This window comes from Gluconacetobacter azotocaptans (genome assembly GCF_014174355.1).
Classification (GTDB): domain Bacteria; phylum Pseudomonadota; class Alphaproteobacteria; order Acetobacterales; family Acetobacteraceae; genus Gluconacetobacter; species Gluconacetobacter azotocaptans.
The window spans coordinates 115,344-172,066 of sequence record NZ_JABEQF010000004.1 but is presented as its reverse complement, the minus strand read 5'-3'; the positions used below and the strand labels follow the sequence as shown (position 1 = coordinate 172,066).

The following is a 56,723-nucleotide window of genomic DNA, read 5'->3' as shown; positions in this document are numbered from 1 at the left end:
ACTGCTTGGCCAGCGGCGAACGCTCGACGAAGCCGAGGTTCCAGCGATGGACCTGGTGCAGATTGGCGTAACCGCCGCCGGCGAAGGCGCGCAGCAGGTTCATCACCCCGGCCGACTGGAAATAGCCGGTTTCCATGCGCGCGGGATCGGGGATCCGGGCCGCGGCGGTGAAATCGGGACCGTTGACGATGTCGCCCCGGTAGGACGGCAGGGTGACGCCGCCAACGGTCTCCATGTCCGACGAGCGGGGCTTGGCGTACTGGCCGGCCATGCGGCCGATCTTCACGACCGGGACCTTCGCCCCGAACGTCAGCACCACCGCCATCTGCAGCAGCACGCGGAAGGTGTCGCGGACGATGTCGGCCGTGAATTCGCCGAAGCTTTCAGCGCATGCCCCGCCCTGCAGCACGAACGCCTTGCCCTTGGCCGCCAGCGCCAGATTGGCCTTCAGCCGCCGGGCCTCGCCCGCGAAGACCAGGGGCGGATAGCGGCGCAACCGTTCCTCGACCGCGTGCAGCGCCGCCGCGTCGGGATATTCCGGCACTTGTCGGATGGGAAACGACCGCCAGCTCTCCGGCGTCCAGGCCTGCCGGGAAGAACTGTCGTGTGTGTGCATCGCACTCATGGTCGGATCCTAATTTCCTCTGGCTATCCGGCTGCGGCACCCTGTCCGCCGTCAGCCGCCATTTTCCCCTTGCCCGCGCCCCGTCGGCCGGACTTTCATACAGGGGGCAGTCTTTATGTCGAAAAACCCTACCCGACGCAAAGGGATCATGCGCGAATGGCTGCCGTGCCGCGCAAATGGCGCCAAAGCGCGTCTCGCACCTCGCATTTTTGCGGGATCGCCGACATATCTTCCATATGGTGCATGGACGACGCGCGTCACGGTGCCTTAACGCGGCACCGCGCGCATGACATGCTGGATACAGAGCGAACAGAAGGATTACGCATGATGGCCATGCTTCGCACAGGCCTGGTGACAGTGGTGGCCGGCCTCTGCCTAGTCGGTGCCTCCGCCATGGCGGCACCGGCGGACGAGTCGACCCCCCAGACGTCTTCATCCGGTCATGAGGAAGGCGTCGAGGCCCGCAGCGGCGAACACATGACGGTCCAGGGGCGCCGGAGCCTGCCGCCCGGCTACCAGGACGCGCCGTCGATGGAGATGAATCACGGGCCTGACCCGGACCACGAGGCCAACGTGCATCGCGACGCCGTCACCGGCAGCGACCTGTCGCGCTTCGGCAACGCGTATCAGAGCAGCGGCCCCTACGGCCAGGGCCAGCTTGGCGACGCCACCGGCAACGGCTGGGTCACGCCGCACTGAGGACCCCACGTTTCTGAGCCCCCCACGTCTCTGAGCCGATGCGACCGGGCGGTGCCGCCCAGTCGCGCGGATCTCAATCCGTCTGCCGTTCGGTGACGCGGGTGCGGGTGCGCATCGTCACGAATTCCTCGGCCGAAGTCGGGTGGATGCCTACGGTCCGGTCGAAATCGTGCTTGGACAGGCCGGCGGTTACGGCGATGGCCAGGCCCTGCATCATTTCCGGCGCGTCGTCGCCGATCATGTGCGCGCCCACCACCTTCTGGCTGTGCTGATCGACCACCAGCTTCATGATCGTCCGCCGCGCCCGGCCGCTGAGCGTATGACGCATCGGCGTGAACCGCGCGAGGTAGATATCCACCGCTCCGTCACGGGCCGCCTCTTCCTCCGTCAGGCCCACGGTGGCCAGGGGCGGAGAGAAGAACACGGCCTTCGGCGTCGTCGCCAGTGACCAGTCGCGGGGATGACCCGCGCCGAACAGGCGGTCGGCCAGGGTATGGCCTTCGGCAATGGCGACCGGCGTCAGATTATCGCGGTTGGTGACGTCGCCGATGGCATAGATGCCGGGCGCATCCGTCTCGCCGGTCGCATCGACGACGATCCGTCCGCCGCTGGTGGTGCGGACGGCGGTATGTTCCAGCCCCAGCCCGTCGATCTTGGGCCGGCGGCCGGTGGCGAAGAACACGCAGTCGGCCCCGATGCGCCCACCGTCGTCCAGATGGACAACATAGCCGCCCTCGGCCCGCGGGGCGATCGCCGTGGGAGAGCGTCCGGCATGCTGGCGGATACCCCGCGATTCGATGGCGTCGCGGATGCCCGCACGCATGTCCTGGTCGAAACCGCGCAGGGGCAGGTCCTGCCGGTAGACCAGATCGACCGACGACCCCAGCCCCTGGAAGATGCCCGAGAACTCGATGCCGATATAGCCGCCGCCCACGATGCAGACATGCCGGGGCCGGGTTTCGAGGTGGAACGCCTGGTCCGAGGAAATCGCATATCCGATTCCCTCGATGTCCGGCAGGTCGGGGGTCGAACCGGTGGCGATCACGATCCGCTCGGCCGTCACGCGGCGGCCCGGGGCCTCGGGGTCCAGCGGCCCCGGGCCGATCAGCAGCGTGTGCGCGTCCTCGAACCGCGCGGCGCCGGTAAACAGCGTCACCCCGGTCTTCTCCAGCATCGAGACGTAGATGCCGTTCAGCCGCGCGATCTCGCGGTCCTTGGCGGCAATCAGGGCCGCCCAGTCGTGATGGCCCCGCGCCGTGTCCCAGCCGAAGCCATGGCTGTCATCGGCCAGATCGCCGTACTCGCTGGCCTGGACCATCAGCTTCTTGGGCACGCAGCCCAGATTGACGCAGGTTCCGCCCCAATGCCGGCTTTCGGCCACAGCCACCCGTGCCCCGTGCCCGGCGGCGATCCGCGCACAGCGCACGCCGCCGGACCCCGCCCCGATCACGAACAGGTCGAAATCATACGCCATCAGGCCATCCCAATCCGCTGCAGTTCCATCCTCGCCCCGCCCGGCGATCAGCGTTCGGCGAACGCCTTTTCGACGACATAGGCGCCGGGGTTGGAATTGTTGCCCTCGTCGAAGCCGCGGGCAACCAGCATCGCCTCGGTATCCGCCAGCATCTCGGGCGAGCCGCAGATCATGACGCGATCATGTTCGGGGTCCAGTTCCGGGATGCACAGATCGGTAAAGATCTTGCCCGATTCGATCAGCTTGGTGATCCGGTCGGTGACGGCGAACGGCTCGCGCGTCACGGCGGGGTAGTACAGCAGCTTGCCCGACACGTCCTCGCCCAGGAATTCGTGCTGCGGCAGTTCGTGGCGGATATGGTTGGCATAGGCCAGTTCGCCGGAAATGCGCACCGTATGGCTCAGGATCACGCGGTCGAAACGCTCGTACACCGCCGGATCCTTGATCAGGCTCATGAACGGGGCAAGGCCGGTGCCGGTGGACAGGAAATACAGATTCCGGCCCGGGCGTAAATTGTCCAGCAGCAGCGTGCCGGTCGGCTTGCGTCCGATCAGCACCTTGTCGCCCGGCTTGACATGGCGCAGGCGCGATGTCAGCGGGCCGTCGGGAACCGCGATGGACAGGAATTCCATCTGGTCCTCGTAATTGGCGCTGGCGATGCTGTAGGCGCGCAGCAGGGGCTTGCCCTCGACCTCGATGCCGATCATCGCGAACTGGCCGTTCTCGAACCGCAGGCCGGCGTCGCGGGTGGTGGTGAACGTGAACAGCCGGTCCGTCCAGTGATGGACGGTCAGCACCGTTTCGGCGTTCAGGTGGCCGTAGGTCTTGGTCGGCGCGGCAAGATGATACACGCCGGCCTCGCCCGCGACGGGCTCCAGACCGGTGGGGACGGTCTCGGTGGCTGGCATGGTCAACGTATCGGACATGACGTCGCATTCTCCCGGCTGGTCAGGGATTTACAGAAGGCCACGACCCGTGGCGGACGCCCCGTTCGTGCAAGAGGGACAGATGTTTAAGCGCCCCAAGCCGCCGATGCCAGCACAAAACCGTCATCGGGGGTTGAGCGCCGGGCAGGTCAGGCCTTCGCGCGCGTGCCAGGGCGCGGGCTTCCACGGCCGCTTCACGCGACGATTGTTCCGGCGCGCCGGATGGCGCACATACCACATATGACATCCGATTCACCCGCCCGCACCGCCGTCGACGCCGCCATCGCCGCGACCGGCCTGACCGTCGAGACACGCGAACTGCCGAAGCTGGAGCGCACTGTCGCCCGCGCCCTGTCGCCGGGGCAGGACCGGGTGGACGAGGCGACGTTCCGCGCGGCCCTGTGCGCCGTCCGGCGCAAGCCGTGGGGATCGCGCCTGATGGACCTGACCCGCCGCAAGGGCCAGGTCTGGATCACCCGCGCCGATACCGAGGCCGCGGCCGCCACCGTCGATGACCCGCAACCCGACGACGACCGCCTGTTGCGCGCCCTGGCGCCGGTCGTCCACGCCCGCCTGCGCGCCACCGCCGCCTCGCCCGAGACGGTGCTGGAGACGATCCGCGCCGACCTGTTCGACGGCACCGGCCGCGTCCTGTCCCCCACCGAGACCGAGGACCTGTCCCGCGCCATCGCCGCGGCCTTCGACCTGGCGCCGGAGGGCGGATTTGTCGAAGCCGTCCGGCGGACGGCCGACGCCCGCCAGCAGGAACACGACAGCATCGAGCAGGAGGCCCGCGCCCGCCGGCGCGAGGAAGTGCGCCGCCTGCGCGAATGGGAAGCAAGCCTGGTTCCCTTCGCCGAGGTGCCGCGCCTGCTGCGGTGTTCGCAGAACGAGGCGCTGCGCTGGATCGCCGAGAACCGCCTGCCGGTCGCCCGGCGCGTGCCGCAGAAGAACGGTACCGAACGCTGGGAATTCGACCCGCGCGAACTGATCGCGCTGCGCACGCAACTGCCGCTGTGGCGGGGTGAATCCCCGGCCCCCGGCGCGCCCCTGGTGCCGGACGCGGGCACCCGCAAGGTGGGCAACGCCGTCATTGCCCGCGTGGCGGCGCTGGACCGCTATGCCGCGCATTTCAAGACCGCCCGCGCGCTGAAGCGGCGGATCACGCTGGTGACCGGCCCGACCAACAGCGGCAAGTCCCATACCGCGCTGGACGCCCTGGCACGCGCGGAAAGCGGCATGGCGCTGGCCCCGCTGCGCCTGCTGGCCCACGAATTCCGCGAGGCGCTGACCGCGCGCGGCGTCCCCACGTCGCTGGCCACCGGCGAGGAACGGATCGACATCCCCGGCAGCCGCCATCTGGCCGCGACCGTCGAGATGTGCCCCCTGCATAACCCCGTGGACGTCGCCGTCATCGATGAGGCCCAGATGCTGACCGACCCCGACCGGGGCGCGGCCTGGACGGCGGCCATCATGGGCGCGCCGGCGCGGCACCTGTTCGTGCTGGGCGCGCCGGACTGCATTCCCATGGTCCGCCGGATCGCCGAACTGTGCGGGGACCCGCTGGACGAGGTCCATCTGGAACGCAAGGGGCCGCTGGTGACCGCCCCCGACCCGGTGCGGTTGCAGGACCTGCGCCCGCACGACGCGCTGATCGCCTTTTCCCGGCGCGAGGTACTGGACCTACGCGCGGCCCTGCTGGCGCGCGGCCGCCACGTAGCCGTGGTCTATGGCGCGCTGAGCCCCGAGGTGCGCCGGGCCGAGGCCCAGCGGTTCAACAGCGGGGCCGCCGATATCCTGATCGCGACCGACGCCATCGGCATGGGCCTGAACCTGACCATCCGCCGGGTCATCTTCACCGCCCTGCGCAAGTTCGACGGTACGCAGACCCGCGACCTGAACGCGCAGGAGGTCAAGCAGATCGGCGGCCGCGCCGGGCGCTACGGCAAGCATGAACAGGGGATCGTCGGCGTGCTGGCGGGCGCGGGCAGTGCCGCCTTCGTGCGGAGCATGCTGGCCGCGCCGCCGGCCGAACTGACCGACCTGCGCCCGCAGGTGCAGCCCGATGCCGACATCATCCAGGCCGTCGCCGCCGAGATCGGGTCGGAAAGCCTGTTCGGCGTCCTGGCGCGCATCCGTCGCGCGGTGCTGCGCCGCGACGATCCGAACTACCGCCTGGCCAACATGGAACAGGCCTTCGCCATCGCCACGGCGCTGGAAGGCGTGACGGGCCTGAGCCTGGCGCAGCGCTGGGTCTATGCCATGTGTCCGGTGGACGACCGCGACAACGGCATCCAGCGCCTGGTCCACTGGGCGGCGGACCATGCCGCGGGCCGGCCGGTCGTCCCGCCGGGGCCGGGCCGCCTGCCCCCGGCCGACCGGGCCGAACGGGTGGAGCTGGAACGGGCCGAGAAACGCCACAAGCGGCTGGTGGCCTGGCGGTGGCTGTCCCTGCGCTTCCCCGACGCCTACCTGGCGCGCGAGGACGCCGAGGACGCGACCGCGCGGCTGAACGACTGGATCGAGGACGTCCTGCGCCAGCAGAGCAGCCGCGCCCGCGAAAACCCCCGCGCCGCCCGGGCGCGATCCTGACCCCCTACGCGGCGCGAATGACGTCCAGCCCGCCCATGTAGGGACGCAGGGCCTGCGGGACGGTGATGGTGCCGTCCGCGTTCTGGTAATTTTCCATCACCGCGATCAGGGTCCGGCCGACGGCCAGGCCCGACCCGTTCAGCGTATGGGCGAACACCGGCGCCCCGCCGTCGGCCGGACGGACGCGCGCGTTCATGCGCCGTGCCTGGAAATCGCGCGTGGTGGAACAGGACGAGATCTCGCGCCAGGCCTGCTGGCCCGGCAGCCAGGCTTCCAGGTCGAAGGTCTTCGCAGCCCCGAACCCGGTGTCGCCCGCGCACAGCAGCATCCGGCGGTACGGGATATCCAGCCGTTCCAGCACGGTTTCGGCGCAGCGGGTCATCCGCTCGTGCTCGGCATCGCTGTCCTCGGCGGTGGTGATCGACACCATCTCGACCTTCTGGAACTGGTGCTGGCGCAGCATGCCGCGCGTGTCGCGCCCGGCCGCCCCGGCCTCGCTGCGAAAGCACGAGGACAGCGCGACCAGCCGTCGCGGCAGGCTGGCGGCCGGCAGGATGTCGCCGGACACGCTGGCCGTCAGCGGGACCTCGGCCGTGGGGATCAGCCACCGCCCGTCCTCGGTCCGGAAGGACTGGTCGGCGAATTTCGGCAGCTTGTCGGTGCCGAACATCGCGGCCTCGTTCACCAGCACCGGCACCACCGTCTCGGTGTAGCCGTTTTCCTGCGTGTGCAGGTCCAGCATGAACTGGCCCAGCGCGCGTTCCATCCGCGCCAGCGCGCCGCGCAGCACGACGAACCGCGCGCCCGACAGCTTGGACGCGGTTTCGAAATCCATCAGGCCCAGCGCCTCGCCCAGCGCATAATGCTCGCGGGGTTCGAAGGAGAATTCCCGCCGCTGGCCCACCTGATGGACGACGACGTTGCCGGCCTCGTCCGCGCCGTCCGGCACCGATGCGTCCAGTCGGTTCGGCAGCACGACCAGGATGTCGCGGATTTCGGCATCCAGTTCGCGGGACTGGATTTCCAGCCCTTCCATCTCGTCGCGCAGGCGCGTGCCTTCGGCCTCGAGGTCGGTGGTGTCGTCACCGGCGCGGCGCAGGGTAGCGATCTCGCGGGACAGGGATTTGCGTCGGGCCTGCTTCTCCTGCAACGCGGTCACGGCGGCGCGCCGGTCCTCGTCCAGGCGGACCACCCTATCGGCCACCGCTTCCTCGCCCCGACGGGCCAGCGCCGCGTCGAAGGCGGCGGGATCGGCGCGCAGGGCCCGAAGATCATGCATCAGTTTTGCTCCGCTTCATCATCGTCCAGCCGCCGGGGTTCGACCAGGCGGGCACAGAAAATGGAAATTTCGTACAGGCCGATCAGCGGCACCGCCAGGCCGGTCTGGGTGATGACGTCCGGCGGCGTCAGGATCGCCGCCGCCACGAACGCGCCGACATAGGCATAGCGCCGCACCCGCTTCAGCGAGGCCGACGTCACGATCCCGACCTTCGCCAGCAGGGTCAGCACCACCGGAAGCTCGAATGCGATGCCGAACGCCATGATCAGCTTCATCACCAGCGCCAGATATTCCGACACCTTGGCCTGAAGCTGGATCTGCAGGCCGTCCTGCCCGTCGGCGGTCTGGAACGACAGGAAGAATTTCCACGCGAACGGGAAGACGAAATAATAGGCCAGCGCCGCCCCCAGGACGAACATCACCGGCGTCGCCACCAGGAACGGCAGGAAGGCGCGCTTTTCGCTGCGGTACAGGCCGGGTGCGACGAACATCCACACCTGCACGGCCACCATCGGGAAGGACAGGAATGCCGCGCCGAAGATGGCGACCTTGATGTAGGTGAAGAACGCCTCGTACAGCGCGGTGTAGATCAGATGCGGCTGTTCGCCCTGCTGGCGCATCACCTCGCCCAGCGGACGGGCCAGGAACAGATAGATCCGCGCCGAAAAATGATAGCACAGCAGGAAGCACAGGGCGAAGGTGACGGTCGACCACAACAGGCGGCGACGCAGTTCGACCAGATGTTCCAGCAGCGGCATCGGCTGGTCGTTGATCGGATCGTCGTTCAGAGCCGTGTCTCCGGGCTTGCGTTGGTCCATCGCGTTCGGGCCTCAGCCTTCGGCCGGATGCGTGGCCGAAACCCGCCGCGCGCCATGCATCACCCGTACCGGCGGCAGGAAGGCGGGCGGGCGCAGGCGCGCGCGTTCGCCCGCCAGGCGCCGCCCCACCGACGGCGGCAGCAGCGCAGGCGGCGGCCCATCGTCGGCCAGCGGGGGAAAGGCGGTTTCGGCGTACGAGGCCACAGGCGTGGCGTAGCCGTACTCGTGCAGGCCGCCCGGATCGAAGGCGGGGGCGCTGTTCAGCGGCGTACTGTCGGGAATCGGGGTCCGGCGCGGTTCTGTCGCAGTGTCCAGCGGCGATTCGTCGATGGCCCGCCGGATGGTCCCGTCGCCGTCGATCGCCTTCATGAGCTGGTTGCGGACATTGAACCGGCGCATGCGGTTCATCCCGTCGCGCACTTCGGTCAGATCGGCGTCGCGCACCATCTCGTCCACATGCGACTGGAATTCCGCCGCCAGCTTCCGGCCCTTCTTGATCAGGCCGGTGACGGTACGGATGGCCACCGGCATGTCCTTGGGGCCGATCAGCAACAGGCCGACGACACCGATCAGGGCCATTTCAGACCAGGCGAAATCAAACATGGTGGCCCAGGGCCTCCTGCCCTGCCGGACGACCCCCGCGACGGCGAACGTCAGGCGGCATCGGGTAACACGAAAACAGGATGGACACCTATCACGGCGCAGGCTGGTCGGAAACCGCCCCGTCAACGTCGGCCTCGTCCACGGGTGCCGGAGCCGCGCGTTCCCGCAGGCCGGGGTTGTCCGGCACATCGACCAGCAATTCCTCGCGCCGGGGCAGGTCGCGCAGGTCGCGCAGGCCGAAATGCCGCAGGAAATCGGGCGACGTGCCCCACAGGATCGGCCGGCCGGGGACCTCCTTGCGGCCGCGCGGGACGATCAGGGCGGCCTCCAGCAGCGTGTCCAGCACCTGCTGGCTGAGCGACACGCCGCGAATTTCCTCGATATCCGCGCGGGTGCAGGGCTGATGATAGGCGACGATGGCCAGGGTTTCCATCGTGGCGCGCGCCAGCCGCCGGGGGCGATGCAGCACCTTGGTCAGGCGCGGCGCCAGATCCGCCACCGTGCGGAACTGCCAGCCGCCCGCGATCAGCACCGGCGCGACGCCCCGGCCCGCGTACAGCCCCACCACCGCCTCGATCACCCCGCGCACATAGGCGGCCAGATCCTCGACCTCCGCCGGGATTTCGCCCTGGGCCTCCAGCAGGTCGGCGATGGCGCGTTCGGGGACCGGATCGGGGCTGGCGAAGATCAGCGCCTCGACCAGCCGGACCGGCAGCGGGACCGCCGCGCCCCCGCCGGCCTGCGCCGGCGCCGAGGTGTCGGCGGGGAGATGACCCGGCACGTTGTCGTTCGTCATTCCGCCGCGTCCATCCGGTCCATGTCCCCATCGTTGGCGGCGCCGGCCGCCGGGTCGCTGGGGCGCAGCATGATCCGGCCGAACTGTTCGTCCTGGCGCAGTTCGATCGCGCCGTTCCGAGCCAGTTCCAGCCCGGCGATCAGCGTTCCCGCCATCGCCGCGCGGCGCAGGCGCATGCGTTCGGCCTCGTCGGCCGCGTCGATGCCGGGCCCGGCGTCCGGCAGGAAATTATCCAGTTCGCACCAATCGGGCACGGCCTCGGCGCCCAGCAGCCGCTGCAACCGCGACAGCGCATCCTGCACCGTCCAGAACAGCAGGCGGCGCGGCTGATAGACCCGCTTGCGCGCGGTGCGCCGCATGGCCGCCATGTAGGCGCCCATCAATTGCGACAGATCCAGCGCCAGGCCCGACCGGTCGATTTCCGTCAGGTCCTCGCGCGCGCCACGGGCGAAGACGTCACGGCCCAGTTGCGGCCGCGCCGCCAGCCATTCCGCCGCCTGGCCGATGCGCGCCAGTTCCACAAGCCGCGCCTGCAGCAGGCCAGCGGCTTCCTCGGCGTCGGCGGCCTCGCTTTCCTCGGCCGGCAGCAGCAGCCGCGATTTCAGCCAGGCCAGCCAGGCCGCCATCACCAGCCAGTCGGCCGCCAGTTCCAGCCGGATGCGCCGGGCCGATTCCACGATGGCCAGATACTGTTCGACCAGACGCAGGATCGAGATCCGCGCCAGATCGACCTTCTGCGCGCGGGCCAGGTCCAGCAGCAGGTCCAGCGGGCCGTCGAACCCGTCCAGATGCAGCATGGGCGAGGTCAGGCCCTCGGGCAGGTCGAACCCCTCGCCTGCCCCCTCGCCCCGGGTCGCGGATCCCTGCGTCACGAACGCCGCCGCCTCAGAACCCGGCCAGGGTGCAGGCCAGACCGTTCAGGCGCACATGTTCGCAGAACGACGTCGCCTGCGCGATGCTGGCGAACCCGCGGGTGCGCAGGCGGTAGAACACCGCGCCGCCACGTTCCGTCCGCTCGACGATCGGGGTGCGGCTGGCGAACAGGTCCGGATATTGATGGACCAGACGCGCCCATTCCTTCTGCGCGGCCTCCTGGGAATCGAGAGCAGCCAACTGAACGCCGTACTTTCCGCCGGCGGGCACGGCCGCGTCAGGCGGGGCGGGCACCGGGGCAGCCGGCTGCTGCGCCGCCGGGGTCGAAGCCGCCGGGGCGGATGGCGGGGCGACGGGGGGCGTCGCGGGCGGTGCCTCCGGCGCGGGGGAAGCCGTCGGCGCAGGCGGAGTCACGGGCCCGGCCGACGGCACGGGGGCCGGCGCCGGGGCAGACGCGCTGCCGGGCGACGGCGCCCCGTACTGTTGGGCCAGCGCGTCGGGACGCGGCTGTTCCGGCCCGGGGGCCAGGCGCGCGACCGCCCCGTCATCGCCCGTCGGCGCATCCGCGCCCAGTACCTGCATTCCGCCCGGATCGAGCGGCCGGACGCGCACCGGCCCCGGCGGCGGCCCAAGGACCGGAATGCCGGATTGCTGATGCCCCATCAGGACCCAGCCGCCGATGGCCAGCACCAGCAGCCCGCCCAGCCCGGCCGCGCCATAGGCCAGCCGCCGCGTGGCGGGGTCGGAGCCCAGAAACCCGTGCAGGATCCCGGCTGCCCTATGGCCGGCCGAGGGGGGACGGTCGCGGACGGGCGGTTCGTCGTCGTAATCGGCGCTCATGCGTTCGCGTGCGCGGGTCAGGCGTTCCGCGTAGGGGTCTCGGCCGGAAGGGTCCGAATCTGTCATCGCATTTCCTCGACCGGCTCCACGCCCAGCACGGCCAGGCCCGAGCGGATCACCGTGGCCGTCGCTTCGACCATCGCCAGTTTCGTCCGCGTGGCCTGCGGATCGTCCTCTTGCAGGAATCGCAATGTCGCATCATCGCGGCCGCGATTCCACAATGTATGGAAATCCGCCGCCAGTTCGCCCAGATAGAACGCGACCCGGTGCGGCTCCTTCGCCTGGGCCGCTCCTTCGATCGTGCGCGGCCACTGGGCCATGCGGCGCAGCAGCGCCAGTTCGACGTCCGACTCCAGCCCGTCCAGCGGCGCCTCGGCCAGCGCCACCGGGGTGATGGCGTCGGCCCCCAGCATCTCCTGCGCCGCGCGCAGCACCGAGCGGCAACGGGCATGGGCGTACTGGACGTAGAACACCGGATTGTCGCGCGTCTGGGCCACCACCTGATCCAGGTCGAATTCCATCTGGGCGTCAGCCTTGCGCGTCAGCATGGTGAAGCGCACGGCGTCACGCCCGACCTCGTCGATCAGGTCGCGCAGGGTGACGAAGGTGCCCGCGCGCTTGGACATGCGCACCGGCTGGCCATCACGCACGATCCGCACGATCTGGCACAGCAGCACGTCGAGGTCGGGTTTGCCCGCCTTGCCCGCCAGCGCCTTCACCGCCGCCTTCATGCGGGTGACATATCCCCCGTGATCGGCGCCCCAGACGTCGATCAGCACATCCGCGCCGCGGCGGATCTTGTCGTCGTGATAGCCGATATCGTTGGCGAAATAGGTGTTCGATCCGTCCGACTTGCGCAGCGGGCGGTCGACGTCGTCGCCGAACGCGGTGGAACGGAACAGGGTCTGGGGCCGGGCCTCCCAATCGTCGGGCAGCTTGCCCTTAGGGGGCTCCAGCACGCCTTCGTACAGCAGCCCCAGCGCGTCAAGGCGGCCGATCGCGCGGTCGGTCATGCCGTCGGCCAGGATCTGCGCCTCGCTGGTAAAGACGTCGTGACGCACGCCCAGCGCTTCGAGGTCCTCGCGGATCATCCGCATCATCTCGGCGACGGTGAAGGATTTCACGGTCGCGAACCACGCATCGACCGGGGCGGCCACCGCCCCCGTGGCCGCCAGGCCGGTGCCGTGCAGTTCGGCCAGCGCCTGGCCGACCGGCACCAGGTAGTCGCCGCCGTACTGGATCCCGCCCGGCACCAGGGCCGCGAACGCTTCCTCGTCCATCGGGGTGCCGATGGCCTGCAGGTAGCGCCAGTAGGCCGCCCAGGCGAGCGCCGAAACCTGCGCGCCGGCGTCGTTGATGTAATATTCCTTGGTGACGTCGTACCCGGCCTTCAGCAGCAGGTTGGCCAGCGCGTCGCCCACCACCGCGCCACGGCAATGGCCGACGTGCATCGGCCCGGTGGGGTTGGCCGAGACGTACTCGACATTCACCCGGACCCCCTGCCCGATCGCGCCGTCGCCGTACGATTCCCCCGCCCGCAGCACGTCCGACACGACCGACCGCAGGATCTCCGCGTCCAGCGTCAGGTTGACGAAGCCCGGCCCGGCGGGCTCGGCCTTGGCGATGCCCGGCACCGCGACCAGCGCCGCCGCCAGTTCGGCCGCGATCTCGGCCGGGCGGCGGCGGGCGATCTTCGCCACCAGCAGCGCCGCGTTGGTCGCCATGTCGCCATGGGCCGCGTCGCGGGTGGGCGTCAGTTCCACGCGGGCCGCGACCTCGTCCGGCAGGTCGGGCACGATGCGCCGCACGGCCTCCTGCACATGCGAGAGATAGCGGACGAACAGGCTGTCTGACATGCGATGCGGTTTCCCAAAAAGCCGACGAATAAAGAATGGGTGGGCGAAGAACGATTGGGCGTTTCAGCCCGGCACGGACAGATCCGTCAACCGCCGATGTTCCTCCATCGCGAATCGGTCCGTCATTCCGGCTATATAATCCGCCACGACCCGGCGCGCACCGGCGGGGTCGGTGGCCTGCGCCTGCTGGCGCCACCCGTCGGGCAGCAGGGACACATCCTGCGCCAGGATCGAGAAGATCGATTCGACCGCCATCCGCGCCTTACGCGTCATGCGGTTCACCCGCCAGTGGCGATACAGACGGGCGTAGAGGAAGGTCCGGATCGCCCCGTTGTCGCGGGCCATGGGGGCGCTGTACGCCACCACCGGCCGTCCCGCGCGCCGCACGTCGTCGGTCGAAGCCGGGGCCAGCTCGTCCAGATTGCGCCGCGTCTGTTCCCTCAGGTCCACCGCCAGCGCGTTGATGACCCGGCGGATGGTCTCGTGCCGCAGGCGGGCGTCGACATCCAGGTCGGCCGCCCCGGCCAGCCCGCGCACCTGGGCCAGAGCCGGCCCCACCACCGGCAGATCGACCAGGTCGGACAGATGCAGCAGGCCGGCGCGCAGCCCGTCATCCAGGTCGTGGGCGTGGTAGGCGATGTCGTCGGACATCGCCGCGACCTGCGCCTCGACCGAGGCGTACTGGCCCAGATCCAGCCCCAGCCGGTCCGCGTAATCGGCGATGTAGCCGGTGGGATGATCGACCGGGCCGTTATGTTTCACCAGGCCTTCCAGGGTCTCCCACGTCAGGTTCAGCCCGTCGAAGGCGAAATACCGCCGTTCCAGCTTGGTCACCTGGCGCAGCGTCTGGGTGTTGTGATCGAACCCGCCCCAATCGCGCATCGCCGCCGCCAGCGCGTCCTCGCCGGCATGGCCGAAGGGCGTGTGGCCCAGGTCGTGCGCCAGGGCCAGCGTTTCGGTCAGATCCTCGTCCACCGCCAGGCTGCGGGCGATCGACCGGGCGATCTGCGAGACCTCCAGCGAGTGGGTCAGGCGCGTGCGGAAGAAATCGCCCTCGTGATTGACGAAGACCTGCGTCTTGTACTGCAAGGTCCGGAATCCCGCCGAATGCAGCACGCGGTCGCGGTCCCGCTGCCAAGGCGTGCGGGTGGGGGCCTCGGGTTCGGGGTACAGACGACCCCGGGCGGTGCCAGTCTGGACAGCGTACGGTGCGATGCTCATATATACCCCAATCCCGCACGGGCGGCGGCTCCGACATCGGATGCGCCGGGCACGCCCCCGTCGATAACCCGCCCGGCGCCACAAGGCCAGCATGCCCTGGTCCGGCCGGACCGACGATGGTGATCCGAATGGACATGCCCCCCTCCGCCTTCAGCGTTTCGCCCGAGGCCGCCAGCCGACTGGAAGATATCGTCGCATCCCAGCCCGCCGCCGCGGGGACCGACCCGCAGGGCCTGCGCGTGGCGGTACTGGCCGGCGGATGCAACGGGTTCCAGTACAGCTTCGCCCTCGATGCCGACACGCGCGCCGACGACACGGTCATTCCGGCGGGACGTGCGCGGGTGCTGGTCGATCCGGCCAGCCTGGACCTGCTGGCGGGGGCGGAACTGCATTTCACCGATTCGTTGATGGGGGCACATTTCACCGTGCGCAACCCCAACGCGACCTCGTCCTGCGGCTGCGGCACCAGCTTTTCCATCGACTGATGAAAATCGCCTCCTGGAACGTCAATTCCATCCGCCAGCGCCAGCAGCATGTGCTGGACTGGCTGGACCGTGAAAAGCCCGATCTGGTGGGCTTGCAGGAAATCAAGTGCGAAACCGCCGCCTTCCCGGCCGAGGCATTTCGCGAAGCGGGCTACGAAAGCGTCGTCGTCGGGCAGAAAAGCTATAACGGCGTCGCGATCCTCAGCCGCCTGCCCTTCGAGGTCACGGCGCAGGGCCTGCCCTTCCTGGACGACGATGCCCCGCAGGCGCGCTATGTCGAGGTCCGGGCCGCCGGGCTGGTGTTCGGCAACCTGTATCTGCCCAACGGCAATTCCGGCGGCAGCATCGGCTACGCCGCCAAGCTGGCCTTCATGGAGGCGCTGGCGCTGCACGCGCGCGCCCTGCTGGAGGCCGGGACCGATTTCATCCTGGCCGGCGATTACAACGTCTGCCCGACCGACGAGGATTGCGCCCCCGGCGCCCTGCCCCCGACCGACGCCCTGCTGCGCCCCGAAACCCGCGCGGCCTTCCGGCGCCTGCTGTGGCTGGGCCTGACGGACGCGCTACGCGCCCTGCATCCGCACGGCCGTCATTACACCTTCTGGGATTACCAGACGGGCGCGTGGCCCCGCGACAGCGGGCTGCGCATCGACCATGCCCTGCTGTCGCCGCGCGTGGCCGAGCGGCTGCTGGCCGCCCAGCCGGACCGCGACGAGCGCGGGCGCGCCCAGCCATCGGACCATGTGCCCCTGATCGTGGCGATCGAGGACCAGTAAGGCGCTTTCACGCCGTCCAGCCCCCGATTCCGCCTGTTCTGGACGCGATCAGCGCCAGCCCGGACGGATCCAGACCCAGCGCGGTCCGCGCCGCTCCCACCGGCCGGGTCCCCAGCCGCCATGGCCGCCATAGCGAACATAACGTCCCGGCATCCAGGCATAGCCGCCGGGACCCCAGTCCCAGACACCCTGCTGCCAGACCCAGCCCCGCCCGCGTGGCGGCGGCACGGCCTCGTAGCGCACGGCCGGCGGCGGCGGCGGCGACCAGCCCGGCCGCGTGGGTCCATAGCGGTAATACCCGCCCCCGCCCGGATAGGGCTGGGCCTGTGCGGATGACATGTCGTGCCCCACCAGGCCAATTCCTGCGACAATGCCCAGCGCCAGAAGGGCGCGGCGGGCAATCTGCCTCATCATGATAGAAAACCTCCTGCATGCGGGCGGGACAGGGTGACCTCGCCCCGCGCCGTCGAGGACAATGTGCGCCGATCATCGTGGCGGCGGAATGGCGAAATGTCGCCGCGTGTAACGTGATTCCGGATGACACCGTCCCGGATACCGTCAGCGTGCGTCGTTCCGGCGACGCTGCGTCACCAGTCCCAGCGCCAGGATCAGCACCAGGGTCACGCTCCCCAGTTCGATCTGGATACGGGTGTCGGGCGTCAGCATCATCGTGACCATCACCAGCAGGATGGCGCCGACCGTCAGCCAGGACAGGTAGGGAAACAGCAGCATGGGAAACGCCGGGCTACGCCCTGCGCGATGCATCTGGCGGCGCAGGCTGATCTGGGCGAACACCACCATCAGATAGTCGAACAGGATCACAGCACCCGACGCATTCAGCAGGAATCCGAAGACCTCGCCCGGGAACGTCGCGGCCACGACCGTCATCAACGCCGCGATCGCCGCCCCCGTCGAAATCGCCCGGCGCGGGGTGCCGCTGGGCCCGGTCCGGACCAGCCAGTGCGGGGCGTCGCCATGGGCCGCCATTTCGAACAGGATGCGCGAGGTGACATAGAGCGTGGAATTGAGGCACGAGGCGATGGCGACCAGCACCACGACCGTCATCGCCCCCTCGGCCCCCGGGATGCCGATCCGGTGCAGGACCTCGAGGAACGGGGAATGCCCGGGCTGGATCTGGTTCCATGGCACCAGGCACAGGATGATGCCCAGCGAGCACAGATAGAACAGCATGACGCGGATCACGACGGTGCGGATCGCCTGCACGATGTTCCGCCCCGGATTGTCGGTTTCCGCCGCCGCGACGGTCGCGATCTCGGCCCCCGCGAAGGTGAACAGGATGGCCGGCAGCAGCGACAGCGACGCGCTGAAGCCATGTGGCATGAAGCCGCCCTGGTCCCACAGATGCGCGACCGTTCCGCCGAACGACGGGCCCAGCATGCCGAACAGCGCCAGCCCTGCGATGATCGAGAACACGCCGATCGCCGCGATCTTCATCAGCGAGAACCAGAATTCGAACTCGCCATATCCCCGGACCGAGAACATGTTGACGCCCATCATCGCCCCGATCAGCACCAGCGCGACCGGCAGTTGCGGGCAATTGAGCATCGGGGCGACGATCAGCGCGGCCGCTTTCGCCTCGACCGAGGCCACGACCACCCAGAACAGCCAGTAGGACCAGCCGGTGACGAAGGCCGCACGGGCACCCAACCCCCGCCGGACATGGCCCACGAACGACCCCGCATCGGGGCTGTCGATCGCCATTTCGCCCAGCATGCGCATGACCAGGAAGACGATCAGCCCGGCCAGGACATAGGACAGCAGCACCAGCGGCCCCGCCCCCTGGATCATCACCGACGTGTTCACGAACAGCCCCGCGCCGATCATGCCGCCGATCGCGATCATCGAGACGTGGCGGCTGCGCAGCGAATGGGCCAGGCCGGCGCCCATGCCGGCCCCGTTCTCCGGCACGGCATCCTGGACCATATCCTCCTGGGCCAGAGCCGCCTGCGCGGGACCTCCGTTCAGCACCGGTGGGGCGCCGGGGCGGGGGTGAAACTGCGCAATGTTCCTCGCATGCGGAAATCTCCGAAATCCATGTCCAGCCGGTCCGAGACACCATTCGCGAAATAGCGCATGCCGATCGCATAGTCGGGGCGCATATCGTGCGACGACGGCGTATAGAACGCCACATGCACCCGCCCCGACGACAGGCGGGACAGGGCGGCGAAGGGGCTGTCGGACGGTGGCGGCGACCAGCCCTGCATCATGACGTAGGTATATTGCGGGCCGTCGGCCCCGGTGCCGTCGAACAGCATCGGCGCGATCGACGTCTCGCCGGCCTGGGCCGCGCGGACGATCGCCGCCGTATGCGCCATCGGGAACAACGTCCCGGCCGGCAGCGGCAGGACGCGGCCGGCAGGCTGGCTGTAGCGGATTTCGCCGCCCGTGGCCGCCATCGTGGCCTCGCCCCTCAGGTGGGTGACGGGCGTGCCGTTCGAGGTCTGAACTGTGCGGAAGACCAGATGGTGCCCGTCCTTGGCTTCCAGCGTGGCGTAGTCGGACACCAGTTCCGTCGTCCCGCCGGACCGCGAGACCGTCTGCAGGCGCAATTGCTGCTGCGTGGACCAGGCGGTGCAGGTATCGGTCACGGAAAAGACCATCGTGCCGCTGGCCGCGACCGTATCGCCCCCACCGACCGATTGAAGGGTCAGGTCATAGGTCGCGCGATGGCCGGCCAACTCTACCGGCGCCGGCGTCGCGGCCCGGGCGGCCACCCCACCGGACAGCAGGCCCGCGGCAAGGCATATCCCCGCCGCGACGCCCATTTGGACCCGCGCCGGAATCCCGAAGGGAAAGGACCACCGTTTCATCACGTCAGCAGAACGCATCGGGGCGGCGCGCGCAATGAACAATGCCTTCGAACCGCCCGACCAGCCGCTTATCCCTTGACGGTCGCGCCCGGCTTGGGGCGCGGCAGGTCCAGCGCCAGCGACAGTTCCTTCAACCGCGGGGACGGAACGGGGGCCGGCGCGCCCATCATCAGGTCCTCGCCCTGCTGGTTGAGCGGGAACAGGATGACCTCGCGGATATTGGGCTCGTCGGCCAGCAGCATGACCATGCGGTCCACGCCCGGCGCCGAACCGCCATGCGGCGGCGCGCCGTAGCGGAAGGCGTTGAGCATGCCGCCGAACCGGGCCTCGACCTCGGATTCGGGATAGCCCGCGATCTCGAACGCGCGGATCATCACCTCGGGCCGGTGGTTGCGGATCGCGCCCGACGACAGTTCCACGCCATTGCAGACGATATCGTACTGATAGGCGGTGATCGTCAACGGGTCCTGGCTGTTCAGCGCCTCCAGCCCGCCCTGCGGCATCGAGAACGGGTTGTGCGAGAAATCGATCAGGCCGGTTTCCTCGTTCCGCTCGTACATCGGGAAATCGGTGATCCAGCAGAAGCGGAACGCATCCTTTTCGATCAGGTCCAGCTCGGTCGCGATGCGGGTCCGCACCAGGCCCGAGAATTTCACGACCTCGTCGCCGCGCCCGGCGGCGAAGAACACCGCGTCGCCCGCCTTCAGGCCCGTCTTCTCGCGGATCGCGGCGACGCGCGCGGGTTCCAGGTTCTTGGCGATCGGGCCCTTGCCGCCTTCCTCGTCGAAGATGATGTAGCCCAGGCCGCCGGCCCCGGCCTCGCGCGCCCAGGTGTTGAGCTTGTCATAGAAGGCGCGCGGACGATCGCCCGCGCCGGGCGCCGGGATCGCGCGCACCTCGCCACCGCCGGCCACGATCTTCGCGAACAGGCCGAAGCCGGAGTCGGCGAACGCCTCGGTCACGTCGCTCAGCAGCAGCGGGTTGCGCAGGTCCGGCTTGTCGCTGCCGTAGCGCGCCATGGCGGTGGCGTAGGGAATGCGCTCGAACGGGGCGGTGCTGACGGTGCGGCCGCCGCCGAATTCGCGGAACACGCCTTCCATCACCGGTTCCAGCGTGGCGAACACGTCTTCCTGGGTCGCGAACGCCATCTCGAAATCAAGCTGGTAGAACTCGCCCGGCGAACGGTCGGCGCGCGCGGCCTCGTCGCGGAAGCAGGGGGCGATCTGGAAATACCGGTCGAACCCCGCGACCATGGCAAGCTGCTTGAACTGCTGCGGCGCCTGCGGCAGCGCGTAGAACTTGCCCGGATGCATCCGCGCCGGAACCAGGAAGTCGCGCGCGCCCTCGGGCGACGAGGCGGTCAGGATCGGGGTCTGGAATTCGACGAATCCCTGCTCGGTCATGCGGCGGCGCAGGCTGGCGATCACCTGCGCGCGCAGCATCATGTTGCGATGGACCTTATCGCGCCGCAGGTCGATGTACCGATAGGTCAGGCGCAGGTCCTCGGGATAATGCTCGTGCCCCGCGACCTGGAACGGCAGCACCTCGGCCGCCGACTGGACATCGACCTCGCGCGCACGAAGCTCGATCTCGCCGGTCGGCAGGTTCGGGTTCTTCGTCGCGTCGTCGCGGAGCACGACCTCGCCGGTGATGGTCAGCACGCTCTCGACGCGGATGCGCTCGACGGTCTCCAGCACGGGCGAGCCCGCCGGAATCACGATCTGGGTGATTCCGAAATGGTCGCGCAGGTCGATGAACAGCAGGCCGCCATGATCGCGCTTGCTGTGCACCCAGCCGGAGAGGCGGGCGGTCTGCCCGGCGTCGCTGGCCCGAAGGGCGGCGCAGCTATGGGTACGATAGGGATGCATGATCTCGTCCTGTGTCACCAAAAACGGGCTGGTCCGGGCGATACGCGCCCGTTCCGATCGAAGGCGGAGGAAGCCGACCGGAGCCGCCCCTGTCAAGGGCGGCCCGTCACAGCCTGTCGTGCGGCCTCAGGCCGCCTGTTCGGGGAACAGCGTGGTCAGCCCGGCCGCGGTCGCCTCGCAGCAGCCGCGTTCGGTGATCAGCCCGGTGACCAGCCGCGCCGGGGTGACGTCGAAGGCCGGATTGGCCGCCTGGCTGCCCGGCGGGGTCAGATGCACCGTCTCGATCCGGCCGTCGCCGGTGCGGCCGGTGATCGCCGTGACCTCGTCGCCGCTGCGTTCCTCGATCGGGATTTCGGTCAGCCCGTCGCTCACCCGCCAGTCGATGGTGGTGGACGGCAGGGCGACCCAGAAGGGCACACCGTTGTCGCGCGCCGCCAGCGCCTTCAGATAGGTGCCGATCTTGTTCGCCACGTCGCCCGTCCGCGTCACGCGGTCGGTGCCGACGATGACCAGGTCGACCGCATGATGCTGCATCAGATGGCCGCCGGCATTGTCCGCCACCACCGTATGCGGCACGCCGTGGCTGCCCAGTTCCCACGCCGTCAGCGCGGCGCCCTGGTTGCGCGGCCGGGTTTCGTCCACCCAGACATGGACGTTCAACCCGCGATCGTGGGCCATGTAGATGGGCGCCAGCGCCGTGCCCCAATCGACGGTGGCGATCCAGCCGGCATTGCAGTGGGTGAGGATATTGACCGGCTTGCCGTCGCCGCGCCGCGCCGCGATCTCCTCGATCAGGGGCAGGCCGTGGCGGCCGATGGATTCGTTCTGGGCCGCGTCCTCGTCGCAGATCCGCGCGGCCTCGTCATAGGCGGCGGCCACGCGGTCGGCCGGCGCCAGGGGGCGCAGGCGGTCCAGCATGCGTTCGATGGCCCAGCGCAGATTGATGGCGGTCGGGCGGGTTGCCGCCAGCAGCGCCGCATCGCGTTCCAGCGCCGCGTCGGCGGCATCGACCCGCAGGGCCAGCGCCAGGCCATAGGCCGCCACCGCGCCGATCAGCGGCGCGCCCCGGACCTGCATGGTACGGATGGCGTGCGCCACCTGCTCCATGTCCGTCAGGCGCAGGACGTCCAGGGTCCACGGCAGGCGGGTCTGGTCGAAGATATGGATCGACCAGCCGTCATCCTGGTCCACCCAGACGCTGCGATAGGGTACGTTGCCGATCTTCATGACATGCGAGTCCGATGCCGGAGTGGAGGGAAGCGGCGCAAGGAAGCACCGGCATCCCGACGTTTCAAGTCCGAACCACGTCCGGCGGCCCGCACCGCCCCCGCCCATGCGGCGGGGGCAGCCGCCGGATCAGGACGCGGCGACGTCCGCCGCGCGCGTCAGGGTGGCCGTCAGGCGGCTGGCGAACCCGGCCGGGTCCTTCGGGCTTTCGCCATCCTGGATGCGGGCGATGTCCAGCAGGATCAGTGCGATATCGCGCACCGATTCGCCGCGTGCCACACGCTCGGCCAGGTCGCGGACCAGCGGATGGGTGGCGTTGACTTCCAGCACGGGTGCCAGGTCGGGCACCGCCTGCCCGCTGCGCCGCAGCAGACGCTGAAGCTGCAGGTCAGGCCCCTGCCCCGCCGCCGACAGCACAACGGCGCTGCCGACCAGACGGTTCGTTCCGCGCACGTCGGACACCGCTTCCCCCAGCGCCGTCTTCAGCGCCGGCAGCAGGACGTCCAGATCGGCGCGCGGCCCCGTTTCCTCTTCGGCGGTCGCGAATTTCTCGAGGTCGGCATGGCCCTGGCTGACGCTGCGCAGCGCCTTGCCCTCGAACGTGCCCAGGCGTTCCGGCCAGAAGGAATCCACCGGATCGGACAGCAGCAGCACCTCGATCCCGCGCGCGCGGAAGCCTTCCAACTGCGGCGAGGCCGGCAGCGTGTCGGGATTGTCGCCGGTCAGGTAATAGATCGCCTCCTGCCCGTCCTTCAGGCGCGACACGTACTCGGCCAGCGTCGTCCAGCCCTCGACCGCGCTGGAGCGGAAACGCGCCAGGCCGGCCAGGTCGGTGCGATATTCCGCATCGTCCCAGACGCCTTCCTTCAGCACCGGGCCGAAATTCTCCCAGAAGCCGGCATAGGACTCGGCGTCCTTCGCGCGGGTGCGCAATTCGTTCAGCACGCGGTTGGTCACGGCCTTGCGGATGCGGGCCAGGACCGGGGTGGCCTGAAGCATCTCGCGCGAGACGTTCAGGGGCAGGTCCTCGGTGTCCACCACGCCCTGCACGAACCGCAGCCACGACGGCAACAGGGCAGCGTCGTCGGTGATGAACATGCGCCGGACATGCAGGCGCACGCGGCTGTCGCGCACCTGCTCGCCGAACTCGAAGGGGCGGCTGCCGGGGATGAACAGCAGGGCAGTGAAATCGATCGTGCCTTCGGCGTGCCAGTGCAGCGTCGCCCACGGCGTATCGAAATTATGGCTGACGTGCCGGTAGAAGTCGTTCAGCTGGTCTTCCGTGACCTCGGAACGCGGCTTGCGCCACAGGGCGGTGCCCACATTGGCGGGCGCATCCTCGCCGTCGCGTCGGATGGTGATCGGCCAGACGATATGATCGGCCCATTTGCGCACGATCGCTTCCAGGCGCCAGGCATCGAGGAATTCGTCCGCATCCTCCTTGATATGCAGGATGATGTCGGTGCCCGGCCGCTCGCGCGTCGCGGGGCTGAGGGTAAAGCCCCCCTTGCCGTCCGACGACCACCGCCAGGCCTCGTCGCTGCCCGCGCGGCGCGACACGACATCGACATGATCGGCCACCATGAAGGCGGCATAGAAGCCGACACCGAACTGCCCGATCAGGCTCGGCCGGTCCTTGGGCAGGTCCTCGGGCTTCTGCTTTTCCAGTTCCTGGCCGAACGCCCGGGTGCCGGAGCGCGCAATGGTGCCCAGATTGCGGGCCAGCTCGTCCTTGCTCATGCCCGCGCCATCGTCGCTGATGGTCAGGCGGCGGGCGTCCTTGTCAGGATCGATGCGGACCTTGGCGTCCTCGGGCAGGGTACGGGCGGCGTCGGTCAGCGCCTCGAACCGGCGGCGGTCCGTCGCGTCGGCCGCGTTGGCGACCAGTTCGCGCAGGAAGATCTCGCGTTCGGAATACAGGGCATGGACCACGAGGTCGAGCAGCCGCCCGACCTCCGCGCTGAACGCATGTTCCTCTCCCGCCGGGGCCGCGCCGTCCTGCCCCGTAACCTGATCGACCATGTAGACGTCTCTCCATTCCGCAAAAAACCGTCGGATGGATATGTGTCACGAAAGCCACGATTTCAATGGCCTGACCCGCGCGGATCGGGCCGGCACCTCATTCGAAATCGGTTGGCAGGGCCGGCGCGTGGGCATGGGCGAACATGCGGCGGACCTGCGCTGGCAATACCCGGCCCAGCGACAGGTCCGCCGGGATCTCGTCCTCGGCGAACCAGCCGACCTCGGACGTCTCCAGGCTGGTCGCGGCAGCGCCCCCCATAAGGTCGCATAGATAGAACAGCTTGGCGCAGGAAAAGACCTGCGCCGGATGCCCCTGCCGCGTCCGGTCCCACACTGCCGCCAGCTTGCGCACGCGAACCTCGTAGCCGCTTTCCTCGCGCACTTCCTTCACCGCGCTGTCCGCCGGGGTGATGTTCACGTCCGCCCAGCCGCCGGGCAGCGTCCAGCGCCCGCCATCCAGAACCTCGCGCACCATCAGGATGCGCCGCCGCTCGTCGAACACCGCGGCCCGCACGTCGATCTTGGGCGTCGCGTATCCGGATTCGCCGGCGAACAGGGTTTCGATCCGCGCCGCCGGGGTGCCGGTCCGCGCGGCCAGCATGCGGGCGGCCAGGCCGCGCAGCATCTCGTAGCGTTCCCGGTCGTAGGGATCGCGCGTGAAGGTCAGGCCGGTCTGGGCGATGGCCTGGATCTCGCGCGCCCAGACCAGCCAGTCGGGCTCGCCCACCACGCCGGTCACGATCCGGGCGCCCAGCCGGGGGGCGCCAGTTCGAAATTCTCGAACAGGAACGCGGGGGCCACGATGCAACCGACCAGGCTCCAGGCCCCCAGACTCTCCGCCGCCTGCCACGCGTGAGCCGGGACGACGACCTGAAGCACCTCTCCCGCCTCGGGACGCGGCCCCAGGACGATCACGTGCTCCACACCCGCCTCATCCGCGATTCGCAGGCTCAGCGGGGCGCCGCCCTGCCAGCACCAGATCTCGGCGGCGTCGACCCGGTGCCAGTGCGACCGTTCGCCCTCGGCCAGCAGAAACTGGATGGTCGTGGCGGCCCCGCGCCCGCCGCCGGGCGGGCTGTCGCGCCACAGCTCGCGATACCAGCCGCCCTCGGGGTGCGGGCACAGCGCCAGCGCATCGCGGACCGCGCCGGCCGGCAGGCCGGGGTCGCGCAAATCCAGGGTCGGGCCGGTCATGGCGGGGTCGTCCTTCTGCAGGGGCGGGGAAGATCGGATGTCAGCGCGATGGCAGCGGGAAGTCCAGCATCGCGCCGGTATAGGTCTCCACCACCTCGCTGAACGGAATGCCGTCCTGCCGATACAGGACTGCGCGATGCCGCAGGATTGCGGCCGGCAGCCGGATCACCCCCGTGGTGGATGGCTGCCCTTGAGGCGACCACAGGCGCGTGCTTTCCAGCGTGCGCCGCGTGAAGTGCAGCGCCGCCACGGCGTGGCCGAAGGCGATGTCGCTGTGATCAAGCGCCGCGTTCATCTCCGGCGTCAGGCGGCCGGGCACGTACCAATTGTCGGCGACCGACAGCACCCTGTCGCCGCAGGACAGGTCCACCCGGCGATAGCGGACATGCTCGTGCGCATCGACATCCAGGGCCTGCCGCTGGATCGGCGTCGGCGCCTTCTCCACGCCTGGGACGCGATGCGCCACGACATGGGCGACAGGTGCCAGATTGTGCGTGCGGCACCACTCCTCCAGCGTCAGGGTGGCGCTGGGCTGGTGCAGCAGCCGGTCGTCCAGCGTGTCGATCAGGGCATGGAGTTCCACCCGCGACGCCGCGGTGTCGGGCCAGTCCGCCGCGCGGGCCCTGCCATCCGGCACCGAAGCCACCGCCAGCAGAAGGCCCCACAGGGCCAGTCCGCGCCGCAAGATCATGCCTCCCCCATGCCGCTGGCCAGCGCCAGATAAACGACGAATACCGCGTCGAGAAACAGCAGGATGGGCGTCAGGTCCGCCCAGCGGCGCCCCGCGATGGCCAGCGCCGTATACAGCAGCAACCCCAGCGCCAGGCTGACCATGAAATTGCCGGTCATGACCGTGATCAGGATCATCAGCAGCGGCGCCAGCAGCCCGCCGGACTCGGACAGGTCCATCCGCCCCATGTCCGACAGCATGCCCAGCCCGACCAGGATCAGCACCGGCGCGGTGGCGACCGCCGGCACGGCGGTGATGATGGGCCACAGGAAGGACGACAGCAGGAACAGCGCCGCCACCGTGACCCCGACCAGCCCGGTGCGCCCTCCGGCCTCGACCCCCACCAGCGATTCCAGATAGGCCGACACGGTGGACGTCCCCAGGACCGATCCGATGACGCTGGCCGCCCCGTCGGCCGCGAAGGCCGCGCGGCCCAGCACCGGCTGACCGTCCTCGACCGTCAGGCCGGCCCGCCGGGTGATGGCCATCATCGTTCCCGTTGCGTCGAAGAAATCACCCAGGAAAAAATACATCGTCACCGGCAGGACAAGGCCGATATGCGACAGGAAGCCGTGAAAGTCGAAGGACAGCAGCATGCCGGTCGGATAGTGCGGCCATTCCAGACAGCTTGACGGCAGATGCGTGACCGTGGCGCCGTCCGCCGTCCGGACGAAGCATCCGGCGACGGTCAGCACCACGATCGACACCAGCATGCCGGCGGGTATGCGCAGCATCTGCAGCGCCGCCGCCAGGACGACGCCGCCCAGGCACAGCAGCACCGCCGGATCACGCAGCGACCCAAAGCTGAACCCCTGCCCCCCCTTGACCGCCAGCCCGCCGCTGACCATTCCGATATGGGCGATGAAGGCGCCGATCGCGCAATGGATGCCGTTGCGCACCGGGGCCGGGAAGCCCAGCACGATCCGTTGCCGCCAATGTGTCAGCGACAGGCCGACGAAGGCGACCCCGCCGATCAGGACCATGGTGAAGGCGACGGACGGCGCGATCCCCATCTGCGCCACCACGATCTGGGCGAAGACCAGATTGCTGCTCATGGCCGGGGCGAGCGCGATCGGCAGGTTCGCCATCAGCGCCATCAGCAGCGACCCGCAGACCGCGGCGGCGATCGTGGTCATGATCATGTCGTGCCGCCCCAGGCCCGCCAGCGCCATGATCGCCGGATTGACGATCATGATATACGCCATGGCCCCGAACGTGGTCAGCCCAGCGACCAGTTCCCGCCCCAGGGTGGACCCCCGTCGCGTCACGTGAAAATAGCGGTCGATCCACCCGTCCGGGTGCCCCACTTCCTGCGTCAACGATCACTTTCCCCCGGATTGGTCCCGAGCCGGCGCATCCGCGCGCCCCCGGTCGACGAGGGGGGACTTTCCTACCGGTTCCGATATGACGCAAGGGACGTATCGGCGGCGATCCGGAATTCCGCCGGGTCTTCGGACGGCAATTCACATATTCAAATCAAGACCTGACATACGACAGAATTCTCTCTAGAGTTATTTGAGACGGGTCATCGGATATCGTCCCCCAATGTAAAATGGTGCCCCCGGCGCGCCGACGGATCAGGAATACATGGTGTCCCTTCGGTCTTTACACGGATTTCCCCACTGTCCCAGACCGTTTTATCCGCGGGATATGGATGATCGGAGCCCAGCATGACACTCTCTCTCCATGAGGGCGACGCCGAGTTGAAGGATGTCGTCGCGGAAGTGTCGGACGATACGCGCCAACGGGTCCATGCGATGATCGACCAGTTGAGTCCCTTGCTGGTCGCGGCGTTCTACGATCATTTTTCCGCCCATCCCCAGGCGAAGCGTTTCCTTGCGGATGCCGAGACGACAAACCGGTTGCGCGGCACCCTGGCCCGCTGGCTGGCCGACCTGTTTTCCGCCACGCCGCAGAACCCGACTCATCTGATCGAAGCCCAGCGCCATATCGGCCGCTATCACGCCCGCGCAGCGATCCCGCTTCATCTGGTCTGCGAAGGTATTTCGCTGATCCAGCGCAAGCTGATCCAGCAACTGGGCAAGGAAGAATTGCCGCACGACCAGCTTACCGACGCCGTCATCTATGTGGCGAACGCGCTGTCGGCGGCGCAGGGCGTGATCTCGTTGTCCTACTGGCGCCATCGGGAGCGCGCGAGTTCGACCGACACGGCATACCGGCTGTTCGCCATGAATCAGGACCTGCCGCGCGAGGGCGAGGCCCAGAAGGCCACCCTGATGGCCTGGAGCTACAATGTCCTGCGCTCCATCTACGTCGCGAAGACGCCGGACGACCTTGCGTCGATGAGTCTCTCGCGCTCGGCATTCGGGCTGTGGGTGACGTACAAGGTGGGGCTGCTGTTCGAGGGCACGGACGTCGTCGCCCATATGACGAACCTGATCGCCCGGGTCGACGAACAATTGCTGCCGGCGATTTCCGACGACATCCAGGCCGGGCGGGATACCTCGGCCAGCCTGGCGGCCCTGCATGTCGGCGTGACCGAGATCCTGAACAGTCTCGAGGTCATGTTCCGCAACAGCCGCAGCAGCAGCGACGTCGAGGACCCGCTGACCCGCGCGATGAATCGCCGCTTCCTGCCGTCGGTCATGGCCTACGAACTGCGCGTCGCCACCCAGACCGGCCGTCCGTTGAGCGTGCTGTTCATCGACGTCGATCATTTCAAGCGTGTCAACGACACCCACGGGCATGCCGCCGGCGATTCCGTGCTGCGGGCGGTTGCCCACACGCTGGAGGAAGCCGGGCGGTTGAGCGACATGCTCTTCCGCTATGGCGGCGAGGAATTCCTGATGATCCTGGGCGACACCGACCAGCCGCAGATGATCCAGACCGCCGAACGCCTGCGCCGGCTGATCGAGGAGACCCCGGTCAGCCTGCCCGACGGCGGCGTGGCCCAGGTGACGGTGTCGATCGGCGGCGCCCTCTATTCCGGCCATCCGGACTATGAAAACCTGCTGAAGGCGGCCGACGTGGCCCTGTACCACGCCAAGAGAAACGGGCGGAACCGTGTCGAGGTCGCGGGCGTAGACCAGAAGATGCCCGTCCTGACGCCGTAGCCGGCCCCGGCCGGGGCGATGGAACCGCCATCGGGAGGAGGCCGACATGCCCGACAACACGCACGCCGATCGCCTTTACTGGCCCGACGAGCGGGTCACGAAAGGCGACCTTGCGGAATACGGCCGCGCGGTCTGGCGCTGGATGGAACCCCATGTGACCGACCGGCCCCTGACGGTGTTGCGCTGCCCCGAGGGTGTAAACGGCGAGTCGTTCTTCCAGCGCCATCCCTGGAAGGGCATGCGCCCGCATATCCATCCGGCCATCGACCCCGACGGCCGGCCCGACCGCCCCCTGATCGCGATCCACGACCTCGACGGGCTGGTGGATCTGATCCATTCGGCGGCCCTGGAGATTCATGTCTGGAACGCACCCCTGGCGGATCTGGAGCATCCGGACCGGATCGTGATGGACCTCGACCCCGGCGACGACGTGGGCTGGACCGCCATATGCGACGCGGCGATCGAAGTCCGCGACCGGCTGGAGCGCGCCGGCCTGGCGGCGTTCGTCAAGACGTCCGGCGGCCGGGGGCTGCATGTGGTCACACCGCTTCGCCCTCACGCAGACTGGGCGGCCGTGCGGACGTTCGCGCGTGCGCTGGCCGACGCGATGGCCCATGACCAGCCGGAAATTTATGTCTCGACCATCAGCAAGGCCCGGCGACACGGCCGGATTCTGATCGACTATCTGCGCAATCAGCGCACGGCGACCGCCGTCGCCCCCTATTCGCCCCGCGCGCGGCCCGGGGCACAGGTGTCCATGCCGCTGTCATGGTCGGACCTGGCGGCGGGCGCGACCCCCGGCGATTTCACGATCATGACGACACCGGGCAGGCTGGCGCGCCGCGCCTCCGATCCCTGGGCCGGCTTTCACGCGGCGTCGCGCGTCCTGCCAGATTGACGCCCCGCCCCGGCGGCCCGGGACGAACGGACGCCGTGGGTCAGCATGACCTCGCCGATCGTCTCCGACGTGACCAGGCCCACCAGGCGGTCGGCCGCGTCGGTCACCGCCACCGCCGGCAGGCTGCCGTCCTGCAACAGGCGCAGGGCGTCACCCAGCGGCTGGTAGGGATGGACGGCGGGAATGCCCCGCGTCATCAGGTCGGCCACCACGACGTCGGGACCACCCGCCTGCGCCCGCTGGACCAGCGCCGACTGGGACAGGACGCCTTGCAGCCGTCCCGTCCCGTCGACCACAGGAAAGATACGCTGGGCCGTACGGATCAGCGCCCGCACCGCGTCGTCCAGGCCGGCGTCCAGCGGCAGGGTCTCGAAGCGCGTCATCATCGAGTCCCCCACGATCATGCCCTGCGCCACCTGGCGAAGCTGGACGGTATGGGCCTCGGCGGCGGCGCCCAGATAGACGAACAGGGCAATGAACAGCAGGATCGGGTTGGCGATCAGCCCCAGGAACCCCAGCAGAAACGCAAACCCCTGCCCGACCGAAGCCGCAATCTGGGTCGCCTGCACGAACCCCAGTCGGTAGCCCAGCAGCGCTCGCAACGCACGCCCGCCATCCATGGGAAACGCCGGAATTAGGTTGAACAGCAGCAGGAACAGATTGACCGAGGCCAACCGGGCCATCATGCCGACCAGCGACCCACCGGGATCGACGGTCACCAGGGTCGGGCGCGTCCCGGTCACGGCGAACAGCGCCACCGCGATGACCAGGGTCACCGCCGGCCCCGCCAGGGCGATGACCAGTTCCTGGCCCGGCTGTTCGGGAATGCGCGACAGGCGCGCGACACCGCCGATGGGCAGCAGGGTGATGTCCGGCGTCGTCACGCCGAAACGCCGCGCGGCCAATACATGGCCGAATTCGTGCAGGACGATGCAGACGAACACCAGCAGCACGAACAACACGCCCCGCCCCGCCGCCGGCAGGCCGCCCTGCCCCGCATCGATGACGGCGATCCATAGCAGCAGGAGCAGGAACGTCACATGCACGCGCACCTCCGTGCCGTACACGCGACCCAACGGGATTGACCACGTCATGCTGCCCTCCGCCGGGGATACCGCCCCGCTGGGATGCCGCCCGGCATGGGGCGGCATCGCGCCAACGCGCAGCGATGCCCCCGGTTCGTCCGGTCAGGCGGGCCGGTCGCGCGCCAGCAGCCTCAGGCGGCTTTCGAACTCGCCCCGATCGACATAGCATCCGTGCAGGTGGCGAAAGCCGGTGTTGGGGTAAAAGCGCCCCCGCCCGTGCAGGGCCCGGCGATTGTCGAACGCCACCATGTCCCCCGGCGCCAGCTTCAGCGACAGCACGAAACGATCCTGCCGGGTGCGGGTCATGAAGGCGCGATAGGCCCGGTAATAGTCCGTCATGATCTGCGCCGGCATGTCGAAGGTGCCGGCGATATGCGCGTTATAGCGGATTTCGTGGATCCGCCCCGCATCGTCCAGCGTCAGGACCGGACGATGGATGGCGATATCGGCCTCGCCATCGTGAAAGCGAAACGGGATCGGCACGGCGCACAGCAACCGGAACGCATCCGGGTCGGCCGCGCGCAGGTCCTCGGCGATGGCCACGCCGTCGGCGAACGTCGACTCGCCGCCCTCCGCCGCGTTGGCCAGGCAATGCAGGAACTGGAAGCCGGGCGGGATTTCCTGGTTCGGCAGGTCGGTATGCAGCGGCAGATGCTCGGCCGTATAGGCCAGATTGTTCGGGTCGGGACGGCTGACGACCTCGAACGTGGTGCCGAAATTCGTGCGGCGCAGAAAGCCGATCCGCTCGGCCAGGGCGGTTCCGGCCCCGACCTTGTCCGCGACACCGCCGACGATCGCCAGGCCCGAGCGGGCAAGGTCGGTCATCCACGCCGCCAGCGCCCCGTCATCGGACAGGATGGCCGCCGCATCGTGACGCGGAATCCGGAAATCCCCCTCCCACGGCACGCGGGGAATGTCCGCCGGATCGGCCGGGCGCACGCCGGGCCGGTGCCGGGCCAGCCAGTCCAGCGGGAAGCGGCTGACATGCTCCTCATCCGCCCAGGTGACGACCAGTTGACCGTCGGCCACGGCGACATGGCGCGGGCGGGGATCGGCCGGGATGGACAGCAGGTCGAACATCCTCTCCCGCGTCAGGGGATGCAGGACAGAGGGACAGTTATCGCGCAGCCAGACATAGGGGCACGTGGAAGCGCTGCCGTCGGGCCAGCGCAGCGCAAGCGCGTCGGCCCCCACGGTGAAGACGAAGGATGACATGACGGAATGTCCGTTCGGAATGGTGTGGCGGTACGGGTGAGGAAGAACGATCCTACCGGCCCGGCGGCGGCCACCACGCCATGGGCTTGCGCCCGCCCACCTGCCGCATGCGACCCATCCAGACCTTGCGTGCGACAGGGAATTCCATGTGCTCGACGATAAGCAACAACGCACCGTCCCTGCAAGGATTTCCAGATCCGGCCACCGCTTTTCCGACACCGGAAACGCCGGTCAGCGGACGGCGGCGAACCGCCGGCTGAGCAACGTGCAGGCCAGCGCCACCGCCGCCACGCTCACCAGCCAGCCCCCCGGTACGACCTGCGAGCCCGTGACATGCATGATCCACGTCATCACGAACGGCGCGGTGCCCCCCAGCGCCGCATTGGCGATGTTGAAGACCAGGGCGAAGCCGCTGTAGCGCGCATGACCGGGAAACAGTTCGGTCAGGAAGCCCGGCAGCGTGCCGTCATTGATCGCCAGCATGCCGCCGAACGCCAGTTCGATGGCGACGACGCCCAGGAAGCTGCTGTGTCCCAGCAGCCAGAGCAGCGGTATGGTCAGCACTACGAACAGAAGCGAGGCCACCAGCAGCATCGGCCGTCGTCCGATCCGGTCGGACAGGACGCCCATGGCGAAGACCGTCGGAATGAAGGCCGCCAGCAGCACCGTCTGGACCACCGTCGCCACATGGCTGGACAACACGCCGGCGGTCGAGATGAAAACCGGCATGAAATTCAGGATGAAATAGAACCCGATCGCATCCAGCGCGGAAATCCCCAGGCCCAGCAGCAGTTGCGGCCGGTAGTCGCGCAGCAGGACCAGGATCGGCGCGTCCTGGCGCTCGGCCTCGGCAACGCTGTGCAGCGTTTCGTCCAGCCGGGCGCGGAACAGCCAGCCGATCAGCCCGAACGGCGCGCCGAACAGGAACGGGATGCGCCAGCCCCAGTCCTGCATCTGCGCGTCCGTCAACCCGCCCGACAGCGCCGCGACCATCAGCGCCCCGGCCAGCAGGCCCAGCGCCTCGCTGGCCGGAACCAGGGCGGTGGCCAGGCCCCGCCGCCCCGGCGGCGCGTGCTCCATCAGGATGGTCGACGCGCCGGCATACTCGCCCGAGGACGAAAACCCCTGCGTCATCCGCAACAGCAGCAGCGCGATGGGCGCCGCCACCCCGATGCGCGCGTAGCCGGGCACCAGTGCGATCAGAACCGTCGCCACCGACATGGTGCCGATCGACAGGCTCAGGGCGACACGCCGGCCCAGCCGGTCGCCCACGTGCCCCCACAGCACGCCGCCCACCGGCCGCAGCACGAAGGACAGGGCGAAGACGGCATAGGTCGCCATCAGCCCGGCGTGTCCGTCGGTGGAGGGGAAGAACACCCGGGCGATCGTCTCGGCCAGATAGCCGTACGAGGCGTAGTCGAACCATTCGATGAAGGTGCCGATGGAACAGCCGACGGCCACCGCCCCGAACGGCGCGGACGATGCCGCGGGATCCTGCCCGGAGGCCGCGCCGCGCGGACCGGCGGCCGTCGCCGCCGTCATCGGCCGACGATCATGTGTTCGGGGCCGTAAGGGAAGTTGGTGATGTTCTCGGCTCCGGTCTCGGTAATGATGAAGATGTCGTGCTCGCGGTAGCCGCCGGCGCCGGGATGGCCTTCGGGGATCATGATCATGGGTTCCATGGACACGACCATTCCGGGTTCCAGCACCGTGTGCACATCCTCGCGCAGTTCCACAGCCGCTTCGCGACCGTAATAATGTGACAGCACGCCGAAGGAATGGCCATAGCCGAACGAACGGAAGCGCAACAATTGCCAGGACCGATAGATCTCGTTCAGTTCGACGGCGATCTCGGCACAGGTACGGCCCGGACCGATCAGCGCGCTGCCGGCCCGCATGACGGCGCAGTTCTTTTCCCACAGGTCCAGATGCGCATCCGACGCATGTCCGCAGAACAGCGTGCGTTCCAGCGCCGTGTAATAGCCATGGATCATCGGGAAGCAGTTCAGCGACAGGATGTCGCCGGCCCGCACCACGCGGTTGGTCACCGGATTGTGGGCTCCGTCGGTGTTGATGCCGGACTGGAACCAGGTCCAACTGTCGCGCAGTTCCACATCGGGAAAGGTGGCGGCGATATCGCGGATCATCGCGTCGGTCCCGGCGATGGCAACCTCATGTTCCGCCGTCCCCGCCCGCACGGCGTCCATCACCGCGCGGCCGCCCACGTTGGCGATGCGCGCGCCATGACGGATCAGGGCGTGCTCCTCGACCGACTTGATGGTGCGCATCCACATCGTCGCCTCGGCGACGTCGACGAAGGTCACGTCGGGAAACGCGGCCTCGAGCAGGCGCAGCAGTTCCAGCGGGACATGATCGAATTCGATCCCCACCCGCCGCGCGCCCTTGGCGCGCCATTTCCTGTGCCGAAAACGGCGACCGGGCCGGTTCGCCGTTATGCCATTGTGTGACCTGCACCATGTCGTCACTCATGCCTGCCTCCCGCGTTGCGACGCGGCGAACCTTACGGAACCGTGACGACGCGCGGAAATCAGGATTGCTGATGGCCCATAACGATCCGCAATGATGCAATTGCGGGCGCGACGGCAGCGGCCCTACAGTCCGCCCATGCGGACCATTCCCACAGATCTGCTGCGCGCGCTGGTGACCGTCGTGGATCTGGGCGGCTACACCCGCGCGGGCGAACGGCTGGGCCGCACGCAGCCCGCCGTCAGCCTGCAGATCCGCCGCTTGCAGGACCTGCTGGGCGTGGCGCTGCTGGAACGCGACGGAGGCACGCCCCGCCTGACCGAGGCCGGGGAAATCTGCCTTGGCTATGCGCGGCGCATCCTGGCGCTGCATGACGACATGCTGCACCGCCTGGTCGCGCACGGCGCGGGCGCACGAATTAGGATCGGGTTTCCCACCGACTTCGCCGATCATTTCCTGCCGCATGTGCTGACAGGGCTGGAGGAGGGACACGACCTGCCCGGCCATGTCGAGATCGTGTCCGACCTGTCGGTCAATCTGCTGCGCGACGTGCGGGCGGGCAGCCTGGACATCGCCCTGGCGATGACGCCGTCGCACCTGCCGGACGGCGCCATGGCAAGCTGGCGCGAAGCCGTGATGTGGGTGGGCGCCGGACGGCGCCGTCATGCTGGTCGCCTACCCCGAGGGCTGCCTGTATCGCCGCACGATGCTGGCGCTTCTGCAGCAGGACGGCCGGATGTGCGACGTGGTCTATACGACCGGCAGCCTCAGCGGCCTGGCTGCGGCCCTGACGGCCGGTGCCCGTAGCATGCGGGGCCCGTCGCTTGCCGGGGATGGTCCGGCCTGCCACTGTTCCCCTGCCGAATCGACCCGGCGGGTCACCCAGGAAAGATCGCACGATGAGCACGCATGGATATGAAGGGGGGCGGCTGAACCTTCCTTTCGTCGGGATCTCCACCTTTGCCAAAAGCCCCTATCTGCCGGACTGGTCGGCGATCGACGCGGATGTCGCCATCCTGGGCGCGCCGTTCGATTTCGGCACCCAGTGGCGCGCCGGCGCCCGCTTCGGCCCCCGGGCGATCCGCGAGGCCTCGACCCTGTTCGCTTTCGGCCATGCCGGCGCCTACGATCACGAGGACGACGCGACCTATCTGGACGGAGTGCGGATCGTCGATCTGGGCGACGCCGACATCGTCCATACCGACACCATGGCCAGCCACGCGGCGATCGAGCATGGCGTGCGGGCCATCCTGAAATCCGGGGCGCTGCCGGTGGTGCTGGGCGGCGATCATTCGATCAACATCCCCTGCATCAACGCCTTTTCCGAACAGGAACCGGTGCATCTGGTGCAGATCGACGCGCATCTGGATTTTGTCGACGAACGGCACGGCGTGCGGTACGGCCACGGCAACCCGATGCGCCGCGCCGCCGAGAAGCCATGGGTCACCGGCCTGACGCAGCTTGGCATCCGCAACGTGTCTTCTACCGCGCGGGAAGGATACGACGCGGCCCGGGCGATGGGGTCGGACATCCTGTCGGTCCGCCAGGTCCGCGCCCTGGGGGCCGAGGCCGTGCTGGCCCGCATTCCGCGCGGCGTGCGCTATTACCTGACGCTGGACATCGACGGGTTCGATCCGTCGATCGCACCGGGCACCGGCACGCCCAGCCATGGCGGATTCGCCTATTACGACGTGCTGGACCTGATCGCGGGGCTGGCGCGGCAGGGCGACATCGTCGGCATCGACCTGGTCGAGGTCGCGCCCGATTACGACCATAGCGGCGTCACCGCGATCCTGGCGGCGCAGATCCTGCTCAACGCCATCGGCCGGATCTTCCACGCGCGCACCAGCCCCTGAAGACGACCCGCCCTAGTCGCCGGTGCCGCGCGCCCAGGCCTTTCGCCGGGCCGTGTTGCGGGCCTTGCTGCGGGTCACGCGGAAGACGGCCTCCCGCAGCCAGCGATGCACCGGGTCGGCGTCCCGGCGGGGATGCCAGGCCTGGAACGCCTCGACAGGGTGCAGAACGAAGGGAAAGTCGAACGGCACCAGCCGGATGAGTTTTACCGGCAGGCGGTCGATCACGATATCCGGCAGCGGCAGGATCATGTCGGTCTCGCGGATGCTCTCGATCATCGCGTAGTAGGTCGGCACCACCAGGACGACCCGACGCCGCAGGCCGTACTGCTCCTCCAGGATCGCGTCGATCGGGCCGTTCCTCACCCCCCTGCGCGAGATGCCGATATGGTCGTAGCGCACCAGGCTTTCGGGCGTGACCCCTTCGGACAGGATGGGATGACCGCGCCGGACCAGCCCGCGGATCGACATCGCGAACAGGGTCTGGCGCCGGATTTCCGGCCGCATCTCGTCGGTCGCGCCGATATACAGGTCGATCGTCTCGCCGCGCAGGGAATCGCCGACATGTTCGTCGTTTTCCGGCGCGAAGCGGACATCGCAGTTGGGGCAATCGGCCCGCAGCAGGTTGGTCAGTTCGGCGGCGAACGCACCGACGAACAGATCGTTCGCCCGAATGGTGAAACGCGGCGACAGGTTCGTGAAATCGAGCGTTTCGCGGTCTTCGTGCAGGCGGTCGGCGTCGTGCACCAGCCTCTGGACCCGTTCGCGGATGCGCGTGGCATACGACGTCGCCACCATCCGGCGGCCTGACTGGACCAGGATCGGGTCGCCGAACGTCTCGCGCAGCTTGCCCAGCTGACGGCTCATGGTCGGTTCGCTGACGTTCATCCGCCGGGCGGCGGCGGATACGCTCTGCTCCTCGACCAGCACGTGGAGATAGCGCAGGAGGTCGAGGTCGTACTGCCGGGCCAACGCGCCTGTCCTTCCATGCCGGGACTCTCGGGGAATGAAACCATCATGCCCGACCTATCCGGAAACTGAAATCGTCCATTCGATATATTGTGGGTTCCCGCCCCCGGCCTGCCGCGAGGAAAATCCCCCTCCAATCGCAGAGCCCCGATCCATGGACACCCACCCCCCGATACTCGACGCGCCGGCCACACCCGTCACAGCGGCCCCGCCGATGCCGTCCTACATCCCGCCGTTCGGGATGCGGACCGCCATCGGCCTGCTGGGCGTGCTGCTGGCGGTGCATATCGCGGGATTCAACGAACATATCACCGAGATCGGGCTGTCGGACATACGCGGGGCCATGCACATCGGCCGCGACGAGGGCACGTGGTTCATTTCGTCGTACGAGGCGTTCAACATCGCCGCGATGGCGTTCACCCCGTGGTTCTACGTCACGTTCTCGATCTACCGGTTCGCGATCTTCATGACGGCGGCGCTGGGGCTGCTGGCCATCCCCGCCCCTTTCATGCCGGACATGCTGTCGCTTTGCCTGCTGCGCGCGATGCAGGGGCTGAGCGCCGGCTGCCTGCCGCCGATCCTGATGACCGTGATGCTGAAATACCTGCCGGCGCAGATCCGCGTCTTCGGCATCGGCGCCTATGCCATGAGCGCCACCTTCGGCCCCAACCTGGGCGGCCCGCTGGAGGCGCTGTGGTTCGAACATGTCGGCTGGCACTGGCTGTATTGGGAAGCCCTGCCGCTGTGTGCCATGGCCATCGCGATGATGGCCTACGGCCTGCCGCGCGATCCGCACAGCCTGGCGCGCTTCCGCAACTTCAACTGGAAGGGATTCCTGCTGGGCGTGCCCGCGATCTGCTGCGTGGTCACCGTCCTGTATCACGGCGACCGGCTGGACTGGTTCCGCTCGCCGCTGATCACGCATCTGACCTTCTGGGGCGGGGGGCTGTTCGTGGGCTTCCTGGTGCATGAATGGTTCCATCACAGCCCGTTCTTCCGCATCCAGTTCTGGGGCAACCGCAACATCGCCATGTCGATGCTGACGCTGGTGGCGGCCCTGGTGCTGTGCGGCATCCTGATGGAGATCCCCTCGACCTACCTGGCCGAGGTCCGGGGCTATCGCCCCATCCAGACCGCGCCGATCGCCCTGCTGGTCGCGCTGCCGCAACTGATCCTGCTGCCGGTCACCGCGGCGCTGTGCAACATACGCGCGGTGGACTGCCGCTACGTCCTGGCGTTCGGCATGTCGTGCCTGGGCCTGGCCTGCTGGCTGGGCACGTGGCTGACGCCCGACTGGGTGCGGGACAATTTCTACGCGCTGCAGGTCCTGCAGATCTTCGGGCAGCCCATGGTGGTGATCCCGACGCTGGTGCTGGCGACCATGGGGCTGGGCCCCGCGGATGGGCCGTTCATCTCGGGCATGGTCAACATGCTCAAGGGCATGGCCAACGCCATGGCCGCCGCCCTGTTCGAAATCCTGTTGCGGCGGCGGGAACAATATCATTCCGTCATGCTGCTGGACCGTAACGGCAACCAGCGCACGGCGCTGGCCGGACAGGGCGACCCGATCGGGTCGCAGATCGCCGCGACCTCGCCCGACGCGGGGCATCTGGCCCGCAACGCGCAGCAGATCTTCCACACCTACCTGCATGAACAGTCGCTCGTCCTCGCGCTGGCGGACATCTATTTCGTCATGATGTGGATCTGCGTCTTCTACGTCGTGCTGACGGCCATCCTGCCCGGACGGGTCTACCCGCCGCGCGTCCCCTCGGCCCCCGCCCCCTCCATCACCACTGCACCGGCGCGATAGCGCCTGGGGAATCCTGCACCGATGCCTTACCGGAAACCTCTGCTCATCGCCGGCGGAACCGCCGCCGTGCTCGTCGGACTCGCCTGGACCGGGGACCGCCTGGTCTCGGGCGACGGCGTGCACGAAACGACCAACGATGCCTATGTCACCGCCGACTTCACCGCCGTGGCGCCCAAGGTCGCCGGCCGTATCGACCGGGTGACGGCCGAGGACAACGAACATGTCCGCCGTGGCGAGGAACTGGCGCATATCGAGGACGACGATTACCGCGCGGCGCTGGACATCGCGCGCGGCAATGTCGCGATCGCCCGTGGCGACATCGCCAACCTGGCGGCCGAACTGGCCCGCCAGGACGCCACGATCAGCAGCGCCCGCGCGACCGTGCTGGCCGACGACGCCGCCCTGACCTTCGCCCAGCAGAACGAACGGCGTTATCGCAACCTGTCGGCCGGCGGCGCCGCGACGATCGAACAGCAGCAGGGCGCCGATGCGCGCGAACGCGAGGCCGTTGCCGCCCGCGCGCGCGACCAGGCCGCCGTCGACGCCGCCATCCAGCAGGTCGCGGTGCTGAAAGCCCAGCTGACCCGCGCGCAAGGCGCCCTGACCCGTGCCGAGGGCATGCAGCGCCAGGCCGAACTGAACCTGTCCTACTGCACCATCCCCGCCCCGGTCGAAGGCGTGGTGGGCGAGCGCGGCGTGCGCGTGGGCGCCTATGTGCATCCGGGCACGGCCCTGCTGGCGGTAGTGCCCACGCAATTGTCGTACGTGCTGGCCAATTTCCAGGAAACCCAGTTGACGCACGTGCAGTCCGGCCAGCGCGCGACGGTATGGGTCGACACCTTCCCCGGGCAGGCGCTGCACGCCCATGTCGACAGCCTGGCGCCGGCCAGCGGCGTCGCCTTCGCCCCGATCCAGCCCGACAACGCCACCGGCAATTTCACCAAGGTGGTGCAGCGCATTCCGGTCAAGATCATCTTCGACCCCGGCCAGCCGCTGGCGGCGAAGGTCCGTGTAGGCATGTCGGTCGAGGTCGAGATCGACACCGGATCGAAGGCCGACGGGCCGCACGCCACCGACGACCGCTACGCGTGGCGCTGAGGATCGGGACATGAACGGATGGTCTTTCCCCCGGCTGCCGGTCGCAACCGGGGCGGCCCTGCTGCTGGGCGCCTGCACGGTCGGCCCGGACTTCCGCAAGCCCGATGCCAGCGCGCCCGCGACATGGAGCCGCCATGACGCCGCGCCGTCCAGTCGGACCGTCGATACCGAGGCCGATCCCCGCTGGTGGACGCTGTATGACGACCCGATCCTGACCGCGCTGGAACAGGAGGTCGTCGCGGCCAACCTCGACCTTCGCATCGCCTCGGCCCGTTTCGCCGAAAGCCGGGCCGAACGGCGCATCGCCGGCGCCGCGCAATTTCCGCAGGTCGAAGCCAACGCATCGTACGCCCGCGAACGCGCCAGCCCCAACGGGGTGCTGGGCCTGCTGGGCACGATGGAACAGGAAGGGGCGGGCCAGATCGCCAGCGGCAAGCAGGGCTTCGGCCCGACCTACCTGCCGGGGCAGGTGGGCGCGTCAGGATTCAACCTGCCGCAATACGGGCTGAACGCGTCGTGGGAGGTCGATCTGTGGGGCCATGTCCGCCGCCAAGTCGAGGCCGCCGACGCCGCCATGAACACTGTCGCGGACATGCGCCGCGACGTCCTGGTCGCGCTGATGGCCGAAACCGCGCGCGATTACATCGAACTGCGCAGCATCCAGGCCCAGACGGCCATCGTGCGCCAGAACCTGGATATCGCCAGCCGCAGCATGCATCTGTCGGAACTGCGCTTTCGCGAAGGCACCTCCACCCGCCTGGATGTAGCGGATTCCCGCGCCCAGTACCACAGTTTCGAAGCCCGCCTGCCCGTCCTGCATGACCAGGAAATCCATCTGGTCAACGCGCTGAGCTTCCTGACCGCGCGGGCGCCGGGGGCGCTGTCCGCGCGCCTCGGGCCGCCGCGCGACATTCCACCGGTGCCGGTGGCGATTCCGGTGGGCATGCCCTCGGACCTGGCGCAGCGGCGCCCCGATATCCGCGCGGCCGAGGACCGGCTGCATCTGGCCACCGCCAGCGTCGGCGTCGCCGTGGCCGATTTCTATCCGCGCATCACCCTGAGCGGCAGCCTCGACATCCAGGCGCTGCAATTCAGCGGGCTGGGCAGCTGGGCGTCGCGCCAGTACGGGTTCGGTCCGACGGCGACCCTGCCTATCTTCGAAGGCGGGCGGCTGATCGGCCAGTTGCACCTGCGCAAGGCGCAGCAGAAGGAAGCCGCGATCCAGTATCAGCGCACCGTCCTGCACGCCTGGCACGAGATCGACGACGCCATGGCCGATTTCACTGCCGCCCAGCGCCAGCGCGACCGCCTGCGCGAGGCGGTGGATGAAAACCGTATCGCCGTCGACGTCGCCCAGCAGCAATATGCGCAAGGATCGGCCGACTTCCTGAACGTGCTGACGATGCAGAACATGCTGCTGTCGACGCAGAGCCAGCTTGTGCAGGCCACGGCCGATATCTCGACCGCCGTGGCGCGCCTCTATCGCGCGCTGGGCGGCGGCTGGCAGGCCATCCTTCCGGAGTCCGCCGCCCGGCACGGCTAGGAGGAACGAGCCCGAGGGCAGTGCGCCCTTGTGGACGGCACGGTCGCCAGCGTATCAGGGCGACGGATGCGTTCGGCAAGGATTGAAATGCGAAGGACCGACAGGCCATGACGCGCGGCGCCCCCGGCAGCGGCACCGAAGGCCTGGTCGCCCGGATCTTCCGCAACACCGGATATCTGCTGGGCGGCAAGGTGATGGCCGGCATACTGGGCTTCGCCAGCACCGCGCTCGCCGTCCGTGCCCTCGGGCTGGGCGATTACGGCGCGCTGCTGCTGATCCATGCGTGCGCCGGATCGTTCGCGGCGGGCACGCGGTTCCAGTCGTGGCAGCCGCTGCTGCATTACGGCAACGCGCTGTTCGCGCAGGGCGAGCGACCCGCGTTCCAGGCCCTGCTGCGCCACTGCTTCATGCTGGATGGGCTGGGGGCCTCGATCGGACTGGCGCTGGCGGCGCCGTGCGTAATCTGGTTCGGCCCGATGCTGGGCTGGCCCCCCGCGTATGGCGGAATGGCGCTGTTCTACATGACGTCCATCCTGTTCATGAACGCGAATTGCGCCATCGGCACGTTGCGCCTGACCGACCGGTTCCGGCAATCGGCGGTAGCCAACGTGGCGCTGGGGCTGGTGCGCCTGGGCGGCGCGCTGCTGGGGCTGTGCCTGCACTGGGGCATTGCGGCGTTCCTGCTGGTCTGGTACGCGGCTACCGTCGCGTCCTTCGCGGTGGACCACATCCTGGCCTGGCGCGCGATCCGTCACACGCCCAGCCTGGACGGATTTCGCCTGGTCGGCACGCGCTGGCTGTCCACGGCCGACGGAATCTGGCGGCTGACGCTTTCGGCCAGCGGCAACCAGGCCGTGGCCACGCTGGCCACACGTGTGGGCGTGCTGCTGATCGGCGCCGCCATCGGGCCGGAAGCCGCCGCCATCTACCATGTCACCTGGCAGGTCTGCGACGGCCTGTCCCAGCCCGCCAATTTGATGACGCCAGCCCTCTACCCCGAATTGATCCGCCTGCGCGACCAGAAGGACTGGCCCGCGCTGCGGCGGGTGACACGCCGCATCTTCCAGGCGCTGGGCGGCTTTTCCGTCGTTGCGCTGATCGTCGCGGCGACCGTTGGCCCATGGCTGTTCCGCACGCTGCTGGCGATCCACCGGCCCGACAGCCTGTCGCTGCTGCTGCTGCTGACGGCGGCGGCGATCCTCGATCTGTGGGACATCCCGCTGGAACCCCTGCTGACCTCGCTTGGCCGCGCGCAGCAGCTTTTTGTCGGCAGGGTCGCGGTGACGCTGCTGTCGTTGCCTTTGCTGTATGGCTTGGCCCGCTTCCAGGGCGTGGAAGGCGCAGGCCTGGCGACGCTGCTGGCCGAGGGGCTGGTGCTGACCACCCGGCTTGTGCCTTACTTCCGGCTGGGCCGGACCTGACCGCCGCCATTTACGGCCCGGAACCCCTTATGTGTATTTCACAACCTCACAATTCTATACTTGTTAAGGCGATTTTTTCGTGCGTCTTCTGGCAGCAGGCGAAGCAGGTGACAAACCGCTGATTCTGTTGGGGTTCAATGAAGAAAAAAGAAAGAGCGATCGTTTTCACCTCTGATCGTGGCTTTATCGTTCCGACGCTGGTGGCTGCGGCGCAGATTATGGCGCAAAAAGAGGTCATCGACATCGCCGATATCTTAATATTTCTTGTCGACATAGATAATCACGAATCGTCATTGATAAAAATGGCGTTTCCTGATGATGATATCAAATTCATAAACATGAATTCCAAAAATTACATGTTTGGCAAGGACGTGCATTTCTCGCCCACGCATGTTCCGCCCAGCGCATTGGCCAGACTGGTCACCGGTAACGACATCCCGGAAAATTATTCGAACCTCCTTTATCTGGATGGGGATATCCAGATTGTCGGCCCAATAATCGATCTGGTTCTGTTCGATGTGCCGGAAGGGAAGATTCTGGCCGCAGCGGATCGCTCATACATAAAAGCCCCCGAGCTTACCAATACGGCAAGGAGGATGCGCGATTATCTTAATGGAATCGGGATAAGAGATCGAACGCGGTATTTCAACTCGGGCGTGATGGCGTGCACAAGACTGACATGGATCGATGTCGGTCAGGAAGCATTCGACTATTTCCTGAATCATTCGAAAAAATGCCGCTACCACGACCAGAGCGCACTGAACGCGGTCTGCATGCCGAGACAGATCCCTCTGGATCCGAAGTATAATTACATGTCGACTTACGCGGAATGCGAATCCCACGGCATGATCACGCCATGCATTATTCACTTCAATGGGGCAGAGAAGCCATGGTTTGCAAAATCCAGGCCCTGGAAAGGATTTTTCATAGATGTTTATGAAAAATTCCTGAAACAACATCCGGAATTGGAAATATTCCCTCTTTTTCCGGAAAAAAGTCACTCGGAAGCCGTTGATCTGCGCGCCGAACGCAATTGGAAAAAATTAAGGATGGTGACCCCTTGGCGTCTTTACACGCGCCGACGGCGCATCCGTCGTTACGTGAACCAGACACGCCTCCTCCCCTACTAAGAACCTGGTCCGCGACATCCTGCTGCCCCCCGGCTTGGACGAACCGGACCGCGATCGTTACGGCCCGACACCCCTGTCGATCAACGCGTCGTAGGCTGCCTCCAGCGCCGCCGTCTGCCGGTGCAGGTCGAACCGCGCGGTGACGAAAGCCCGCGCCCGGCCCCCCATGGCGGCCCGCCTGTCGGGGTCGTCGAGCACGTCGCGCATCCGCGCGGCCAGGGCCTCGGCGTCCCGTTCGGGCGCCAGAAGCCCTGTTTCGCCCTCCACAAGCCCCTCGGGAATGCCGCCGACCCGGGATCCGACGACAGGCACCCCGGTCGCCGCGGCCTCCAGCAGCACCATGCCCAGCCCCTCGACCCGACCGGTCGGCGTATAGACGCTGGGCAGCACCAGCATCATCGCGGCCCGCATCGCCTCCAGCACCCGCGCATAAGGCTGCGCGCCGCGAAAGGACACCTGCCCGCCGATACCCAGCGCGCGGGCCAGCACCTCCAGCCTGCCCCGCAGTGGGCCGTCCCCGATAATGACCAGCCGCAGCGCCGGACGGGTGGGCGACAGCAGCGCGAAGGCGCGAAGAAGATATTCCGTGCCCTTCATCTCCACCAGGCGCGCGACATGCAGGATTGTCGGCGTTTCCTGCTGCGGGTCGCGCGGGCGAATCGCCCCGCAATCCACGCCGATGTAATGCACCCGCGTCCGCGCCGCGGGAAAGCCCATCGCCAGTACGCGTTCGCGGATGTAGTCCGACGTGCACAGGAACAACTGTCCGTGCCGCGCCAGCGTGCGCCGAAACAGTGGATAATTCACCCAGGCGGGCGAGCACAGGAAGGCGGCGGTGGACAGGGTGGCGTCGAACCCATGAAACATGGTCACCAGCGGTACGCCCAACCTGCGGGCCAGCGGCAAGGCATAGACCCCGTCCACCCCGAAATGGGCATGGACCAGGGCGGGCCGGCGGTCGCCCAGCAGGCGCAGATAGGGCGCGGGATCGCGGGTCAGCATCTGCGCGCCAATGCGCGCCAGGGCCGCGCGCCGCCACAAATCGCCCAACACGCGCGACTGCGCGCCTACCGGCCCGTCACCGTAGCGGAACCGACCGAGATAGAGAGGCGCGTAGCGGCGCATCGCCTGGGCCTGCTGGGTTATGAATGTCTCGGACACCCGGAACAGGTTCTGACGGAACACGGCGATTTCGGACATGCGGGCCTCTGGTGGTATGGACATCCGCCCGATCGGTGCGGCCTTCGCCCTGGGGGCGATCATTATTCCAAGGGGCGCCTCTCCGCCAGAAAGCCGGACGTCATGACCAGCATCACGCCAACGATTGCCTACCTTATCACGGCCCATGCCGTGAATAAGCAGCTTGCGCTGCTGGTCGACGCCCTGCTTTCCGACTCCCGATCCCGCATCTACATCCATATCGACGCCAAAACCCGCGATCTCGGCTGGCTTGCCCGCACTTCCGACGAACGCATCGTCGTTCTGACCAACAGAACGGCCGTGAACTGGGGCGGACTCTCCATTACGGATGCCATACGTTCGCTGCTGGAGGCGGCCCTGCGTGATGCAGGCAACGTCCGATTCGTCCTGCTGAGTGGCGCGTGCTTTCCCCTTCGCGAACCGCGATCCGTTGGCGACGCGATCCTGGAACGTGCCGAGCCGCGTCTTGCCGTCTGGGGCCGGATCGACGCGACCCTGGCACGAAATGAAGGGTTGGGCCGGTATGTGGTGACGAAATTCCATCCACTCGACGTCCCCAGCATCAACCCGAAACGGGGCCGCTTCCGCGCGCTGCTGTGGAATCTGTACAAGATCATCAACAATGCCCTACCTTACGAACGTAAGGTGCGGACAGATGATCTGTGGAGGGGTTCGCTCTTTTTCCTGATCACACGCGAGCTTGCGCTGCATTTCGTAGCGCCGCACGACGAACTGGCGCGGGATCTGCGCTTCGGGCTGGCGTCTGACGAGCTTTTTTTCACGACCCTCTATGTGCGGTGGGCACGCGCGCAAAACGCCCCGCTGGTCGAAACGGATACGACCGCCCGCCATCAGGCGATCCATTACATCCGCAAGTGGAAACCACCGAATCGAGGGCTGTTCACAAGGCTGTTCGTTCCCGTCGACTTGCGGGCGCTCGATCATGAGGGCGCCATGGAGGCGATCGAAAGCGATGCGTTGTTCGCACGGAAATGCTCGGCCGAAATTTCGCAGGGCATCATGGCGAGGTGGCGGCCCACCTGACCGGGTCATGGCCTGTCTCGGCAAGCGCGCAATCCGCGGCGTGGGTGCTACGCTACCGTCATATCTGGAAGAGGTGACTGCACCTCCGATATGAGATGTTCGTGTGAACATCTCTGCCATCTGTTGATAACCCTGGAAAATCCAGAGTTATCAATGGCGTCCCGTACGGGATTCGAACCCGTGTTACCGCCGTGAAAGGGCGGTGTCCTAGGCCTCTAGACGAACGGGACGTGGACGAGGCAGCTTCTAGGTCATCATGCGGCGGGACGCAACCCATCCCGACGCGGGAAAATAACCCTGGACCGATATTTTTTCATCGATCGGTTTCTGCAAGTGTTTTCAGGGGGTCAGGCGCACCCGCCCGACAATACGGCCATGCGGCAGGTCCCACAGGACGATGCGGTCGGGCCCGCCGCCCGACAGCGAGATCGCCAGCAGCGTGTCGGCCTGCCGCGCCAGGCCGGCGATGTGGGTGCCCGCCGGTTCGTCCAGGACCAGGTTTCCGTAATCGCCCGATGGCGGGGCGGCCAGGACGGCCGCCGCCGGGCTCGCGCCCACCGGCGCGACGTTTGGCCGAGGGTGCGAGATCCGATGCACCAGCACACCCACCAGAACCAGTGACCCGGCCACCAGCAACACCCCCATGAAGATGACGGCCGCCAGAAGCGCCTTCGATCCCTGTCCGTTCATGACTGCTTTCCGTTTCCGACCGAGGTCTTTTTCCGTTAAGAGCCGCGCATGACCGACGACACGCAGCCCGTTTTCCTGACCGCCGGCACCGAGCATGCCGGCCAGCGCACCGACCGTTACCTGGCCGACGCCATCGGCACGCTGTCGCGCTCGCGCGTCAAGGCGCTGATGGAAAGCGGCCACGTCTCGCGCGCAGGCGTTCCCCTGCGCGAACCGTCCGAGCCGGTGCGGGCGGGCATGTGTTATGAGATAAGGCAACCGCCCGCAATCCCCGCCACCCCGGCGGCGCAGGCGATCCCGTTCGCCATCCTGTACGAAGATGCGGACCTGATCGTGCTGGACAAGCCGGCGGGCCTGGTGGTCCACCCCGCCCCCGGCAACGAGGACGGCACCCTGGTCAACGCCCTTCTGGCGCATTGCGGCGACAGCCTGACCGGGATCGGCGGGGAACGCCGGCCCGGAATCGTCCACCGGCTGGACAAGGACACGTCGGGCGTCATGGTGGCGGCCAAGACCGAACGCGCCCACACCGCCCTGTCGGCGGCCTTTGCCGCACGGGACATCGACCGCACCTACCTGGCCCTGTCATGGGGCATCCTGGCGCCGGCCACGGGATCGTTCGAGGGCGCGATCGGCCGCGACAGGCGCGACCGCAAGCGCATGTCGGTGGTGCATCACGGGGGGGGCAAGCATGCGCTGACCCATTACCGGACGCTGCGCACGTTCCACGGGGCGATCAGCTATGTCGAATGCCGCCTGGCCACCGGGCGCACGCACCAGATCCGCGTGCATTTCTCCAACGACGGGCATCCGCTGATCGGCGACCCGGTCTATCTGCGCCGGATTCCGGCCGCCGCACGCGGCCTGCCCGACGACGCGCGCCATGCCGCGCTGGATTTTCCACGCCAGGCCCTGCATGCCGCGCGGCTGGGATTCGTCCATCCCGGCACCGGTGAGACCCTGCTGTTCGAGACCCCGCCCCCCGATGATTTCCAAACGCTCATGGCAAAGATTGCTTAGTTTTAAGGCAGTTTTTAGGGAGTTCGCTTGACGGTCGGCCGACCCGTCATTAGCGTTGGCAGTTGTCCGGCAGGCGACGCGACTGCCGAATGGACGTCTCGCGAGGATGCGGCCCATGATGGGGGCGCCTCGCGGGGACGTGAAGTCCATCCACGCGCCAATCGGGCGGGACCACGAAACCCACTGAAGGATGTGCCGTAGGACATCCTCGGGGCCTGAGTGCACCCCCCGGAAAAGGAGTCCGATCCCATGGCCTCTTCCGTTCTCAATGTTGGTCCTGAAACCAACCTGTCAAGGTATCTTCAGGACATCCGTAAATTCCCCATGCTCTCCCCCGAGGAGGAGCAGCGCCTGTCCCGCAGCTGGAAGGACAAGGGCGACACCAAGGCCGCGCATACGCTCGTCACCTCGCATCTGCGCCTGGTCGCCAAGATCGCCATGGGCTATCGCGGCTACGGCCTCCCGCTGGGCGAACTGATCAGCGAAGGCAATATCGGGATGATGCAGGCGGTCCGCCGCTTCGACCCCGATCGCGGCTTCCGGCTGGCGACCTATGCGATGTGGTGGATCCGCGCGGCCATCCAGGAATATATCCTGCATAGCTGGTCGCTGGTGAAGATGGGCACCACCGCCGCCCAGAAGAAGCTGTTCTTCAACCTGCGTCGCCTGAAAGGCCAGATGCAGGCCATCGACGACGGCGACCTGCAGCCCGAACAGGTGAACAAGATCGCCGCGTCCCTGGGCGTGCCGGAACAGGACGTCATCAACATGAACCGTCGCCTCTCGGCGCCGGATCACAGCCTGAACGCCCCTCTGCGCGCCGACAGCGAGGGCGAGTGGCAGGACTGGCTGGTGGATGAGCACGACAACCAGGAACAGACCCTGGCCGACAACGAGGAATTCAGCGGCCGCAAGGCGCTGCTGGACAATGCGCTGAAGACGCTGAACGACCGCGAGCGCCACATCCTGACCGAACGCCGGCTGAAGGACGAGCCGGCGACGCTGGAAGACCTGTCCCACACCTACAACATCTCGCGCGAGCGCGTGCGCCAGATCGAGGTCCGGGCGTTCGAAAAGGTGCAGGCGGCGATGAAGGCGGAAGTCGAGGCACATCGCGAGGCCCATCAGGCCGGATAAACCCTTCAGACGAGGTGTCGCCGCCTCGTCTGAGGCAAAGGCATCACCACGGATAATCCGCCCACCGGGCGGGGGCTTTCGCCCCTGCCCGGCCGCGCCGTCTCAATTCTCGAACGGGTCACGCATCAGGATGGTGTCGTCGCGTTCCGGGCTGGTGGACAGCAGCGTCACCGGGGCTTCGACCAGTTCCTCGATCCGGCGGACATATTTGATCGCCTGGGCCGGCAGGTCGGCCCACGACCGGGCGCCATAGGTCGTGCCGCTCCAGCCCTCCAGCGTCTCGTAGACCGGCTTCACCCGCGCCTGCGCGGCCGGCGCCGAGGGGAAGTGGCGGATTTCCTTGCCGTCCAGTTCGTATCCCGTGCAGATCCGCAACTCCGGAATCCCATCCAGCACGTCCAGCTTGGTCAGCGCCAGGCCATTGACGCCGCCGACGCGCACTGCACGGCGCACCAGCATGGCGTCGAACCAGCCGCAGCGGCGCGGACGGCCGGTGACGGTGCCGAATTCATGGCCGCGCTCGCCCAGGGTACGGCCCATCTCGTCATGCAGTTCGCTGGGGAACGGCCCCTCGCCCACGCGGGTGGAATAGGCCTTGGCGATCCCCAGCACGAAGCCGACCGTCCCCGGCCCGACACCGCTGCCCGTCGCGGCATTGGCGGCGATGGTGTTGGAACTGGTGACGAACGGATAGGTGCCGTGATCGACATCCAGCATCACCGCCTGCGCGCCCTCGAACAGGATCTTGCGGCCGGCCCGGCTGCTGTCGTCCAGCAGTTCCCACACCGTGTCCATGAAGGGCAGCACGCGCGGCGCCAGCGCGTTCAGATGCGCCCACAGGGCGTCCTTGGTGAAGGTTTCCGCCCCCAGGCCCGCCAGCAGCGTGTTGTGATGCAGCAGCAGTTCGTCCAGCTTCCAGTCCAGCGTCTCGGGCTCGGCCAGGTCGCACAGGCGGATGGCGCGGCGGGCCACCTTGTCCTCGTAGGCCGGGCCGATGCCGCGCCCGGTGGTGCCGATCTTGCGGTCGCCCCGCGCGGCCTCGCGCGCGCGGTCGATGGCACCATGCACCGGCAGGATCAGCGGCACGTTCTCGGCGATGCGCAGCGTGCGGGGCGTAACCTCCAGCCCCTGCGCGGTGACGCGGTCGATTTCGGCCAGCAGGGCCTCGGGGTCCACCACGACGCCGTTGCCGATCACGCCCATCTTGCCCCGTACCAGGCCCGACGGCAGCAGCGACAGCTTGTAGGTCTGCTCGCCCACCACCAGGGTATGGCCGGCATTGTGGCCGCCCTGGAACCGCACGACGATGTCGGCGCGACTGGCCAGCCAGTCGACGATCTTGCCCTTCCCCTCGTCGCCCCACTGGGCGCCGATCACGGTGACGTTGGACATGATGTGCTCCTTGAAATGCTGCCCGTCCGGGCCGTGCATCGTGGCCGCCGGGTAAACTGGATACTGGATAAAGGACCGGGCGGGACCGCCCCCTTGTGCCGCCTGACTTATCAGGCGCGTCAGTCGAGCGCCACGATTCCATCCCCACGGGCCAGCATCGCGCATCCCAGGCGCCGCGCCTCGGCCGCCGGGTCGGTCACGGGGCCCAGCGCGTCCACGGTGGCGTAGCCGTCATCGCGCAGGCGGCGGCCCAGTTCGGGGTAGACATCCACAGGCAGGAACACGCGGGTACGCCCTGCCCGGACCGGCGCCGCGCGCAGCAGCACCTCGGGTCGCAGGGTCAGGCCGCAGGCGGGTTCGTCGTCGTTCGACCGGTAGCGTCCTCCCCGGCCCAGTTCCTGATGCTGTCCCCGGGCATAGACGGTGACGCAGACGCCCGTATGGTACTGCCAGCCCCGGAATTCGATCGGATCGACCGTCAGGCGGATATCGGGCACCCGCGCCGTAATCGCCGCCACCGTCGCCGCCAGCCGGTCGCTGAGCACCCGCACCGAGGGCGGCAGGTCCAGCCCCGCCAGCACGGCAAGGGCACGCTCGGCCGGCCCCGCGGCATGCAGCAACTCGGTCAGCACCGGGGCCAGGCCGCCGGCCAGACGCGCCACCGCCGCCGCGTCCTTGCGGTCCAGCGCGCGCATCAGCGCCAGCCGTTCGTCGGGCACATAGTCGATTTCCGCCATCAGCGCCGGCGCCAGGGGCGGCATCGTCAGGTCGAACGACACGTCCGGCACGCCCAGCGCCGCCAGCCCTTCGGCCCCCAGCGCGACGATTTCGGCATCGGCTTCGGGCGAATCCGGACCGATCAGTTCGATGCCGGCCTGCGAGATCTGCCGATCGCTTTCCCGCGCCCCGCCGCTGGCCAGCACGCACAGCCCGGCATAGGACAGGCGTAGCGGGCGCGGCGCATCGGCCAGGCGCGTGGCCGCGATCCGCGCGATCTGCGGGGTAATGTCGGGACGCAGCGCCATCATCCGCCGCGTGTCGGGGTCCATCAGGCGAAACGCCTGCTCGGCCACCGCCGCGCCGGAGCCGGACAGCAGCGTGTCCTCGAATTCCAGCAAGGGCGGCTTGACCCGGCTGTAGCCGTGGGCGGCAAAAACCCGCATCAGAGCCTCCATGCCGGCGGCCTCGGCCTCGGCATCCGGAGGCAGCAGGTCGACAAAACCTGCCGGCAGCAGGGCGGGGTTGGGAGGCGGATCGTCCGTCATGCGCGCGCCTATACCATCGTCGCGGCGATCCGTCATCTCCGCAGGTGGATCGTCCCGGCCCGAACGGCCGGCCCCTATGCGTATTCGGCGCGGACCTGCGCCTCGGCCCAGTCCAGCCACGGCAGCAGCGCACGCAGGTCCGCCGTCTCGACCGTGGCGCCGCCCCACAGGCGCAGCCCGGGCGGCGCGTCGCGATAACTGCCGATATCCAGCGCCACGCCCTCGGCTTCCAGCAGGGCGACGATCCGCTTGGCCGCCTTCGCCTGCGCGCCGGTGTCCAGCGCCCGGAACCAGGGGGCGACAATGGTCAGGCAGATGGACGTGCTGGACCGTTCGGCCGCGTTCCGCGCCAGGAACGCCGCCCAGTCCGACTGCGCGACCCAGTCCGCCACAACCGCCAGATTGGCCTTGCTGCGGCCGATCAGCACCGGCAGGCCACCGATGGCCTCGGCCCAGCGCAGCCCGTCCAGCGCGTCCTCGACGCACAGCATCGAGGGCGTGTTGATGGTGTCGCCACGGAAGATGCCTTCGATCAGCTTGCCCTTCGAGGTCAGGCGAAAGATTTTCGGCAGGGCGCGCGGCGGCGGCGTTTCCTCCAGCCGGCGGACGGCGCGGGGCGACAGGGCCAGCATGCCGTGCGCGGCCTCGCCACCCAGCACCTTCTGCCAGGACCAGGTGACGATATCCAGCTTCTCCCACGGCAGGTCCATCGCGAAGGCGGCCGAGGTCGCGTCGCAGATCACCAGGCCGTCGCGTTCCGCCGGTATGGCCGACCCGTCGGGGAAGCACACGCCCGACGTCGTGCCGTTCCACGCCAGCACCACGTCATGCGACCAGTCCACCTGCCCCAGATCGGGCAGGCTGCCGTAGTCGGCCGCCAGCACCCGCGCGGCGGGGGGCCGCAGCTGCGCCATGATGTCGTCGGCCCAGGTGGCGGAAAAGCTTTCGAACGCCAGGACGTCGACCGGCCGTTCGCCGATCAGCGACCACAGCACCATTTCGACCGCCCCGGTGTCGGAGCCGGGGACGATGCCCAGCCGCCAGTCGTCGGGCATGCCCAGGACGGCGCGGGACCGGGTGATGACTTCATTCAGCCGCGCGCGCCCGTCGGGCGCGCGATGGGACCGGCCCAGCAGCGCCCCCGACAGCGCATCCAGCGACCAGCCCGGGCGCTTGGCGCAGGGGCCGGAGGAAAAGCAGGGATTGGCCGGCCGTACGCCGGGCTTCGCGATCGCATCGGGGGAAAGAGAAAGCATCATCCTGTCCGGAATGGATGGTACGAGAGAGGGGACTCGAACCCCTATGCCTTGCGGCGGTCGATTTTGAGCCGACTACGTCTACCGTTCCGTCACTCTCGCATGGCGCACTGCTTACCAGCAAACAGGGCGAACTGGCAATCGACCGCTATGCCGGCCGGGTCGACGGCGCGAGACCCAGCATCAGGGCGATATTCTGGATCGCCGCCCCCGATGCCCCCTTGCCCAGATTGTCCAGGCGCGCGGTCAGCACCGCCTGGCGCCGGGACTCGTTGGCGTGCACGCGCAGCTCCATCCGGTCGGTCCCCGCCAATGTATCGGCGACCAGGCCCGGGCCGGCGTCCTGGACGCTGACCAGATCGGATCCGGCGTAGAACGCCGCCAGCACCGCCCGCAGGTCGGCGCCCGTCACCTGGCCGGCCAGCATGTCCAGATGCAGCGGGATCGACACGATCATCCCCTGCGGAAAATGCCCTACCGACGGCACGAAGACCGGTACCCGCGACAGGCCGGAATAGTGCGTGATCTCCGGCACATGCTTGTGTTCCAGCGTCAGCCCGTACAGGTCGAAGGCCGGACCGCCGTCGCGTTCGTGGGCCTCGATCATCGTGCGGCCGCCGCCGCTGTAGCCGCTGACGGCGTTGATCGTGACCGGATGGTCGGGGGACATCATCCCCGCCCGGATCAGCGGCCGCAGCAACCCGATGGCTCCGGTCGGGTAGCACCCGGGGTTGGACACCTGGCGCGATGTCCGGATGGCGTCCGCTTGCCCCTGCCCCATTTCGGGAAAACCGTAGACCCAGTCGGGGTCCACGCGAAAGGCCGTGCTGGCGTCCAGGATCCGGGGCGCCTGCCCCCCTGCCCGTGCGATCGATTCGACCATGCCGGCCGCGTCGCGCGACGCGGCGTCGGGCAGGCACAGCACCACGAGATCGACCGATTCCATCATATCGCGGCGGGCCGACGGATCCTTGCGATGTTCGGCGGCAATCGATCGGACCGTCACCGGCAGGCCGCGCAAGCGCTCGCGAATCCCCAGGCCCGTCGTCCCGGCCTCGCCATCGATGAAAACCGTCGCCTGTCCGTCCATTGGTCCGTCCGCCTCGCATGACCCGCCGTGCGGGATCGCGGCGGACTATAGTCCCGTGGGCCGCGCGGAACCAAGGCATGGATGAACGCCATGACAGAACGGCCGGTTCGCCCTACCCTGCCGCCTCCTTCTTCCAGACCGGAGCCCCCCGCGATGTCCGATGCCGCCCAGGCGATTCAGCGCCTGATCGAAATCATGGCCCGCCTGCGCGACCCGAAGGACGGCTGTCCCTGGGACCAGGAGCAGGATTTCGCCTCGATCGCCCCCTACGCGATCGAGGAAGCCTACGAGGTCGCCGACACCATCGCGCGCCAGGACTGGGACGCCCTGCCCGACGAACTGGGCGACCTGCTGCTGCAGGTCACCTATCATGCGCGCATGGCCGAGGAAGCGGGCTGGTTCGATTTCGCGACCGTAGCCACGATGATCGGCGACAAGATGATCCGCCGCCATCCGCATGTGTTCGGCGCCGCCCCCCTGCGTCCCGGCCAGTGGGAAGACGGCAAGGCGCAGGAACGGCTGACCCGGCAGGAAAACGGCACGTTGGCCGGCATTCCCCTGGGCCTGCCCGCGCTGCTGCGCGCGCGCAAGCTGTCGGCCCGGGCCGCGCGGGTCGGGTTCGACTGGGCCACCGCGGCGGAAGTCGCCGACAAGGTGGACGAGGAAATCGCGGAACTGAAGGTGGAACTCGATTCGGGCGACCGCGCGCGCATCGCCGACGAACTGGGCGACGTGCTGTTCACCCTGGCGACGCTGGCGCGCAAGCTGGATTTGGACCCCGAAGACTGCCTGCGCCAGGCCAACGCCAAATTCACCCGCCGCTTCACCGCCGTGGAACAGGACCTGGCCACGCAGGGCCGAACAATGCCGGACGCGACGCTGGCCGAGATGGAAGCCGGCTGGCAGGCAGTCAAACGCCGCGAGCGCCAGACCCCCTGACACCCCGCCCCATGGTCCGGCAACCGTGGGGTCACGCGCACGTTTTGTGACGACGCGAATCCGTCCACGCGGTTTCCCCAAGGCGAGGGCCCAGGCGATGGCGCAACGTTCCTTCTGGAAAGGCTATCTGAAGCTGTCGCTGGTCACCTGCCCGGTGGCCATGACGCCCGCGACGACGGAAAGCGGGAAGGTTCGCTTTCACACGATCAACCGGAAGACCGGACATCGGCTGCGAAGCCAGTATGTCGATGCCCAGACCGGCGCGCCCGTCGAGGATGACGCGCAGATCATGGGCTATCCCCGGGGCGAGGACGGCTATGTGATGCTGGACGACGACGAACTGGATGCCGTCGCGTTGGACAGCACCCACACGATCGACATCGAGACCTTCGTGCCGGCCGACAGCATCGGCTGGGTCTGGTACGACGCCCCCCATTTCCTGGTGCCCGACGACGAGATCGGGGAAGAAGCATACCGGGTCATCCAGGCCGCCCTTGTGGCCACTGACACGGTCGGGATCTCGCGCCTGGTCATGTATCGCCGGGAACGGGCGGTCCTGCTGGAAGCCCGGGGCAAGGGCATCGTGCTGTGGACGCTGCATTTCGGCGGCGAGGTCCGTGATGCCGCCGATTATTTCGCCGAGGGCGGCGCCGAGACGCGGCACGACCCGGAAATGAAACTGCTGAAGGAACTGATCGACCGGCAGAAGGCCCCCTGGACGCCGAAGATGGTCACCGACCCGGTGCAGGAGCGTCTTCTGGATATCATCGAATCCAGAAAGAAAACCCGCCAGCGGGCGCGGAAGCCACGGGCAGCAAGCCCAGCCCCGGGCCGGGTGGTCAATATCATGGACGCGCTGAAAGCCAGCCTGGAGGCCGAATCGGGGCGCCGGCGCTAGGGCGCGCCCCTATGTGGTGTCGTGGGATGCGATCTCCAGCGGCCGGGCAGCCTTGCGGAATCCCTCCCACGGATCGGCATCAAGGGCGGCCAGCCGCGCCGGGGCCGTGGCCAGGGTGAAATGCGCCGGTCCGACCTCCGGGCCGAGTTCGTCCCACGCCAGGGGCATGGACACCGGCGCGCCGGGCCGCGCGCGGGTCGAATACGGTGCCACCGCCGTGGCACCCCGCTGGTTGCGCAGATAGTCGACCAGAATCCGCCCCTGCCGCCGGGCCTTGGTGATGGTCGCCACGTAGCAGTCGGGACTGTCGGACGCCATGGCCCGCGCCAGCCCCTGGGTGAAGGCCTTGACCGCGCGCCAGTCCGCGCGGGGCACCAGGGGGGCCGCCACATGCAGCCCCTTCCCGCCCGAAAGTTTGACGAAGGCCGCCAGGCCGACGGCCTCCAGCCGCTGCCGCACCTCGTGCGCCGCGTC

Annotated in this window: 51 protein-coding genes and 2 tRNA genes (2 of these 53 cut by a window edge); 18 read left to right on the top strand and 35 right to left on the bottom strand. The window is 68.2% G+C overall.

Annotated elements, in window-relative coordinates:
- Window positions 1-625, bottom strand: partial view of a class II 3-deoxy-7-phosphoheptulonate synthase gene (locus tag HLH34_RS06650; protein ID WP_183118816.1) — the beginning only. The gene continues 791 nt to the left of window position 1, outside the view; the window shows 625 of its 1,416 coding nt (coding positions 1-625); its start codon is at window positions 623-625; its stop codon lies off the left edge, out of view.
- Between the two features lie 327 nt (window positions 626-952).
- Here HLH34_RS06650 and HLH34_RS06645 point away from each other — a divergent pair, with 327 nt between their 5' ends.
- Window positions 953-1,324, top strand: coding sequence for a hypothetical protein (locus HLH34_RS06645; RefSeq protein ID WP_183119006.1), 372 nt, complete (start codon window positions 953-955; stop codon window positions 1,322-1,324).
- A 73-nt stretch (window positions 1,325-1,397) separates the two neighbouring features.
- Here HLH34_RS06645 and gorA read toward each other — a convergent pair whose 3' ends face one another.
- Together gorA and HLH34_RS06635 are read right to left on the bottom strand one after the other, a co-directional pair.
- On the bottom strand, window positions 1,398-2,798 hold the full coding sequence (gene gorA, locus HLH34_RS06640) for a glutathione-disulfide reductase (protein ID WP_183118815.1): 1,401 nt from the start codon (window positions 2,796-2,798) through the stop codon (window positions 1,398-1,400).
- 47 nt (window positions 2,799-2,845) lie between these two features.
- Window positions 2,846-3,724, bottom strand: coding sequence for a ferredoxin--NADP reductase (locus HLH34_RS06635; RefSeq protein WP_183118814.1), 879 nt, complete (start codon window positions 3,722-3,724; stop codon window positions 2,846-2,848).
- A gap of 240 nt (window positions 3,725-3,964) precedes the next feature.
- Here HLH34_RS06635 and HLH34_RS06630 point away from each other — a divergent pair, with 240 nt between their 5' ends.
- Complete coding sequence (locus HLH34_RS06630; protein WP_183118813.1) at window positions 3,965-6,316, top strand: helicase-related protein; 2,352 nt, start codon at window positions 3,965-3,967, stop codon at window positions 6,314-6,316.
- 4 nt (window positions 6,317-6,320) lie between these two features.
- Here the strand turns inward: HLH34_RS06630 and serS are convergent, their stop codons facing one another.
- The 8 genes from serS to HLH34_RS06590 form a co-directional block, all read right to left on the bottom strand.
- Entirely contained in the window at window positions 6,321-7,595 is a 1,275-nt protein-coding gene (gene serS / locus HLH34_RS06625; RefSeq protein ID WP_183118812.1) for a serine--tRNA ligase, read from the bottom strand.
- Complete coding sequence (tatC, locus tag HLH34_RS06620; RefSeq protein ID WP_183118811.1) at window positions 7,595-8,413, bottom strand: twin-arginine translocase subunit TatC; 819 nt, start codon at window positions 8,411-8,413, stop codon at window positions 7,595-7,597. Before tatC ends, serS begins: the two co-directional genes overlap by 1 nt.
- Before the next feature lie 12 nt (window positions 8,414-8,425).
- Window positions 8,426-9,016, bottom strand: a complete 591-nt coding sequence (gene tatB, locus HLH34_RS06615; protein ID WP_183118810.1) for a Sec-independent protein translocase protein TatB — start codon at window positions 9,014-9,016, stop codon at window positions 8,426-8,428.
- 91 nt (window positions 9,017-9,107) lie between these two features.
- Entirely contained in the window at window positions 9,108-9,812 is a 705-nt protein-coding gene (gene scpB, locus HLH34_RS06610; RefSeq protein ID WP_183118809.1) for an SMC-Scp complex subunit ScpB, read from the bottom strand.
- Complete coding sequence (locus tag HLH34_RS06605) at window positions 9,809-10,609, bottom strand: segregation and condensation protein A (protein WP_183119005.1); 801 nt, start codon at window positions 10,607-10,609, stop codon at window positions 9,809-9,811. The genes scpB and HLH34_RS06605 overlap by 4 nt, the downstream gene beginning before the upstream one ends.
- 88 nt (window positions 10,610-10,697) lie before the next feature.
- Window positions 10,698-11,591 carry an SPOR domain-containing protein gene (locus HLH34_RS06600; RefSeq protein WP_183118808.1) on the bottom strand — a complete coding sequence of 298 codons (894 nt, stop codon included), beginning with the start codon at window positions 11,589-11,591 and terminating at the stop codon, window positions 10,698-10,700.
- On the bottom strand, window positions 11,588-13,381 hold the full coding sequence (gene argS / locus HLH34_RS06595; protein WP_183118807.1) for an arginine--tRNA ligase: 1,794 nt from the start codon (window positions 13,379-13,381) through the stop codon (window positions 11,588-11,590). The genes HLH34_RS06600 and argS overlap by 4 nt, the downstream gene beginning before the upstream one ends.
- A 63-nt stretch (window positions 13,382-13,444) precedes the next feature.
- The gene (locus HLH34_RS06590; protein ID WP_183118806.1) at window positions 13,445-14,602 is read right to left on the bottom strand and encodes a deoxyguanosinetriphosphate triphosphohydrolase; all 1,158 of its coding nucleotides are present in this window, start codon (window positions 14,600-14,602) and stop codon (window positions 13,445-13,447) included.
- 128 nt (window positions 14,603-14,730) lie between these two features.
- Between HLH34_RS06590 and HLH34_RS06585 the strand changes: the two genes are divergently transcribed.
- A complete protein-coding gene (locus HLH34_RS06585; RefSeq protein WP_183119004.1) occupies window positions 14,731-15,087 on the top strand; it encodes a HesB/IscA family protein in 357 nt (118 codons plus the stop codon).
- Window positions 15,087-15,863, top strand: a complete 777-nt coding sequence (locus tag HLH34_RS06580; RefSeq protein WP_183118805.1) for an exodeoxyribonuclease III — start codon at window positions 15,087-15,089, stop codon at window positions 15,861-15,863. The genes HLH34_RS06585 and HLH34_RS06580 overlap by 1 nt, the downstream gene beginning before the upstream one ends.
- 48 nt (window positions 15,864-15,911) lie before the next feature.
- Here the strand turns inward: HLH34_RS06580 and HLH34_RS06575 are convergent, their stop codons facing one another.
- The 10 genes from HLH34_RS06575 to HLH34_RS06530 form a co-directional block, all read right to left on the bottom strand.
- Window positions 15,912-16,277 (bottom strand): YXWGXW repeat-containing protein, encoded by a 366-nt coding sequence (locus HLH34_RS06575; RefSeq protein WP_183118804.1) that lies wholly within the window; start codon window positions 16,275-16,277, stop codon window positions 15,912-15,914.
- 144 nt (window positions 16,278-16,421) lie between these two features.
- Entirely contained in the window at window positions 16,422-17,852 is a 1,431-nt protein-coding gene (locus HLH34_RS06570; RefSeq protein ID WP_264784552.1) for an amino acid permease, read from the bottom strand.
- Window positions 17,846-18,694 carry a cell envelope integrity EipB family protein gene (locus HLH34_RS06565; RefSeq protein WP_244959714.1) on the bottom strand — a complete coding sequence of 283 codons (849 nt, stop codon included), beginning with the start codon at window positions 18,692-18,694 and terminating at the stop codon, window positions 17,846-17,848. The genes HLH34_RS06570 and HLH34_RS06565 overlap by 7 nt, the downstream gene beginning before the upstream one ends.
- A 68-nt stretch (window positions 18,695-18,762) precedes the next feature.
- Window positions 18,763-20,562 (bottom strand): aspartate--tRNA ligase, encoded by a 1,800-nt coding sequence (gene aspS / locus HLH34_RS06560; RefSeq protein ID WP_183118803.1) that lies wholly within the window; start codon window positions 20,560-20,562, stop codon window positions 18,763-18,765.
- Between the two features lie 126 nt (window positions 20,563-20,688).
- Window positions 20,689-21,789 carry an S-methyl-5-thioribose-1-phosphate isomerase gene (gene mtnA / locus HLH34_RS06555; RefSeq protein ID WP_183118802.1) on the bottom strand — a complete coding sequence of 367 codons (1,101 nt, stop codon included), beginning with the start codon at window positions 21,787-21,789 and terminating at the stop codon, window positions 20,689-20,691.
- Between the two features lie 129 nt (window positions 21,790-21,918).
- Window positions 21,919-23,811 (bottom strand): molecular chaperone HtpG, encoded by a 1,893-nt coding sequence (htpG, locus tag HLH34_RS06550; RefSeq protein WP_183118801.1) that lies wholly within the window; start codon window positions 23,809-23,811, stop codon window positions 21,919-21,921.
- Between the two features lie 97 nt (window positions 23,812-23,908).
- The gene (locus HLH34_RS06545; RefSeq protein WP_183119001.1) at window positions 23,909-24,538 is read right to left on the bottom strand and encodes an NUDIX hydrolase; all 630 of its coding nucleotides are present in this window, start codon (window positions 24,536-24,538) and stop codon (window positions 23,909-23,911) included.
- An 8-nt stretch (window positions 24,539-24,546) separates the two neighbouring features.
- Window positions 24,547-25,005 (bottom strand): cupin domain-containing protein, encoded by a 459-nt coding sequence (locus HLH34_RS06540; RefSeq protein ID WP_183118800.1) that lies wholly within the window; start codon window positions 25,003-25,005, stop codon window positions 24,547-24,549.
- Window positions 25,006-25,045: 40 nt separating this feature from the next.
- Window positions 25,046-25,696: a hypothetical protein gene (locus HLH34_RS06535; RefSeq protein ID WP_183118799.1), complete on the bottom strand. Its 651-nt coding sequence runs from the start codon at window positions 25,694-25,696 to the stop codon at window positions 25,046-25,048.
- On the bottom strand, window positions 25,693-27,054 hold the full coding sequence (locus tag HLH34_RS06530; protein WP_183118798.1) for an NCS2 family permease: 1,362 nt from the start codon (window positions 27,052-27,054) through the stop codon (window positions 25,693-25,695). Before HLH34_RS06530 ends, HLH34_RS06535 begins: the two co-directional genes overlap by 4 nt.
- Before the next feature lie 351 nt (window positions 27,055-27,405).
- Here HLH34_RS06530 and HLH34_RS06525 point away from each other — a divergent pair, with 351 nt between their 5' ends.
- Both HLH34_RS06525 and ligD (HLH34_RS06520) read left to right on the top strand, forming a co-directional pair.
- Window positions 27,406-28,809, top strand: a complete 1,404-nt coding sequence (locus tag HLH34_RS06525) for a GGDEF domain-containing protein (RefSeq protein ID WP_183118797.1) — start codon at window positions 27,406-27,408, stop codon at window positions 28,807-28,809.
- 46 nt (window positions 28,810-28,855) lie between these two features.
- Complete coding sequence (ligD, locus tag HLH34_RS06520) at window positions 28,856-29,707, top strand: non-homologous end-joining DNA ligase (RefSeq protein WP_183118796.1); 852 nt, start codon at window positions 28,856-28,858, stop codon at window positions 29,705-29,707.
- Here ligD (HLH34_RS06520) and HLH34_RS06515 read toward each other — a convergent pair.
- From HLH34_RS06515 to HLH34_RS06500, 4 genes are all read right to left on the bottom strand, one after another.
- The gene (locus HLH34_RS06515) at window positions 29,677-30,801 is read right to left on the bottom strand and encodes a site-2 protease family protein (RefSeq protein ID WP_183118795.1); all 1,125 of its coding nucleotides are present in this window, start codon (window positions 30,799-30,801) and stop codon (window positions 29,677-29,679) included. The genes ligD (HLH34_RS06520) and HLH34_RS06515 overlap by 31 nt on opposite strands.
- A gap of 93 nt (window positions 30,802-30,894) precedes the next feature.
- On the bottom strand, window positions 30,895-32,007 hold the full coding sequence (locus HLH34_RS06510) for a TauD/TfdA family dioxygenase (protein WP_183118794.1): 1,113 nt from the start codon (window positions 32,005-32,007) through the stop codon (window positions 30,895-30,897).
- A 231-nt stretch (window positions 32,008-32,238) separates the two neighbouring features.
- The gene (locus HLH34_RS06505; protein ID WP_183118793.1) at window positions 32,239-33,549 is read right to left on the bottom strand and encodes an MFS transporter; all 1,311 of its coding nucleotides are present in this window, start codon (window positions 33,547-33,549) and stop codon (window positions 32,239-32,241) included.
- Window positions 33,546-34,397 carry a M24 family metallopeptidase gene (locus HLH34_RS06500; RefSeq protein WP_342354500.1) on the bottom strand — a complete coding sequence of 284 codons (852 nt, stop codon included), beginning with the start codon at window positions 34,395-34,397 and terminating at the stop codon, window positions 33,546-33,548. Before HLH34_RS06500 ends, HLH34_RS06505 begins: the two co-directional genes overlap by 4 nt.
- 190 nt (window positions 34,398-34,587) lie before the next feature.
- Between HLH34_RS06500 and HLH34_RS06495 the strand changes: the two genes are divergently transcribed.
- Both HLH34_RS06495 and speB read left to right on the top strand, forming a co-directional pair.
- The gene (locus HLH34_RS06495; RefSeq protein ID WP_183118791.1) at window positions 34,588-35,301 is read left to right on the top strand and encodes a LysR family transcriptional regulator; all 714 of its coding nucleotides are present in this window, start codon (window positions 34,588-34,590) and stop codon (window positions 35,299-35,301) included.
- Window positions 35,302-35,393: 92 nt separating this feature from the next.
- Window positions 35,394-36,350, top strand: a complete 957-nt coding sequence (gene speB, locus HLH34_RS06490) for an agmatinase (RefSeq protein ID WP_183118790.1) — start codon at window positions 35,394-35,396, stop codon at window positions 36,348-36,350.
- Window positions 36,351-36,362: 12 nt separating this feature from the next.
- Here the strand turns inward: speB and HLH34_RS06485 are convergent, their stop codons facing one another.
- On the bottom strand, window positions 36,363-37,319 hold the full coding sequence (locus tag HLH34_RS06485; RefSeq protein ID WP_183118789.1) for a LysR family transcriptional regulator: 957 nt from the start codon (window positions 37,317-37,319) through the stop codon (window positions 36,363-36,365).
- Window positions 37,320-37,470: 151 nt separating this feature from the next.
- Between HLH34_RS06485 and HLH34_RS06480 the strand changes: the two genes are divergently transcribed.
- The 5 genes from HLH34_RS06480 (at window position 37,471) to HLH34_RS06460 (ending at window position 44,318) form a co-directional block, all read left to right on the top strand.
- On the top strand, window positions 37,471-39,126 hold the full coding sequence (locus HLH34_RS06480; RefSeq protein ID WP_373318663.1) for an MFS transporter: 1,656 nt from the start codon (window positions 37,471-37,473) through the stop codon (window positions 39,124-39,126).
- A gap of 21 nt (window positions 39,127-39,147) precedes the next feature.
- Window positions 39,148-40,224 carry an HlyD family secretion protein gene (locus HLH34_RS06475; RefSeq protein WP_183118788.1) on the top strand — a complete coding sequence of 359 codons (1,077 nt, stop codon included), beginning with the start codon at window positions 39,148-39,150 and terminating at the stop codon, window positions 40,222-40,224.
- Window positions 40,225-40,234: 10 nt separating this feature from the next.
- Window positions 40,235-41,767 (top strand): efflux transporter outer membrane subunit, encoded by a 1,533-nt coding sequence (locus HLH34_RS06470; RefSeq protein ID WP_183118787.1) that lies wholly within the window; start codon window positions 40,235-40,237, stop codon window positions 41,765-41,767.
- 107 nt (window positions 41,768-41,874) lie between these two features.
- Window positions 41,875-43,188, top strand: coding sequence for a lipopolysaccharide biosynthesis protein (locus tag HLH34_RS06465; RefSeq protein ID WP_183118786.1), 1,314 nt, complete (start codon window positions 41,875-41,877; stop codon window positions 43,186-43,188).
- A gap of 137 nt (window positions 43,189-43,325) precedes the next feature.
- Window positions 43,326-44,318 (top strand): glycosyltransferase family 8 protein, encoded by a 993-nt coding sequence (locus HLH34_RS06460; protein WP_183118785.1) that lies wholly within the window; start codon window positions 43,326-43,328, stop codon window positions 44,316-44,318.
- A 57-nt stretch (window positions 44,319-44,375) separates the two neighbouring features.
- Here the strand turns inward: HLH34_RS06460 and HLH34_RS06455 are convergent, their stop codons facing one another.
- Window positions 44,376-45,518 carry a glycosyltransferase gene (locus HLH34_RS06455; RefSeq protein ID WP_183118784.1) on the bottom strand — a complete coding sequence of 381 codons (1,143 nt, stop codon included), beginning with the start codon at window positions 45,516-45,518 and terminating at the stop codon, window positions 44,376-44,378.
- 102 nt (window positions 45,519-45,620) lie between these two features.
- On the opposite strand from HLH34_RS06455, the gene HLH34_RS06450 reads away from it, so the two are divergent.
- Entirely contained in the window at window positions 45,621-46,562 is a 942-nt protein-coding gene (locus HLH34_RS06450; RefSeq protein ID WP_183118783.1) for a beta-1,6-N-acetylglucosaminyltransferase, read from the top strand.
- Window positions 46,563-46,716: 154 nt separating this feature from the next.
- Here the strand turns inward: HLH34_RS06450 and HLH34_RS06445 are convergent.
- Both HLH34_RS06445 and HLH34_RS06440 read right to left on the bottom strand, forming a co-directional pair.
- Window positions 46,717-46,792 (bottom strand) — tRNA-Glu (locus tag HLH34_RS06445).
- Window positions 46,793-46,901: 109 nt separating this feature from the next.
- Entirely contained in the window at window positions 46,902-47,252 is a 351-nt protein-coding gene (locus tag HLH34_RS06440; protein ID WP_183118782.1) for a hypothetical protein, read from the bottom strand.
- A 48-nt stretch (window positions 47,253-47,300) separates the two neighbouring features.
- Between HLH34_RS06440 and HLH34_RS06435 the strand changes: the two genes are divergently transcribed.
- A complete protein-coding gene (locus HLH34_RS06435) occupies window positions 47,301-48,272 on the top strand; it encodes an RluA family pseudouridine synthase (RefSeq protein WP_183118781.1) in 972 nt (323 codons plus the stop codon).
- Window positions 48,273-48,521: 249 nt separating this feature from the next.
- The gene (gene rpoH, locus HLH34_RS06430; protein WP_183118780.1) at window positions 48,522-49,409 is read left to right on the top strand and encodes an RNA polymerase sigma factor RpoH; all 888 of its coding nucleotides are present in this window, start codon (window positions 48,522-48,524) and stop codon (window positions 49,407-49,409) included.
- 102 nt (window positions 49,410-49,511) lie between these two features.
- On the opposite strand, the gene HLH34_RS06425 is transcribed toward rpoH, so the two are convergent.
- The 5 genes from HLH34_RS06425 to argC all read right to left on the bottom strand — a co-directional run bounded on the left by HLH34_RS06425 (window position 49,512) and on the right by argC (window position 54,412).
- Window positions 49,512-50,801, bottom strand: a complete 1,290-nt coding sequence (locus HLH34_RS06425; protein WP_183118779.1) for an adenylosuccinate synthase — start codon at window positions 50,799-50,801, stop codon at window positions 49,512-49,514.
- Window positions 50,802-50,920: 119 nt separating this feature from the next.
- Window positions 50,921-52,102, bottom strand: a complete 1,182-nt coding sequence (locus HLH34_RS06420) for an ATP phosphoribosyltransferase regulatory subunit (protein ID WP_373318662.1) — start codon at window positions 52,100-52,102, stop codon at window positions 50,921-50,923.
- A gap of 38 nt (window positions 52,103-52,140) precedes the next feature.
- Complete coding sequence (locus tag HLH34_RS06415; RefSeq protein WP_183118998.1) at window positions 52,141-53,322, bottom strand: phosphoserine transaminase; 1,182 nt, start codon at window positions 53,320-53,322, stop codon at window positions 52,141-52,143.
- A gap of 18 nt (window positions 53,323-53,340) precedes the next feature.
- Window positions 53,341-53,424: transfer RNA gene (locus tag HLH34_RS06410), tRNA-Leu, on the bottom strand.
- A 46-nt stretch (window positions 53,425-53,470) separates the two neighbouring features.
- Complete coding sequence (gene argC / locus HLH34_RS06405; protein ID WP_183118778.1) at window positions 53,471-54,412, bottom strand: N-acetyl-gamma-glutamyl-phosphate reductase; 942 nt, start codon at window positions 54,410-54,412, stop codon at window positions 53,471-53,473.
- A gap of 153 nt (window positions 54,413-54,565) precedes the next feature.
- Between argC and mazG the strand changes: the two genes are divergently transcribed.
- Together mazG and ku are read left to right on the top strand one after the other, a co-directional pair.
- Window positions 54,566-55,351 carry a nucleoside triphosphate pyrophosphohydrolase gene (gene mazG / locus HLH34_RS06400; RefSeq protein ID WP_183118777.1) on the top strand — a complete coding sequence of 262 codons (786 nt, stop codon included), beginning with the start codon at window positions 54,566-54,568 and terminating at the stop codon, window positions 55,349-55,351.
- A 97-nt stretch (window positions 55,352-55,448) separates the two neighbouring features.
- The gene (ku, locus tag HLH34_RS06395) at window positions 55,449-56,249 is read left to right on the top strand and encodes a non-homologous end joining protein Ku (RefSeq protein ID WP_183118776.1); all 801 of its coding nucleotides are present in this window, start codon (window positions 55,449-55,451) and stop codon (window positions 56,247-56,249) included.
- A gap of 9 nt (window positions 56,250-56,258) precedes the next feature.
- On the opposite strand, the gene ligD (HLH34_RS06390) is transcribed toward ku, so the two are convergent.
- Window positions 56,259-56,723, bottom strand: the 3' portion of a protein-coding gene (gene ligD / locus HLH34_RS06390; protein ID WP_183118775.1) for a DNA ligase D. It continues 2,025 nt past the right edge of the window; only the last 465 of its 2,490 coding nucleotides appear in the window; its start codon lies beyond the right edge, outside the window; its stop codon occupies window positions 56,259-56,261.

Bases quoted from the DNA above. Each gene is read 5' to 3' on its own strand.
- HLH34_RS06645 (WP_183119006.1), top strand. From the start codon at position 953: ATGGCCATGCTTCGCACAGGCCTGGTGACAGTGGTGGCCGGCCTCTGC.
- gorA (WP_183118815.1), bottom strand. From the start codon at position 2,798: ATGGCGTATGATTTCGACCTGTTCGTGATCGGGGCGGGGTCCGGCGGC.
- HLH34_RS06635 (WP_183118814.1), bottom strand. From the start codon at position 3,724: ATGTCCGATACGTTGACCATGCCAGCCACCGAGACCGTCCCCACCGGT.
- HLH34_RS06630 (WP_183118813.1), top strand. From the start codon at position 3,965: ATGACATCCGATTCACCCGCCCGCACCGCCGTCGACGCCGCCATCGCC.
- serS (WP_183118812.1), bottom strand. From the start codon at position 7,595: ATGCATGATCTTCGGGCCCTGCGCGCCGATCCCGCCGCCTTCGACGCG.
- tatC (WP_183118811.1), bottom strand. From the start codon at position 8,413: ATGGACCAACGCAAGCCCGGAGACACGGCTCTGAACGACGATCCGATC.
- tatB (WP_183118810.1), bottom strand. From the start codon at position 9,016: ATGTTTGATTTCGCCTGGTCTGAAATGGCCCTGATCGGTGTCGTCGGC.
- scpB (WP_183118809.1), bottom strand. From the start codon at position 9,812: ATGACGAACGACAACGTGCCGGGTCATCTCCCCGCCGACACCTCGGCG.
- HLH34_RS06605 (WP_183119005.1), bottom strand. From the start codon at position 10,609: ATGCTGCATCTGGACGGGTTCGACGGCCCGCTGGACCTGCTGCTGGAC.
- HLH34_RS06600 (WP_183118808.1), bottom strand. From the start codon at position 11,591: ATGACAGATTCGGACCCTTCCGGCCGAGACCCCTACGCGGAACGCCTG.
- argS (WP_183118807.1), bottom strand. From the start codon at position 13,381: ATGTCAGACAGCCTGTTCGTCCGCTATCTCTCGCATGTGCAGGAGGCC.
- HLH34_RS06590 (WP_183118806.1), bottom strand. From the start codon at position 14,602: ATGAGCATCGCACCGTACGCTGTCCAGACTGGCACCGCCCGGGGTCGT.
- HLH34_RS06585 (WP_183119004.1), top strand. From the start codon at position 14,731: ATGGACATGCCCCCCTCCGCCTTCAGCGTTTCGCCCGAGGCCGCCAGC.
- HLH34_RS06580 (WP_183118805.1), top strand. From the start codon at position 15,087: ATGAAAATCGCCTCCTGGAACGTCAATTCCATCCGCCAGCGCCAGCAG.
- HLH34_RS06575 (WP_183118804.1), bottom strand. From the start codon at position 16,277: ATGATGAGGCAGATTGCCCGCCGCGCCCTTCTGGCGCTGGGCATTGTC.
- HLH34_RS06565 (WP_244959714.1), bottom strand. From the start codon at position 18,694: ATGAAACGGTGGTCCTTTCCCTTCGGGATTCCGGCGCGGGTCCAAATG.
- aspS (WP_183118803.1), bottom strand. From the start codon at position 20,562: ATGCATCCCTATCGTACCCATAGCTGCGCCGCCCTTCGGGCCAGCGAC.
- mtnA (WP_183118802.1), bottom strand. From the start codon at position 21,789: ATGAAGATCGGCAACGTACCCTATCGCAGCGTCTGGGTGGACCAGGAT.
- htpG (WP_183118801.1), bottom strand. From the start codon at position 23,811: ATGGTCGATCAGGTTACGGGGCAGGACGGCGCGGCCCCGGCGGGAGAG.
- HLH34_RS06540 (WP_183118800.1), bottom strand. From the start codon at position 25,005: ATGACCGGCCCGACCCTGGATTTGCGCGACCCCGGCCTGCCGGCCGGC.
- HLH34_RS06535 (WP_183118799.1), bottom strand. From the start codon at position 25,696: ATGATCTTGCGGCGCGGACTGGCCCTGTGGGGCCTTCTGCTGGCGGTG.
- HLH34_RS06525 (WP_183118797.1), top strand. From the start codon at position 27,406: ATGACACTCTCTCTCCATGAGGGCGACGCCGAGTTGAAGGATGTCGTC.
- ligD (WP_183118796.1), top strand. From the start codon at position 28,856: ATGCCCGACAACACGCACGCCGATCGCCTTTACTGGCCCGACGAGCGG.
- HLH34_RS06515 (WP_183118795.1), bottom strand. From the start codon at position 30,801: ATGACGTGGTCAATCCCGTTGGGTCGCGTGTACGGCACGGAGGTGCGC.
- HLH34_RS06510 (WP_183118794.1), bottom strand. From the start codon at position 32,007: ATGTCATCCTTCGTCTTCACCGTGGGGGCCGACGCGCTTGCGCTGCGC.
- HLH34_RS06505 (WP_183118793.1), bottom strand. From the start codon at position 33,549: ATGACGGCGGCGACGGCCGCCGGTCCGCGCGGCGCGGCCTCCGGGCAG.
- HLH34_RS06495 (WP_183118791.1), top strand. From the start codon at position 34,588: ATGATGCAATTGCGGGCGCGACGGCAGCGGCCCTACAGTCCGCCCATG.
- speB (WP_183118790.1), top strand. From the start codon at position 35,394: ATGAGCACGCATGGATATGAAGGGGGGCGGCTGAACCTTCCTTTCGTC.
- HLH34_RS06480 (WP_373318663.1), top strand. From the start codon at position 37,471: ATGGACACCCACCCCCCGATACTCGACGCGCCGGCCACACCCGTCACA.
- HLH34_RS06475 (WP_183118788.1), top strand. From the start codon at position 39,148: ATGCCTTACCGGAAACCTCTGCTCATCGCCGGCGGAACCGCCGCCGTG.
- HLH34_RS06470 (WP_183118787.1), top strand. From the start codon at position 40,235: ATGAACGGATGGTCTTTCCCCCGGCTGCCGGTCGCAACCGGGGCGGCC.
- HLH34_RS06465 (WP_183118786.1), top strand. From the start codon at position 41,875: ATGACGCGCGGCGCCCCCGGCAGCGGCACCGAAGGCCTGGTCGCCCGG.
- HLH34_RS06460 (WP_183118785.1), top strand. From the start codon at position 43,326: ATGAAGAAAAAAGAAAGAGCGATCGTTTTCACCTCTGATCGTGGCTTT.
- HLH34_RS06455 (WP_183118784.1), bottom strand. From the start codon at position 45,518: ATGTCCGAAATCGCCGTGTTCCGTCAGAACCTGTTCCGGGTGTCCGAG.
- HLH34_RS06450 (WP_183118783.1), top strand. From the start codon at position 45,621: ATGACCAGCATCACGCCAACGATTGCCTACCTTATCACGGCCCATGCC.
- HLH34_RS06440 (WP_183118782.1), bottom strand. From the start codon at position 47,252: ATGAACGGACAGGGATCGAAGGCGCTTCTGGCGGCCGTCATCTTCATG.
- HLH34_RS06435 (WP_183118781.1), top strand. From the start codon at position 47,301: ATGACCGACGACACGCAGCCCGTTTTCCTGACCGCCGGCACCGAGCAT.
- rpoH (WP_183118780.1), top strand. From the start codon at position 48,522: ATGGCCTCTTCCGTTCTCAATGTTGGTCCTGAAACCAACCTGTCAAGG.
- HLH34_RS06425 (WP_183118779.1), bottom strand. From the start codon at position 50,801: ATGTCCAACGTCACCGTGATCGGCGCCCAGTGGGGCGACGAGGGGAAG.
- HLH34_RS06420 (WP_373318662.1), bottom strand. From the start codon at position 52,102: ATGACGGATCGCCGCGACGATGGTATAGGCGCGCGCATGACGGACGAT.
- HLH34_RS06415 (WP_183118998.1), bottom strand. From the start codon at position 53,322: ATGCTTTCTCTTTCCCCCGATGCGATCGCGAAGCCCGGCGTACGGCCG.
- argC (WP_183118778.1), bottom strand. From the start codon at position 54,412: ATGGACGGACAGGCGACGGTTTTCATCGATGGCGAGGCCGGGACGACG.
- mazG (WP_183118777.1), top strand. From the start codon at position 54,566: ATGTCCGATGCCGCCCAGGCGATTCAGCGCCTGATCGAAATCATGGCC.
- ku (WP_183118776.1), top strand. From the start codon at position 55,449: ATGGCGCAACGTTCCTTCTGGAAAGGCTATCTGAAGCTGTCGCTGGTC.